Origin of the sequence: Nocardia veterana NBRC 100344, assembly GCF_000308855.1 — a bacterium.
Classification (GTDB): Bacteria; Actinomycetota; Actinomycetes; order Mycobacteriales; family Mycobacteriaceae; genus Nocardia; species Nocardia veterana.
This window is the reverse complement of record NZ_BAGM01000126.1, coordinates 57287-97969: the sequence shown is the minus strand read 5'-3', so window position 1 is coordinate 97969 and position 40683 is coordinate 57287. Positions and strand designations below refer to the sequence as shown.

Genomic DNA, 40683 nt, shown 5'->3' with positions numbered 1-40683 from the left:
GCCCTGTCCCGGCCCACCGGAACCCTGCTGACCGGGGGCCTTCGGTCCCGCCGCACCGGCGGCAGCTCCCGCCGCCGCGGCTCCGGCCGCCGTACCCGGCCCGCCCCGGCCGCCGGACGCATTCGGCCCGCCCGGACCCTGCTGTCCCGGGGCCGCGCGGAGTTTTTCGGTCGCGGCCGGATCGGGTTTCTGGATCGGCAGCACCGTGGTCGCGTCGTCGGACGGGTTGGACACCGACGGCACATGCTGCGGCGCTTCCGATTTCGCGTCGGACTTCGCGCCCGTGCCGCTCTCGGCGCCGGACTGCGGTTTCGATCCGGATCCGGTCGGCGAAACCTTCGGCAGCGCAACCGTTTTCGTCTCGTCTCCGCCGCGCACCGGGGCTGCGGCGCCACTCGGTGCGGGGCTCGACGCGTCCTGGGAGCCGCTCGGTTCCTGCTGCGCCGCAGTACCGGCCGGGGCGCCGGTCGCCGCAGTGGTTGCGGAATCGGCCGAGTCCGAGGTCGTGGCGTCGTTCGCCACCGTGGGGGATCCGGTTGATTTCGCACCCGCCGGGGAGTCGGGTGAGGAGGCCTCCCCGCCGGTGGTTTTCTGCCCGGCGGCCGCCGCACGACCCGGATCCGCCGACCGCTCGGTGCCGCTCGGCTCCGCGCCCTCCGCAGCTTCGGTGGGGTTTCGGCGTGCTTCTGCGGTGTCCGTCGTGCCCCGGACCGCCGTGGCCTCGTCGGCCGGCCGATTCTCCGCGTCGGCTGCGCCTGCCTTGCCGGAGCCGGTGGCATCCGGTGCCTTCGCCGCGCCCGACTTCGCGTCCTCGGCCCGCGAACCCGGTCCGCTGTCCTGGGACTTGGGAATGGCGACCGTTTCCGCATCTGCCGGCCCGGCCGGCGTGGGGCTACCCGAGCTCGGGTCGCCTTCGGTGCGCGCGTCCTGGCCGCCGGAACGGCCGGACTCGGCGGAGTTGCCGGAAGCCGCGGCCGAGCCGGATTGCTGCGCAGCGACTTTCGCGTCGGTGCGGATGATCTGGGTCTGCGCCGATGGTGACGGCATCGGAGTGGTCGGGGCGGCGGCGCCGGGAAGTTGATCGCGGGAGATCCGCTGGGTCTGCCCGGCATCGGAACCACCGGAAGGGGCCGGCCCGCTGCCGGGAGCCGGTCCGCCGGGGCGGCCAGGATTCGCCGGGCGGCCGGGACCCGCACCGGGGGCAGCCTGACGCGGACGGTCGCCGGAGGCGCCCGGATGCGGCTTCTGGTCGTCGTTCGGGTCGGACACGCGCTACCCCTTGCTCAGTATCAGCTGTCGGTCGTCAACTGTTGGTCTCCGGCGGCCAGCCTAATGGGGTATGGCCCGGAGGAGGCAGCGGACGCGTAAGCAAAGGGGTGCACAATGAAGCCCATGACCTCCTTCGGCGATCTACTCGGACCGCAGCCGGTTTTGCTTCCCGAAAACGCGGAGGCCGAACAGGCCTTGCTGGACAATCAGGACCCGGTGCAGGTCGCTGCCGCGCATCCGACGGCGTCGGTGGCCTGGGCGCAGCTGGCCGAGGATGCCCTCGAGCGGGCGGGCATCGACGCGTCGAGCGAGGGTGCGGCCGAGGTGAACCTGGATGTGGTGGCCGCCTACGCGTTCGCCCGCACCGGCTACCACCGCGGCCTGGACCTGTTGCGCCGCAACGGGTGGAAGGGATTCGGCCCGGTGCCGTGGAGCCACGAGCCCAACCAGGGTTTCCTGCGCAGCGTCGGAGCGTTGGCCCGCGCCGCGCAGGCGATCGGTGAGAACGACGAATACGCCCGCTGCCTGGATCTGCTCGAGGATTGCGATCCCCGCGCCGCCGGCGAACTCGGTCTGGACTGAGTCTGGCCGGCACGGAACGGTTCGCCACCGCCATCACCGTCGATGCGGTTCGCGACAGCGGTAAACAGCGCATGCGCAACGGCTGGCTGCGCCTGCGCCGGTCCGCGCTCCCGATCTTCCAGTGTGCGGTGGGTGCGGCTCTGTCCTGGTTCATCGCCCACCGGCTGGTGGGTCATCCCCAGCCGTTCTTCGCGCCGATGGCCGCGGTCATCTCGATCGGGGTGTCGTTCGGAGCTCGGTTGCGCCGGTCGGTGGAATTGGTCGGCGGCGTGGCCGTCGGCATCGGCATCGGTGACTTCTTCATCGGCCGGGTGGGCACCGGGCCGTGGCAGATCGCCCTGGTGGTCGGCGTGGCGATGGCGATCGCGGTCTTCCTCGATCGCGGGGCGGTCATCCCCATGCAGGCCGCCAGTTCGGCGGTTCTGGTCGCGACCCTGATGCCGCCGCACACCGGTGGCGGCCTCAATCGGATGGTCGACGCGTTGGTCGGCGGTCTGGTCGGCGTCGTGGTGGTCGCCGCGATCCCGCTGCATCCGGTTCGGCGCGCGCGTCAGCAGGCCGCCGATATTCTGGGTGTGCTGGCCGCCGCGTTGACCCGGTGCGCGGACGGACTGCTCGAGCAGGACGCGGAAAAGGTCCGGGCCGCACTGCAATCCGTGCGGGGCACGCAACCGCAGATCGACGGATTGCGCAGCGCGGTGGAGGGTGGTCGTGAGGTCAGCCGCATTTCGCCGCTGTACTGGAATTCGCGTCCCCGGCTCGAGGCGATCCGGGCCGCGGTCGATCCGCTCGACAACGCCGTGCGCAACACCCGTGTGCTGCTGCGACGTGCCCTGACACTGGTGCGTGACGACGAAATCCTCGACCCGCGCATGATCGCCGAGGTCGAGGATTTGGGCAAGGCGGTGGAGGTGGTACGCCGCTATATGGTCGCCGAGCCGGGGGAACAACCGGATGCCGCCGAGGCGACGCGGGTACTGCGGCGGGTCGCGAAGGGCGCCACCAAGGATCTGGTCGAGGGCGCGGGCCTGTCGGCGCATGTGGTCTTCGCCCAATTGCGCTCCATCGTGGTCGATCTGATGCAGGTGTGCGGCGTGAAGCGACTGTCGGCGATCGCACTCCTGCCGCCGACGGTGCGGCATCCCTACGTGACTCCGGAGGAGTGAGGGCCGGATCCGCCCGTGGCCGTATGTGTTCCGCCGCCGCCGGCTGCGTACAGGTCGAATCAGGCTGCGTCACAGGCCCGTTGCAGTAGCCCGGGAGCGAAGCGCGGGAGCCCGTGCGCCGGTGCGCGTGCACGGCCCGCGCGATCGGGTAGTGCACTACTCGTGCCGCGCGGCCTTCCGGCTCGTAACTTTTGTGGTGACCGCGTCGACGAGGGGTGGCGCGGTCGGAGATCTTCGCGACGGGTGCGACGTGCGGCCGATTGGTGTGCGGCCGACCGGGTAGGGGGCGGGCGCTCCGTCGCGAAGAGGGCCGCCCGGTTCCTGTTCGCCGGCGAATCGAACGGAACTCGGGCGTGCCCGCCGAATTCTCAGGTCCAGAATCGGGTCAGATAACTGCCCATCGCCGCCCAACTCGACGGCACTCCGGACAATTCGAAGACCCAGTACACCGCATCGAAGAAGACGCGATTCAATTCCGGCACCCACAGAATCGCCAGCAACAGCAGCAATCCGAACGGCTTGACCTGATCCAGCGATCGGCGGGTCTGATAGCTCAGCGAGGGCTCCACGATCGCGTATCCATCGGTGCCCGGAATCGGGAGCAGATTGAGGATCGTCGCGGTGATCTGCAGAAATGCCAGGAAGCTCAGTCCGAACCAGAACGCCGCGTGGGTGTGGGTGGAACCCCAGAACCGGACGATCACCAGCAGCACCACCGCACAGGCGGCATTGACCGCCGGACCGGCCGCGCTGATCGAGCGCTGGGTGCGGGCCGAGAAATTGTGCGTGTTCAGATAGACCGCGCCGCCGGGTAGGGCGAATCCGCCCAGTGCGATGAACAGAATCGGCAAGCCGATCGACAGCAGCGGGTGGCTGTACTTCACCGGATTCAAGGTCAGATATCCGCGCATCTGCACCTCGTGGTCCCCGGCCCGCCACGCGGTATAGGCATGACCGAATTCGTGCAGGCAGACACTCAGGATCCAGCCCGCCACGACGAAGACGAAAACGCCCGCCTTGGCGCGGGTGGAGAGCGGATCGGCGTCCCAGGCCAGCGCGGCGCCGAGGGCCGTGATCACCACGATGAGCAGGAACACCGGGCTCGGCCGCACGGCCCGGCGCCGGTCCCACGCGCCGGTGCGATCGTTGATCATCGCACCAGCAACCAGGGCTCGTGATGCCGATAGAAACTCGAGCGCGGCACGGTGCGGTCGGTCGCGATCCCGTCGCGCGTCACCACCGCACCCGGCGATCCGAGTTGCACGGCGCGTCCGGCCACCCACCGCTTCTTACCCCAGCCGCGCTGCACCGTCGCGCGCACGCCGGGCATTTCCAGCGTCGGCGAAACATGAAGTGCCGCAACCTTTCCGGTGAACAGGCGGACCTCGTCGACGTAGGCCTCGCCCTCGAGCTTGCCGCCCTCACGTCCGGTGATCGTGGCCCGGCCGACCAGAACGGTGCCGGTGTCGTCGCGGATCAGCGGCGTCTCTTCGGCGCGGCCCTCGAGGGCGCGCTTGGCGGCGTGCGATCCGGTGCCGGTCTGATATGCGCGCGAACCGTAGGTGCGATCCACCGGCACATAGCCGATTTCGACCCCGAGCCGCTCGGTGCGCAGCAGATGGGTGAGGACCGCGGCCAGACCCGCATCCTCGCCGAGCACGATCAGCCGCGGCTGGTTGTCGGCGGCCAGCACCGGAAGCAGTTCATCCAGTTCGGCGGTGTCCGGAATCGCCGTGGTCTGGGTGGTCGGCAGCGACGCGAGCGCGATGGGCACGGGGGCGCCGTTGCAGCGGAGAACATGAGTACTCAACTGCCGAACACCCTCCTCGGACCTGTCAACTCCATCGCCCTCGCTGCGTTTCGGGCGCACCCCTGCCGGGACGCCTCCGCAGGCCACTGTAATCGGCTCGGGCGCTCGGCGCGCCCTCCGCCGTCCGGGCATCCCGGTGGCATCCACTAGACTGACCTCCCGGCCACCGCCACTCGAGGCGAGCGACCGGCCCGGAGGAGGTAGCCTGCGTGACCCCCGTAGGCCCCGGGAGCGTCGTCGTAGAGCTCGGAAACGGCAGGTAGCTGCAGCGTCGCCGATGCTGCGTGTCGAAACCGTAGGAGACTCCCATGCCGGCAATCGTGCTGATCGGCGCCCAGTGGGGCGACGAGGGTAAGGGCAAGGCCACCGACCTGCTCGGCGGCCGTGTCCAATGGGTGGTCCGCTACCAGGGTGGTAACAACGCAGGTCACACCGTTGTGCTGCCGAACGGGGACAACTTCGCGCTGCATCTGATCCCGTCCGGCATCCTGACCCCCGGGGTCACCAATGTGATCGGCAACGGCGTGGTCGTCGATCCGGGCGTGCTGCTCGACGAACTCGCCGGCCTGGAAGAGCGCGGTGTCGACACCTCCCGGCTGCTGCTGTCGGCCGACGCGCACCTGGTCATGCCCTATCACGTGGCCATCGATAAGGTCACCGAACGCTTCCTCGGCAACAAGAAGATCGGTACCACCGGCCGCGGTATCGGCCCGTGCTACCAGGACAAGGTCGCCCGGGTGGGCGTGCGGGTCGCCGACGTGCTGGACGAGAAGATCCTCACCCAGAAGGTCGAGGCCGCACTGGAATTCAAGAACCAGGTGCTGGTCAAGATCTACAACCGCCGTGCGCTGGACCCGCAGCAGGTGGTCGACGAGGTGCTGGAACAGGCCGAGGGCTTCAAACACCGGATCAGCGACACCCGGCTGCTGCTCAACCGCGCGCTCGAAGAGGGCGAGACGGTTCTGCTCGAGGGTTCGCAGGGCACCCTCCTCGACGTCGACCACGGCACGTATCCGTATGTGACGTCGTCGAATCCGACTTCCGGGGGCGCGGCGGTCGGCGCCGGCGTGGGACCCAACAAGATCACGACGGTGCTCGGCATCCTCAAGGCCTACACCACGCGGGTCGGCTCCGGACCGTTCCCGACCGAGCTGTTCGACCAGTCGGGCGAATATCTGGCCAAGACCGGCGGCGAGGTGGGCGTCACCACCGGCCGCGCCCGGCGGACCGGCTGGTTCGACGCGGTCATCGCCCGCTACGCCACTCGCGTCAACGGCATCACCGACTACTTCCTGACCAAGCTCGACGTGCTGTCCAGCCTGGACCGGGTGCCGATCTGCGTGGCCTACGAGATCGACGGCGAGCGGGTGGAGCAGATGCCCACCACGCAAACCGAATTCCACCACGCCAAGCCGATCTACGAGGAGATGCCCGGTTGGTGGGAGGACATCTCCGGCGCCCGCACCTTCGACGATCTCCCCGCCAACGCGCGTGCGTACGTGGAACGGCTGGAGGAACTTTCGGGCGCCCGGGTGTCCTGCATCGGCGTCGGCCCCGGCCGGGACGAGACCATCGTCCGGCACGATATCCTGAGTTGAGGCTCTAACCGGGAACTATTCGCGCAAACCTCCGGCGAAAGCGGGAAACCCGGAAATCGTCGCGAGGTTCGCACGAAGAATTCGGGCTCAGTAGCAGGTGAGTGGGCCGAGTGGATCGGTGGCGTGCGGGGTGAGCGACGCGTAGGTGGCCGCGATCGACTTCACCGCTATCCGGAGGTCTGATTCGGTGTGCGTGAACGGAATCCGGAGGAAGCGCTCGTAGGCTCCCTGGACGCCGAAGCGAGGACCCGCGGCGAGCAGAACGCCGTGATTGGGCGCGGTGGCGGCGAGGGCGGTGGAGACCGGGGCCGGCAGCTGCACCCAGATCGACATGCCGCCGCAGCCGGGGCTCGCCTGCCAGTCCGGAAGCTCGTCGCTCAGCGCTTCCAACAGCGCCGCACGCCGGCTGCGCAGCTGGTCCCGGCGTTGTTCGAGTATGGCGTCGGCATGTTCGAGCAGATAGCCGGTGGCCAGCTGGTCCATTACCGGGGTGCCGAGGTCGACCGTGGAGCGGGTGCCGAGGAGTTTGGCGATCAAGGACTGGTTGGCGCGAATCCAGCCGACCCGCAGGCCGCCCCAGAACGACTTGGAAGCCGAACCGATCGTCACGATTTCCGAACCGCGGGCGAAAGCCGCTGCGGGCGGCGGGGTTTCGCCCTCGAGCTGCTGATCGACCATGGATTCGTCGACGATCACGGTCATCCGGGTCTCGCGGGCGATCGCCGCCAGTTCGGCCCGGGCCTCGGCGTTCATCAGCAAGCCGGTCGGATTGTTGAAGTCCGGCACCAGATAGGCCGTGCTGGCCGCGGTCTGCCGGGCGGCACTGCGGATTCCGTCCAGATCCCAGGCGGCCTCGGGCTGCTCCGGCCGCAGCGGCACCGGCACCGGGCGGGCGCCCACATCGCGAATCGCCTCGATGGCGTTGGGGTAGGTCGGGTGGTCGATCAGGACGCGTTCGGCGGGGGCGGTGAGCACGTTCAACAGCAGCCGAAGGCCGTGCTGCGCACCGAGGGTCACCAGAATCTGGTCCGGATCGGTCGGCAGGCCGCGGGCGGTGTAGCGGCGGGCCAGCATCTCGCGCAGCGGGAGCACGCCCACCGGATCCATGCCGTGGGTGCCCAGATAGAGCGGAAGGCCTTGCAGCGCAGCGGAATAAGCATCGCTCATTTGCGGCGGGGCGGACATCGCGGCATAGGTGAGGTCGATGGTGGGCTGCGCGGTCGGCGACATCACGGCCAGGATGCTGCGGGCCGGTTTGGTCCCGTCGTGGGCGACGTCCGAGGGCAGGGCGACGGTACTGCGGGACCCCTGCCGGCTGATCAGGTAGCCGTGTTCGCGCAACAGCGCATACGCCGAGGTGACGGTGGTGCGGCTGACACCGAGTGCGGCCGCCAGATCGCGTTCGCTCGGCAACGCGATGCCCAGCGGCGCCCGTCCGTCGTGGATCAGCAGGCGAATACTCTCGGCGAGCGCCAGATAGGCCGGGCGCGCACCGCGCCGGGTCGTGCCCGGTTCCTCCTGCCGCCACCGGCCCAGATCACGGGTGAGGGTGGCAGCACTGATCACGCGTATCGCCATAAAGGCCAGTATCCGGGCAGTGGCTATTTGATTCAAGTCCAGCTGGCGGCAGGGTGAGGGTATGTTCTCCGGTCTCGCCGCTCTGCTGATCGCCGCGGTCGTTCTCGTGGCCGCCCACCGCTACGCCACCGGACCGGGTCGGCACGTTGTCGCCCGGTTCGAACGGTATCGGCCGCACGCTCCGATGGCGGATTGGGCCGCCCCGGCGGCGAAGTCGCCCGCGCCGCGGCATCGCGCTCTCGGGGTGCTGCGCCGGCGGTCGGTCTGTGTGGTGCGCGACCGGTCCGGGATGCGGCCGACGCTGCCGTGAGTCGGCCCCTGCCGTGAGTCGCCGCGACACAGGCCAGTTTTGGTCAACTGGACTGCTGTGAGCGGACATGTCGGACCCACGGTGCACACTGGGGGTATGTCTGTGGGCGAAATGTCCTCGGTAGCGGTAGCCGAATTCGATACCGCGATCGGTCTGTGCGCCGTGGCCTGGACCGACGCGGGGGTTGTGCAGTTCCGGCTGCCGGCGGTCGGGCGACAGCCCGGCGGCGAGTCCGGTGGTGACGAGTCGGGTCGCGACGGGACCGGCGGGCGGGATCTGCCGGCGCTTCGGCGCGGCTCGGGTTCCGTTCCGGCCGAACGGATTCGCTACGTGGAGCCGTCGGGTGTGATGGCCGACGCGGTGACCGCGATTCGCGCGCACCTGACCGGCACGCTCGACGATCTCCGCTGGATCCCGGTGGACTATCGTGCGCAGCCGGAATTCCATCGGGCGGTGTACGACATCACGCGGGCCATCGATCCCGGGCATACGCTCACCTACGGCGAGGTCGCCGCCCGCGCCGGAGCGCCGGGGGCCGCGCAAGCGGTCGGGCAGGCGTTGGGCCGCAATCCGATACCGCTCATCGTCCCGTGCCATCGGGTGCTGGCCGCCGATCACGGCCTGCACGGCTTCTCCGCACCGGGTGGGATCGCGACGAAGGCACGCCTGCTCGAGATCGAACGCACCTCCGGCTTCGGCGAGCCGACGCTGTTCTGACCGGACGCTGTTCCGATCGCTCCTGCGCCGGTTACTTGTGCTCGGCGTTCGGCGCGAGCGCCCCTTCGAGCCCCTCGGTGGCCCGATTGACCCCGTCGACCACGGCATCCGGGACGACCTCCGGTACCGGAGCGGAGAATTCACCGATCCGCACCTCGCGGGGTGCGGGCGGCTGCTCCTTCGGCTGCTCCGGTTTCGGCGCCGAATGCGGTGCCGACCGCGGCGCCGGTGCCTGTTGTGGTGTCGCCGAACGCAATTCGGCGGGCTCGTCCGACTGCGCCGGCGCGTCCGGGGTCGTCACGCCGGGCTGGACCGGGCCGACCGCACCCGCCGCACCGGCGAAGCCGAGCGCCAACGCCATCGGCACCGCGGCCATCGCGACTCGAATCCCCGTCATCAGATACCGATTTCGACGGATCACGCCGAGCACCACCCTCGTCGACAGACTGCCTGAACCGGCGACCCATGCCGCCGCCAGCATCGTAAACGACATCGAGGCTCCATCGCAGCGCCGAAGTTCCGCTCCCACCGTTACCGGGACCGGCCGTCGAGCATTCAGGACGCCGCGGGCCGGCATCAGGTGAGCTGATTCGCCTCGAGGAACCGCTCGACTGCCGGGGCGGGAGTGCGGGCCCGCCAGGCCACCCAGTAGTCGACGGTCCCGGACCACCAGGGGAGCGGTTCGAAGACCAGTCCCGGAGTCGTCGTCCGAAGCGAGATCTCTTGTGCCAGGGCGCGTCCGGCGCCCGCTTCGACGAGCCCGAGGAGCGCCGAGAGCTGGGCCACCTCGTAACGAATATCCGGATGAAATCCCGCCTCCGCGCAGCGGCGCACGAAGCGGTCCCGCCAGTGTGCGTCGTCGTCTCGCGACAATGCCACCCAGGGACTGCCGTCGAGGTCTGCGGGACCGATCCTGGGTCGGTGCGCCAGCACGTCGTCGGTGGACAGGACGAGCAGCACCGGGCTGGACATCAGCTGCCGCCCGATGACACCGTCCGGCCATTCGGCGGGCGTATAGGTCAACGCGATATCGAGTTGATTATCGGCGAGCGACCGCAGCTGGGCTGCCGTGCTCGCGGCGACCAGGTCGACGACCAGTGCGGGACTGTGCCGGCGCAGATTGCGCAGATGGGTTGCCAGTATGCCGCCGTGCAGTGCGCCGTCCACATAACCCACCCGGATGCGACCGCGCTGTCCGGCGGCGAGTTCGCCTGCGTGATGGACGAATCCGTCGATCCGCTCGAGCGCCGATCGAGCCTCCGGCACCAGCGCCGCACCGGCCTCGGTCAACCTGATGCGCTGGTTGTGTCGGATGAACAACGTCACCCCGAGTTCGGTCTCGAGTTCGCGGATGGCGCGGCTCAGCGGTGGCTGGGTGATGTGCAGGCGCTCGGCGGCGCGCGTCATGTTCTCGCAGGCCGCGACCGCGAGGAAATACCGCAGATGCCGCAACTCCATCCGATACCTCTCGAGTATCAAGTCATCCGAATCAAGTCTTGGACGCTATCACCACTGCTCGGCAGGATTGGCCCCGGAGACCTGTCGACCACTGGACGAACGGACCGACGATGCAGGCATTGATATTCGACGAACGCGGCAACCCCCTGGAGGTGCTGCGGCCGGCACAGACCACGGCGCCGCCGTGCGGACCCGGTGAGGTGCGGATTCGGGTGGCGGCCAGCGTGATCCAGCCCGCCGACGAACTGTTCGTCACCGGGGCCTACACCACGGTGCAGCCGACGTACCCGCAGGTCGCCGGCTTCGAAGGCGTCGGGGTCGTCACCGACGTCGGTCCGGGCGTCGGCGATGTTCGACCGGGCCGGCGGGTGGCATTCCGCAGTCCGGGCGCCTGGGCTCAGGTCGCCGTCGCACCCCGGGCCCGGGTCTATCCCGTGCCCATCGACCTGTCGGACCGTATTCCCGACGAGGTCGCCTGTCAGTTACCGCTGAACCCCCTGACGGCGTGGGGTCTGCTCGACGGGGTCGTGCACCGGCCGGGGATGCGGGTGCTGCTCACCGCCGGCCGCTCCGTCGTCGCGTCGATTCTCGCCGAATTGGCCACCCGGCAAGGTCTTTCGGTCGAACGCCTGATCCGGGAAGCGGACGGCTATCGGCTGATCGATCACACCGGCGCCACCATCGCACTCGGTCCGACGGTGGAGCACGCGTTGACCCGGGTCGAGCCCTATCACCTCGTGTTCGATCCGGTGGGCGGGCCCGACACCACGGTTCTCATCGCGCGCACCGTCCCGGGCGGGTACCTGGTGTCCTACGGCGTGCTGGACGATCGCCCCTTCGAGGTCACGGCGTCGACCATTCTGTACAAGTCGCTGCACTGGCAGGGATTCGCGATCAGCACGTGGCTCGATCGGGTGAGCGCGACGACGCTCGACGCGGCGACCGCGACGTGCTGGTCGGTACTGGCCGAGCGTGGCGATCTCCTGCCGATCGCCGGTCGCTACCCGCTCGCCGAATTCCGGGCGGCGCTTTCGCATGCCCGGGAGAGCGCGGGGCAGGGAAAGGTCGTGTTGGCCATGCCGTAACTCGGGCCGGTCAGCGCTGTTTGCCTCGTGGTGGCTCACCGCGCATGAGGTCGGCGAGCGCCTCGCGGTCGGTGACATCGAGCTTCGTGCACGCGCGGTAGAGGTGGCCCTCCACGGTCCGCACCGACACCGTGAGCCGGTCCGCGATCTGACGGTTGGACAGTCCCGCGACGACCAGATTGGCGATCTCGCGTTCGCGTGCCGTCAGTGGAAGCGGTTGGGCCGACTGGCGCAGCGCCGGAGTGCTGGCCCCGCCGCAGGCCGCCGCCAATCGGTTCGCGGTGGCGGCCGATTCCAGCAATCGCCGCCGATCGCCGTGCCGTTCGTGCACCGACGCCGCCTGCGCGGCGGCGTCGGCGGCCGACAGCAAGGCGCCCATCCGCTCGAATTCCGCTGCGGCGGCGTCCAATCCGGGACCGTCCTGCGATGCCACGGCCACCGCGTGCCGCGCCTGCACCTGGACGAGCGCGCCGTCGATGCGCGCGGCGATATCGGCCAATCGCCCGGCCACACTGCGGTCGCCGAAACGCGCGGCGGTGTGCAGGGCCAGCGCCTCGATCGCATGTTGGTGGGAGCGGGCGGCGGCGTCCGCGGCGCCGATGGCCAGCCGAACCGCCGGAGCCACCGTGCCCTCGGCCGCGGCCTGCCAGGCACGGGCGATCTCGAGCTGGGGTTCGTAGACCGCGCTGTGCCTTCCGCCGCGGCGCCGCGCCTCGGCGATGGTTTCGGCTGCCTCCGCGGCTCGCCCCAGCGCCGAATAGGCCTCGGCCAGACGGATTCTCGCCGGGAACATCCAGGCCGCGGCGCCCTCGGCGGTCAGCGCCGCCAAGGCCTGTTCCAGATTCTCCACACCCTCGGGGAAATGTCCCTGGGCAACATCGACGGTCCCCTGCAGGATCTTCGACAGTCCCCAGGCGAGGTACTGCCCGGGCGCGGAATAGCCGAAATACGCCGACGCGCATCGACGTGCGGCCTCGAGTTCACCGGTGAAGGTGAGCGCCAGTACCTCCGCGTGCGCGGACATGAATCGGGTCGGCCCGTCGACCTGCTCCTCGACCTGGTGGCCGCGCAGCGTGTATTCGCGCGCCGCGGCGCTGCGTCCCATCAAGGCCAAGGCCAGACCGCCGCCGAAGGAGGCCCACCACACCGCCCAGGCGGGCGCATCCGGCGTCGACATCACCTGCTCGGCATCGAGAAATGCTTGTTCCAAGCGGTTTTCGTTCACCTCGCAGGCGGAGGCCAAGCCCTGCAGCGTCAAGGCGATCTTCGGATGGCGGACCCGGGCCCGCACCAGCGCCAGCACCTCGTCGGCGCGGTCGGCATCGCCCATGGCCCACAACAGATTCGACACCCGGGTACTGCCCCAGCGGGCCAGCTGCACCTCGTTCAACTGGTCGGGATCGAAACTGGCCAGGGTTCGCTCGGCCTCGATCCGATGGCCCTGCCACAGCAGTGCCCGCGCGAGGAGATCGGCGGATTCGACGCCCCCGCGCCGCTCCACGGCGGCGCGGGCGAACCGTTCGCCGAGCGGGATATTGGCCAGTCCGATGGCATCGGCGGCGGCCGCTTCGAACAATTCCAGATCCGCGGACTTGTCACTGTCCAAAGCCAATTCGGCCAGCCGGATGCGATCGGAAGCGGAGTTGATCGGCCGCTCCCGCAAGGACGAATACAGTCGCCCACGCAGCCGGCGCGCCGACGCGATACCCAGCCGGCGCCGGATCACCTCGCCGAACAGTGGATGGTTGTAGCGGACGAGCAGTTGGTGGCCGTTCTCCACAATCCGTACCACGCCGCGGGTTTCGGCCTGTTCGACGGCATCCTCACCGGCGAGTTCGGCCAGCACGTCCAGATCGATCGGCTCGCAGAAGGTGAGCAGTTCGAGTACCCGCAGCACCGATTCCGGCAGTTGCTCGACGCGATCTTCCAGCAGGGCGGCCAGCTCCGATGTGACCGCGGCGCGGCCGCGCAACTGCCAGACCCCGTTGACCTGCCGCAGCGTCCCCGCCTCCAGCGCACCCTCGACCAGATGCCGCAGGAACAGGGCGTTGCCGCCGGAGGATTCCCACATCAGATTCGCGGTGAACCCCTCCAGCTGACCGCCGAGCATGGATTCGACCAGTTCGACGCTCTGCTGTTCGGTGAACGGCGTGAGGTCGATCCGCAGCAGATGCCCGTCCTTCCACAGCGAGGTCACCGCATCCGGCACCTGTACCCCGCTGCGGACGGTGCAGACGATCCGGGCCGCCTTGTCGATGGCCAGCTGCAACAGCAGGGTGGCCGAAAGTTGGTCGAGCAGATGGGCATCGTCCACGCCGATGATGGTCTCGCCGTCGGCCAGCAGGGCTTCGCGCGCCGCGGCCATGAACGTCACCGGATCGTGAGCGGTGTAGACGCCGACCATATGCGCGAAGACACCGAGCGGAATACTGCGCGCGGATTCGGTGCCCGCGACCCAGCGCACATTCCCGCCCACCGCGGCGGTCGCCTGCCGCGCCAGCGTCGTCTTACCCACCCCCGCGTCGCCGGTCAGGATCGCGCCGACGAATTCGGTGCCGGTCAGCGCCGCGCGAATCGACTCCGATTCGCCACCGCGCTCGATCATCGGCCAGTTCCGAGCCATGAAATTACTGTAGTGCCTTCGCGAAATTGCGTGGAACGGATGAACCGCGAACGGCCCCAGCTCTATCCAGCGGAAATGTTTGTGAGCTATGAATCGCGGCGGCGTATCGGGCGCGCGGATCGGGCGCATCCGCCGGGTCGGGCTACCGACCCGGCGGGTGGCCGCCGGACGGGTGGCCGACGGCCCGGGACGGCGGGCGGTCCGGACAGCGGTGCGCCCGCGTCGTCAGGTGCCCGCCCGAACCCGGGTGGACAGCCCGCCTACGGGCCCGGCGGGCGCGAGGCGTCGAGGGGAGAGTTGCGGGGATTACGCGAACCACAGCAGCGGCCGAGCTCCCCCAATGAGACTGTGTGGTCGAGACTTTGGCGGCTCGGCGAGCGAACCGCGGTTCTCGCCGGCCTCGGGCGGCGTTCCCGGCGAGTGCGGACACATCGGCCGCACCCGCCGTGCGGAGCTCAGTTCACCCACACCTCGTCGATCGGAGTCGCCGCGGACGGCGGCGGGGTGGGGGTCCCGCCCTGGGTGCGGGAGAACCGCGGCGCCGGGGCGTGCTGGACCACGCCGTCGATCTCGACCAGCGATTCCCGGGCGGCGATGTGCCCGTTCTCGGTGGCCTCGGTGAAGGTGAGGACGGGGGTGCAGCAGGCGTCGGTGCCGTCGAAGATGGCGGCCCATTCGTCGCGGGTCTTGGTCTTGAACTTCTCCGCGAACAGTTTGCGCAGCTGGTCCTGGCCGTTGGGGTCGATCTGCATCGGCAGCCCCTCGGGGTCGATCTCGAGGCCCTTCAGGAACTCGGCGTAGAACTGCGGTTCGATGCAGCCGACCGCCATGTACTTGCCGTCGGAGGTCTCGTAGGTGTCGTAGAAGGCCATCCCGGTGTCGAGCAGATTGGTGCCGCGCTCATCGGACCACAGGCCCATTCCGCGCATACCCCAGATCATGTGCGAGAGCGAGAGCGCGCCGTCGATCATCGCGGCGTCGATGACCTGGCCCTTGCCGGAGCCGGACCGCTCCACCAGAGCGGCGAGCACACCCATCACGAGGAACATCGAGCCGCCGCCGAAGTCGCCGACCATGTTGAGCGGCGGTACCGGGCGCTCACCCTTGCGGCCGATGGCGTTCAGCACGCCGGTCAGCGAGATGTAGTTGATGTCGTGGCCGGCGCGGTCGGCCAGCGGGCCGTACTGTCCCCAGCCGGTCATCCGGCCGTAGATCAGGCGCGGATTGCGCTCCAGGGTGACGTCCGGGCCCAGCCCCATCCGCTCGGTCACGCCGGGGCGGAAACCTTCGAGCAGCACGTCGGCCTTGTCGATCAGGCCGAGCACCTTCTCGATATCGTCCGGGTTCTTCAGATCCGCCTCGACGATGGTCCGCCCGCGCCACTGCGGCCGCTCCATGAAGCCCGGCATCATGCCGGGCCGCTGCACGCGCACCACGTCGGCGCCCAGATCGGCCAGCAGCAGTGCCGCGTGCGGGCCGGGGCCGATTCCGGCCAGCTCAACAACCTTGATGCCCGCCAGCGGGCCCTGTCCGGTGGTGGATGAAGTGCTCACGCCCTACCTCGGTTCGTCGTCGATCCTGCGACCGGCGGCGCGCGCCGGTGTTGACACTACGACAATAAGTGGTGGATGTGACGCACGGCATCCGGGTGCGTGGTTCGGCGCTATTCGATGATCCGCAGGGGCCGGGTGGTGTCGGGCGGTTGCGGCAGGTCGGCCCGGCGAAGCCGCAGCGTCGAGGGGTCGGCCCGCCGAATCGGCCGGGTCGGCGGGGAATCGTCGGCGGAGCGGACCTTGACCGGCAGCCGGTAGCAGAGCCGCGCGTTGTCCTCGAGCACTCGATACATGTCCGCGCCGACGGCCCGGCCGATGATCTCGATATCGGCGTCACGGAACGGGCGATCGGCCCGGTTGCCGGGCAGGTCCGAGCCGAACATCAGCGCACCCGGATTGACCGCGTGCACCCGCCGCATCGCCGATTCGACATCCATCGACACCCGCCCGAATCCGGACGCCTTCACCCGGGCCCCGCGGTCGACCAGATTCAGCAGGTAGGGCAGGCATTCGTCGGACATGCCCATATGGTCGATCGTCAGCGCCGGCAGTTTGGAGATCACCGGTTCCAGCGATCCGAGCATGGAGCCGTCGATGTAGAGCTCGACATGCCAACGAGCGAGCTCGTAGGCGCGCAGCGCCTGCATGGTCAGCGTGACGATATCGACCGCCGCCCGCTTCAGGTTGAACCGGATCGCGCGCACGCCGGCCCGATCCAGTTCGATGATCTGCTCGTCGGTGACATCGGAGGGCAGGTTGATCACGCCGACCCAGTTCGGGCCGAGTTCGGCCAGCGCCGCGACCATGAAGGTGGAATCGGTGCCCTGGAACGAGGCGCTCACCACCGCACCACCGTCGACATCGAAGTGCGCCATGCGCTTTCGATAGTCGCCGATGGTGTACGGCTCCGGCAGGTAGCCCTGATTCTCGACCAGCGGATATCGCGGGTCGATGATGTGAACGTGGGAATCGAACACGTGATCAGCATGCCTCAGGTCGGTGACGGATGCGGATCCGGTGTGGTGTTTCAGACCTTGTGCGGCTCACTCGCGCGCAGCATGTCCTCACGTTCGACGACCTTCACCCGCTCGCGGCCCTCCGGCTCGCCGAGGGCGCGCTCGTGGGCGTCGAGGCGGTACCAGCCGGCCCAGGTGGTGAACGGGATGCCCTTGTCCTCGAGGAACTTCACCACCGCGTCCGGATCCGGTTCGGGGGCGGGGGTGAACGAGGCGGCATCGTCGACCAGGCATGCGATGGTCTCGTTGGCATCGCCCTTGGTGTGGCCGATGAGACCGACCGGGCCGCGCTTGATCCAGCCGGTGACGTAGGTCTGCGGCATGTAGCGATCAGAGGGGTTCTCGGCAGTGTCGTCGAGCAGGACGCGACCGGCCTCGTTGGGCACGGTGCCGGCCTGATCGTCGAAGGGCAGGGCCGGGATGTTCTGCGACAGGTAGCCGACGGCACGGTAGACCGCCTGCACGTCCCAGTCCTTGAAGTTGCCGGTGCCCTTCACGTTGCCGGTGCCGTCGAGCGTGGTGCGCTCGGTGCGCAGGCCGACCACCTTGCCGTTCTCGCCGAGCAGTTCGGCGGGCGATTCGAAGAAGTGCAGGAACAGCTTGTGCGGGCGGTTGCCGACATCGCGGATCGCCCACTGCTCGAGGGTGTTGCAGACCATGTCGACCTGCTTGGAATGCCGGCGCGCGGCCTCCGAGCCCTCGTCGTAGTCGATGTCCTCCGGATCGACGATGACCTCGATATTCGGCGAGTGATCGAGTTCGCGCAGCTCCAGCGGGGTGAACTTGGCCTGGGCCGGGCCGCGGCGGCCGAAGACGTGCACCTCGAGCGCCTTGTTCTGCTTCAGGCCCTCGTAGACGTTCGGCGGAATCTCGGTCGGCAGCAGCTCGTCACCGGTCTTGGCGAGCACGCGGGCCACATCGAGCGCGACGTTGCCGACGCCGAGGACGGCGACCTTCTCCGCGTCCAGCGGCCAGGTGCGCGGCACGTCCGGATGGCCGTCGTACCAGGAGACGAAGTCGGCGGCGCCGTAGCTGCCGTCCAGGTCGATGCCGGGCACCGGGAGCGCGCGGTCGGCGTTGGCGCCGGTCGAGAAGATCACCGCGTCGTAGAAGCGGCGCAGGTCCTCGAGGTCGATGTCGGTGCCGTAGTCGATATTGCCGAGCAGGCGGACCTGCGGCTTGTCGAGCACCTTGTGCAGCGCGGTGATGATGCCCTTGATGCGCGGGTGGTCGGGCGCCACGCCGTAGCGGATGAGACCGAAGGGGGCCGGCATGCGCTCGTAGAGGTCGATGTTCGCGTCGACATCGGATTTCATCAGCGCGTCGGCGGCGTAGATTCCGGCCGGCCCGGCACCGACGATCGCGATGCGCAGCGGGCGGTCGCCCGGGCCGCCATTGGTTCCAGCGTGTTCGGTCATTCTTACGCGCACCCTTTGGTCGAAAAACTCTTCGTCTTGGTCTCAGCCGTCCTTCTTAGCTTAGGCTAAGTTGACGTACGGGCCGGGCCCTGCCCGACTGTGTGGCGCCGCCGCCGCTTCGTTGCCGCGCGGAGCTGCCCGATTCCGGGCACCCGGATGTGGCCGGAGTTCTGGTGATTCTATCGGTGACACCCACCGGGGCTATTCCCGGTATCCGGGCGAAAATGCGGGCGTGATCTTCGACACTTCGGCCCACCGGGGATGATGCCCGCATGAACGAAAGCGATCCGGCTACCTCGATCGATCAGCGCGATACCACGCGTTCGGCGAAACCGTTCCTGATCGCCGCGGCCGTCGCCGTGATCGCGGTGCTCGCCGTCGTGATCCTCGGAGTCACCCGGCCGGCTGAGAACAATCTCACAGAGCCGGACCGGATTGCCATCGCCGCGCGCAATTTCGCCACGGCCAGAAGCGATTCCGACGCGGCTCGGCGAAAGACCACGGAGTGCGGGAATTTCGACGACAAGAGGTCACCGCTCGGGCCGGATTCGGTGGGCAGGAGGGTGGAGATCGCCGGAGTTGACGCCGTGCACGTCGACGGTGACCGGGCCACGGCTTCGGTGACCAGTCGGGCGGACGGTCGCAAGACCGCGGCGAACTGGAATTTCCGCCGTGAGAACGGGACCTGGTTGGTCTGCGACAACCGGTGACCCGGACCGTCGACGTTTGACAATCCGGCCTGTGACCAGGCATTCTCGGTCCAGGTCATGAGTACCAGCGGTAAGCCCCGGCTCGCTGGTCGGCAACCCTCCTCCGCGGTGGGGTGCTCCGGGTGACGACCTGGCCGCTGTCCGACCGGACACGGCAAGTGCGGATTCCGTAGGAGGTTCGACAAGTGAGCTACGCCGGTGACATCACGCCTGGGCAAGCGTGGGAGTTGTTGCGCGACAATCCCGATGCGGTGCTGGTGGATGTGCGCACCGAGGCGGAATGGCGATTCGTGGGGGTGCCGGACACCAGTTCGATCGAGCGGCCGACGGCGCTGATCGAATGGGTCGACGTCACCGGCGCGCCGAATCCGGATTTCGTCGGGCAGCTGAAGCAGGCCCTGGCCGATCGCGGTGACAGCGATGCGCCGGTGATCTTCCTGTGTCGCTCCGGCCAGCGTTCGATCGGTGCGGCCACGGCCGCGACCGCTGCGGGCTTCACCCCGTCCTACAACGTGCTCGAGGGTTTCGAGGGTCCGCTGGATGCCGAGGGGCATCGCGGTGGCGCCGGCTGGCGCGCCCTCGGTCTGCCGTGGCGGCAGTCGTGACCGCCCGTTCGTGTTACCCGGTGGATGGGAGACAGTCATGATCACCGGCGGTGCATTCGATCGGCCGCTGCCCGAGGGCGTGGGCCCGGCGACACTGGGTGTTCGCGGGGGTTTGCGGCGGTCCGGATTCGAGGAGACTTCGGAGGCGCTGTACCTGTCGTCGGGTTTCGTCTACGAGAGTGCCGAGGCGGCCGAGGCGGCCTTCACCGGCGATATCGAGCATTTCGTGTATTCGCGCTACGGCAATCCGACGGTCGCCATGTTCGAGGAGCGGATGCGGCTGCTCGAGGGCGCCGAAGCGTGTTTCGCGACCGCCAGCGGGATGTCGGCGGTGTTCACCGCCTTGGCCGCGTTGCTCGGGCAGGGTGATCGGCTGGTCGCCGCGCGCAGCCTGTTCGGTTCCTGCTTCGTGGTGTGCAACGAGATCCTGCCGCGCTGGGGTGTGGAAACCGTCTTCGTCGACGGTGAGGATCTCGCGCAGTGGGAGCAGGCGCTGTCGCAGCCGACGACGGCGGTCTTCTTCGAAACCCCGTCCAATCCGATGCAGACCCTCGTCGATGTGCGGCGGGTCAGCGAGCTCGCCCACGCGGCGGGCGCGAAAGTGGTGCTGGACAACGTCTTCGCGACCCCGCTGCTGCAGCGCAGCCTCGATCTGGGTGCCGATGTGGTGGTGTATTCGGGGACCAAGCACATCGACGGCCAGGGCCGGGTGCTCGGCGGTGCGATCCTCGGTACGAGCGATTACATCAACGGCCCGGTCAAGCATCTGATGCGGCACACCGGTCCGGCGCTGAGCCCGTTCAACGCGTGGACGCTGCTGAAGGGTCTGGAGACCATGCCGCTGCGGGTGCGGCAGTCGACGCAGTCGGCCCTGGCGATCGCGGAATTCCTGGAGCGGCATCCGGCGGTGGCGTGGACGAAGTATCCGTTCCTCACCTCGCATCCGCAGCACGAGCTGGCGATCTCGCAGATGTCCGGCGGCGGCACCGTGGTGACCTTCGAGCTGACGGCCGGCGCGGACGAGGGGAAGAAGCGGGCGTTCGAGGTGCTGAACCGGCTGCGCATCATCGACATCTCCAACAACCTCGGTGACGCCAAAACCCTGATCACGCATCCGGCGACCACCACCCACCGCGCGATGGGGCCGGAGGGCCGGGCGGCCGTGGGGCTGACCGACGGGGTGCTGCGGATCTCGATCGGACTCGAGGATGTCGAGGATCTGCTCGGCGATCTGGAGCAGGCGCTGAGCTGAGCCACCACGCCTGTTGACAGTATGCTGTCAAGTATGACAGCATACTGTCATGAGTAAAACAGTGCATGTGGCCGTCTACGACACCTACGCCGATTGGGAGCTGGGCTACGTCACAGCCGGTATCAACCGGCCGTTGATGCAGCGCGAGCCGGGCGCCTGGCAGATCCGCACCGTCGGCGCCACCACCGCGCCGATCACCTCGATGGGCGGCCTGCGCGTCGTCCCCGACCTGACGTTGGACCAACTCACGCCGGAGGACAGCGCGATGTTGATCCTGCCCGGCGCCGATATCTGGGAGGGCGAGCAGTTGCTGCCGTTCGCTCGGGCGGCGCAGGACTTTCTCGCCGCCGGTGTCCCGGTCGCGGCGATCTGCGGGGCGACCTACGGGCTCGCGGCGCAGGGTCTGCTCGATTCCCGCCCGCACACCAGCAATGCGGCGGAATACCTTGTGCCGACCGGTTATTCGGGCGCCGCCCAGTACCGCGACGAACCGGCGGTGACCGACGGCGATCTGATCACCGCGAGCGGTATCGCGCCGATCGACTTCGCCCGGCACGTCTTCGCGCGGCTCGACCTGTTCGACCCCGCGGTCCTCGACGCCTGGTACCGGCTCTACGCGGAGCGGGATCCGCAGGGCTTCTACGACCTGCAGGCCCAGGGCGCGGAGTCGGCGTGAGCCGCAGCGAGGCCGACCTGTTCTCGGCGGCGGCGATCACCTCGTTCAAACTCAACGGCCAATTCCTCGCCCTCGCCGAGGAATTGGCGAAGCCGGCCGGAATCACCGCGGCGTGGTGGCAGGTGCTCGGCGCGGTGCTGCACGAACCGCTGCCGGTCTCGGGCATCGCCCGGGAGATGGGCATCACCCGCCAGAGCGTGCAGCGGATCGCGGATCTGTTGGTGGACAAGGGTTTCGCCGAGTACCGGCCCAATCCGGCGCACCGCCGGGCCAAGCTGGTCGCGATCACCGATGCCGGCTACGAGGCCGTACGGCGCATCACCCCGCAGCACGGGGTCATGGCGAAACGTCTTGCCCAGCAGCTGGGTTCGCAGCGGTTCGCCGAGGTGGTGGCGGCGCTGACCGAGCTGTCGGCGGCACTGGACGCGCTCGAAACCGAGGCGCCGCCGGCGGATTCGGATCGACGAGCGGCGCCGTAGGTATCTCGCTCAGACCGCGAACGGATTCTCGGTCCGGCCGACGAGGTCGGCCACCGAGTCGATCACGAGTGTCGGCCGGTACGGGAACTGTTCCATCGAGGTGCGGGTGGAGATGCCCGACGTGACCAGGACCGTGCGCATCCCGGCCTCGAGACCCGCGATCACGTCGGTATCCATCCGGTCGCCGATCATCACGGCCGACTGGGAATGGGCCCCGATCTGCCGCAGCGCCGAGCGCATCATCAGTGGGTTGGGCTTGCCGACGTAGTAGGGGTCGCGGCCGGTGGCCCGGGTGATCAGCGCGGCGACCGAACCCGTCGCGGGCAGCACACCCTCGCGCGACGGCCCGGTCGGGTCCGGATTCGTCGCGATGAACCGGGCCCCGCGCTCCACCAACCGGATCGCGGTGGTGATCGCCTCGAACGAATAGGTGCGCGTCTCGCCGAGGACCACGTAATCCGGATCGCTGTCGGTCAGCACGTAGCCGATCTCGTGCAGGGCCGTGGTGAGCCCCGATTCGCCGACCACATAGGCCGTGCCGCCCGGGCGCTGCTCGTTGAGGAAGGTCGCCGTCGCGGTCGCCGAGGTCCAGATCGAGGCGGCCGGAATATCGAGCCCGATCCGGCGCAGCCGGGCCTGCAGATCGCGCGGGGTGCGGATGGAGTTGTTGGTGAGCACCAGGAACGGAATCTCCCGCTCGGTCAATTCCGCCAGGAACTGGTCGGCGCCGGGGATCAGGTGGTCCTCGTGCACCAGCACCCCGTCCATATCGGTCAGGTAGGACAGAATCGGCTCGTTGTCGGAAGTCACGAGGCAATTGTGAGCTATCCCCGGTGCCGATGTGACGTTCCGGTAGGTGCGCACGCGCGGCGGCGCCGGAATCCGGCCTGACTATGGTCGGAGGAGACCGCAGCATGCCGCGCTGTGGAATTTCGGGACACCCGTCCAGCGCTGCACTCGGTCGACGCGGTTGTCTCCCGCCCGGGAGTCGGCCCAGGCAGGCATGTGACGGCGAACAGGAGTGGCGCAGTGAGTGATCTCAAGCTCGGATACAAGGCGTCGGCAGAACAATTCGGACCACGCGAGCTCGTCGAGCTCGGCGTTCTGGTCGAAGAGCACGGACTCGACAGCGCGACCGTCAGCGATCACTTCCAGCCCTGGCGGCATCAGGGCGGACACGCGCCGTTCTCGCTGGCCTGGATGACGGCGGTCGGGGAGCGCACCTCGCGCATCCAACTCGGCACCTCGGTTCTCACCCCGACCTTCCGCTACAACCCGGCGGTCGTCGCGCAGGCCTTCGCGACGATGGGCTGTCTCTACCCCGACCGGATCATGCTCGGGGTCGGCACCGGTGAGGCGCTCAACGAGATCGCGACCGGTTATCAGGGCGAGTGGCCGGAGTTCAAGGAGCGGTTCGCCCGGCTGCGGGAATCGGTCGATCTGATGCGCGCGCTGTGGACCGGCGACCGGGTCAGCTTCGAGGGCCAGTACTACACCACCGTCGGCGCCTCGATCTACGACGTGCCGCCGGGCGGGATTCCGATCTACATCGCGGCGGGCGGACCCGTCGTCGCCCGGTACGCGGGCCGCGCCGGCGACGGTTTCATCTGCACCTCGGGCAAGGGGATGGACCTCTACACCGAGAAACTGATGCCGGCCGTGGCCGAAGGCGCGGAGAAGGTCGGCCGCAGCGTCGGCGATATCGACCGGATGATCGAGATCAAGATCTCCTACGACACCGACCCCGAACTGGCGCTGGAGAATACGCGGTTCTGGGCGCCGCTGTCGCTGACCGCCGAGCAGAAGCATTCGATCACCGATCCGATCGAGATGGAGGCGGCCGCCGACGCGCTGCCGATCGAACAGATCGCCAAGCGCTGGATCGTGGCCAGCGATCCGGACGAGGCGGTCGAGCAGATCAAGCCGTATGTGGATGCCGGCCTCAACCACCTGGTCTTCCATGCCCCCGGCCACGACCAGCGACGCTTCCTGGACCTGTTCGCCCGCGATCTGGCACCCCGGCTGCGGGCGCTCTGAGTTGCCGCTGCGGAGGTCAGCCCGCCGCGGACTCGGGACTGTCGAGCTGTTCGCGCAGGATGTCGCCGTGACCGGCGTGGCGGGCGAGTTCCTCGATGAGGAACACGTAGATGAAGCGGAGGCTGACCTCTCCGAGGCGTGGGTGGATCCTTGTGTCGTCGAGGTCGACATCGGCGGCGATCTCGCGGGCCCGGGCGGAGGTGCGCTCGAATTCGGCGATCACGTCGGCCACGGTCTCGTCGTCGGCGACCACGAAACTCGGATCACCCGAGACCGTGGGCCCGTCGCATTCGCCGGCCGGTATGCCGGCCACGATGCGCTGAAACCAGATCCGCTGGGCGACCGCGGCGTGTTTGACGAGGCCGATCGGGGTGGTGGCGGAGGGGACGAGGCGTCGACGCGCTTGGGATTCCGAGAGGCCGCGGATCGTGCCGATCAGTTCGGCCCGGTTGCGCTCGAGCATGCCCTCGAGCAATCGACGTTCGGTGCCCGTGGTGATCAGCGGTGGTGACCATGTCATCGTCGAATCAAATCGCCTCGGCCGCAACGAGGTCAACGGGGTACTCCCCTCGCGGGCAGGGGGTACCTGGTCAACCGTGGCGTGGTCCGGGGCCGGACGGTCCGGGGACGCGGATCCGTGCTCAGCTCCGGGTCAGCGCGAAGATACGCAGATCACGCGTCGTCCGGCTGCGGTAGGCGGCGTATGCCTCGGTCGTCTCCACGAAGCGGTCGAAGATCCGCTGTTTGCGCTCCGGATCCTCGATCAGCTGTGCGCGCACCGGAATACGTTGTCCGTCGATCGTTACCACCGCTTCGGGCGTAGCCAGCAGATTGGCGGTCCACGCGGGATGGCGGGCCTGGCCGAAGTTGCTGCCGATCACGTACAGCGTGTCACCGTCGTGGATGTACAGCAGCGGTGAGGTGCGCGGCTGTCCGGACTTGCGGCCGGTCGTGGTGAGCAGGATGATCGGCGCGCCGATCGGCCCGAGGATCGTGTATCGAGCATCGGTGCGCTGCAGGACCTTTCGATCCAGGGGGGTCAGCGCGCGAACCACCGTCGATCCGATCCGGGTGGCCGCGAACGCACTCGCCGTACGCCCGAGCAGCCCGGTCCGTGAGCCCCACTGCCGATCCGGAAACTGTGCCGTCATGCGGGAAATCCTAGGTGCTCGAGCCCCGGCCGCCACGTCCACGAACCGGTCTAGTGCACGGCGGCGACGAATTCGTATCCGCTGCGCCAATCGGCGTCGCGTGGCGCCACGATGAGGTGGTCGACGCCGGCCTCCGCGTAGGCGGCGCGGCGTTCCCGGGCCGCGGCGAGGTCCTCGGGAAGCGAGACGACCAACGAGACGGTGGGCGCGGGGCGCCCGAATTCCGTTGCCAGCTCGGCCAACTCCCGCGCGACGGCAGCCACATCCTCCGGCCCCAGCCCCATGGCGATCCAGCTGTCCGCGAATTCGGCGGCTCGCCGTTTGGCGCGGCGGACGTCGCCGGCCACCAGGATCGGTGGGACCGGCGTGCCGGGGCTCAGCGTGATGCCGGTGCCGTCCGGGAGGGTGGTGGAGTTTCCGGCGATCAGGTCGGGCAGCAGCCGCAGGGCCTCGTCGGTGTCGCGGCCGCGGTCGGCGTAGGACAATCCGGTCGCGCGCCAGGCGATATCGCCGTGCGCGGGATTGCCGGTGCCGATGCCGAGCAGCAGCCGGTTGCCGGAAACGTACTGCAGGGCGCTGATCTGCTTGGCAGCCCAGGGCACGGGGCGCAGGGCCAACAGGAGCACGCCGTACCCGATGTGGATTCGTTCGGTCAGCGCCGCGGCGGTCGCCAGGGTCACGGTGCTCTCCACCATCGGGGCGCTCGCGATGAGGTGGTCGGTCGCCCAGATGGAATCCAGCCCGAGGTTTTCCGCGTGCCGGGCCGCGGCGCCGATATCGCCGAGGATCGGAAGCGTCGGGTCGGGAGTGGACGTGGGCAGGAAGGTGCCGATTCGCATGGTGAATCCCGTCTGCGGCCGCGGGCCGCCGTGTGTCGTGGCGTTGCTACGTGCCACGCTAGGAGGGACGAATGAGCCGGACAATGTTTGTTCGGCCCATCTGGATATCCGATTCGCTCATCCGCATCGGCAGCTCGGTCCGACTGGCACGACGCCGAACGGTTGCTCCACGCGATGTGATTTCGGTCGACCCGCAGTGCGCGCAAACGAACCGGCCGCCCCGCTCACTAAGCTCGGGTCCATGGCCGAGACCGCACCGTCCACCGTGTACATCGCGTCACTGGAAGGTGACACCGGCAAATCGACCGTCGCGTTGGGCATGTTGCAGATGCTGTCGGCGACCACGCCGCGGGTGGGCGTGTTCCGGCCGATCACGCGGTCCAATCACGGCCGCGACTACATTCTCGAATTGCTGCTCGAGCACAGCACCGCCGATATCGACTACGACCAGGCCGTCGGCGTCACCTACGAGCAGGTGCACGCGGATCCGGACGCCGCGATCAGCGAAATAGTGATGCGATTCCACGAGGTGGCCAAGGTCTGCGATGCGGTGGTGATCGTCGGCAGCGACTACACCGATGTGGCCGGCCCGAGCGAACTGCGCTACAACGCCCGGATCGCGGTCAACCTCGGCGCACCGGTGCTGCTGGTGCTGCGCGGCGCCGGCCGCACCCCGGAGCAGGTCGTGCAGGTCGCCCAGGTCTGCGAGGCCGAGCTGGAGCTCGAACACGCCCAGCTCGCCGCGATCATCGTGAACCGGTGCGATCCGGATCAGCTCGAGCAGGTGCGAACGGCGATGAATGTGCTGCCCTGCCCGTCGTGGACGCTGCCGGAGGTGCCGCTGCTGACCGCGCCGACCATGAACGAACTGTGCGAGGCCATCGACGGCACGGTCTACTCGGGCGACCCGGAACTGCTGCAACGCGAGGCGCTGACGGTGATGGTCGGCGGGATGACGGCCGAACACATCCTCGAACGGCTCACCGACGGCGTCGCCGTCATCGTCCCGGGCGACCGATCGGACGTGCTGCTGTCGCTGGTGAACGCCCATGAGGCGGAAGGGTTTCCGTCCCTGTCGGGCATCATCATGAACGGTGGCATGCTGCCCGATCCGGCGATCGCCCGACTGATGGCCGGGCTGAAACCGAAGCTGCCCATCCTGACCACCCGGCTGGGCACCTTCGACACCGCCAGCGCCGCCGCGCACACCCGGGGCCGGGTGTCGCTCACCAGCATTCGCAAGGTGGACACCGCCCTGGCCCTGATGGAGCAGCGGGTCGACAGCCGAAAGTTGCTGGAGCTCATCGAGGTACCGGTGCCGTCGGTGGTGACCCCGCAGATGTTCGAGTATCAGCTGGTGGAGCGCGCCCGGGCCGATCCGCGCCGGATCGTGCTTCCGGAGGGCGACGACGACCGAATTCTGCGCGCGGCCGGACGAGTACTGCAGCGCAAGATCGCGGACCTGACGATCCTCGGCGACGAAACCACCGTGCGCGCCCGCGCCGCCGAACTGGGCCTCGACATCGATGCCGCGCAGGTGCTCGACCCCCGCACCAGCGAGCTGCGCGAGGAGTTCGCCGAGGAATTCGCCCGGCTGCGCGCGCACAAGGGGATGACGGTGGAGCGAGCGCGCGAATTCATGGCCGACATCTCGTATTTCGGCACCATGATGGTGTACCGCGGCATCGCCGACGGCATGGTGTCCGGCGCCGCGCACACCACCGCGCACACCATCCGGCCGTCGTTCGAGATCATCAAGACCGAGCCCGGTGTCTCGACGGTGTCGAGTGTGTTCCTGATGTGCCTGGCGGATCGGGTACTGGCCTACGGCGACTGCGCGGTCGTTCCGGATCCCACCGCCGAGCAGCTCGCCGATATCGCGATCTCCTCCGCGCGCACGGCGGCGCAGTTCGGCATCGAGCCGCGGGTGGCCATGCTGTCGTATTCCACCGGCGAATCCGGCAGCGGCGCCGATGTCGACAAGGTGCGGGCCGCCACCGAACTCGTGCACCGGCGAGCCCCGCAGCTCCCCGTGGAGGGGCCGATCCAGTACGACGCGGCGATCGAGCCGACGGTGGCGAGCACCAAACTGCCGAACTCCGACGTCGCCGGGCGCGCAACGGTTTTCGTCTTCCCCGACCTGAACACCGGGAACAACACCTACAAGGCCGTGCAGCGCAGCGCGGGGGCGGTGGCGATCGGACCGGTGCTGCAGGGACTGCGCAAACCCGTGAACGATCTGTCCCGCGGCGCCCTGGTGGCCGACATCGTGAACACGGTGGCGATCACGGCGATCCAGGCGCAGGCACAGCACACGCAGGAGCAGGAGGCACGGTGAGCATTCGCGGTGCCGGCCGGGTGCGGGCGTCCCGCACGACACACGAGGGGCAGGTCTGATGCAGGTATTGGTGATCAACTCGGGGTCCTCGTCGATCAAATACCAACTGCTGGATCCGGTTTCGGCGCGGGTCGCGGCTTCGGGACTGGTGTCGCGGATCGGTGAACCGGTGGCGGAGGGGGAGGTGACGGTCGAATATCACAGTGACGGAGACCGATTCGAGCACACCGGACCGATCGCCGACCATGCCGCCGGGCTGCGGGTGGTTTTCGACCTGTTGGCACAGACCGGGCACGATTTGACCGCATCGGAACTGTCGGCGGTCGGCCACCGGGTGGTGCACGGCGGCGAAATCTTCTACGAACCGACGCTGATCACGGATGCGGTGGTCGAGTCGATCGACAAGCTGTCCACTCTCGCGCCGCTGCACAACCCCGCCAATGTCACCGGAATCCGTTCCGCGCGTGAGTTGCTGCCTGATGTCCCGCAGGTCGCGGTCTTCGACACCGCGTTCTTCCACGGCCTGCCCGATGCCGCGAAGACCTACGCGATCGACGCGGATATCGCCGCGGCGCACGGGGTCCGGCGCTACGGCTTCCACGGCACCTCGCACGAATACGTATCCGGCCGGGTGTCGGAGCTGCTCGGCGGCGATCCGGCGGCACACAACCAGATCGTGCTGCACCTGGGCAACGGCGCCTCGGCGTCGGCGATCCGCGGCGGCCGGGCGGTGGATACCAGCATGGGACTCACCCCGCTCGAGGGGCTCGTAATGGGTACTCGCTCGGGCGATCTCGATCCGGGCATCCTGCTGCATCTGGCGCGCACCGCGGGACTCGATATCGACGGGATCGACGAACTGCTCAACCGGCGCTCCGGGATCAAGGGGCTGTCGGGGGTCAACGATTTCCGCGCGCTGTTCGGGCTGATCGACACCGGTGACGCGGCGGCGCGCCTCGCCTACGACGTGTACGTGCATCGGCTGCGTCGCTATATCGGCGCATATCTGGTGGAGCTGGGCCGGGTCGACGCGATCACCTTCACCGCGGGTGTGGGCGAGAACAACGCGCAGGTGCGCGCCGATGCCCTGGCCGGCCTGCAGCGTTTCGGCATCGCGGTCGATCCGGTCGCCAACAACGCCAAGGACCGAGCGGCTCGCCGTATTTCGCCCCCGGACTCGGAGGTCACCGTGTTCGTGGTGCCGACCGACGAGGAGTTGGCGATCGCGCGCGCGGCGGCCGCACTGGTGAGCTGAGCGGAGAGACCGCCCGGCGTCGTCGTCGACATCGGCCGGCGTCGAGACCCGCTGTGGTCAGAACCAGCTCTTGGCCCGGATCGCATTCGCCAGATCCACCAGCGCGTACCGGTGGGTGCGGCCGGGCGCGGTGCGGGCGAGACCTCGTAGCCCGGACTCGATACCCCGGCGCAACCCGCGTTCGGTGAACGGCTGACCGAGCAGGGTGGCCCCCGGGTCGCGCGGGCGGTTCCCGGCCTGCAACCAGGCCAGCGCGGTTCCCCAGACCAGCACCCGGAGCTGGGCGACCCGGTGCTCGGCCGCGGGAAGGGCCGCGAGCCGGGCGGCCGCGACCTGCAGTGTCGATTCCTGGAGACCGTGGCCCTCGCCCGGCCCGGGCGAATCGGCCGTGGTCGGCGGGTGCGAGTCGTGGCCGCCGGATCGGCCGGAACCATCGCCGGGTCGTTCCGGCTCGACGGTGAGCAACAGGAGCACGGCGGTCAGGCGGGCCTCGGTGTAGTGCCGGGAAGCCGCCGGGACTTCGTCGAGTGCCGCGACCGCCGCCGTCACACGTCCGCCCGCCGCCAGCTGCCGGGCCAATCCGAAGGCGGCGCTCACCACGCCGCGGTCGGTCCGCCATACGGTGCTGTAGAACTTCTCGGCGCACCGCCGCCATTGCTCCGGATCAGGCGAATCCCAGTGCTGCAGAACGAGTTCCGCCGTCGCGGCGAGGGCGAGCTTCGGCGCGATCTCGCCGGGCAGGGCGCCCAGCACCGCGTCGAAACAGTCGTAGGCGCGTTCGTACTCGTGTTCCCGCAGGGCGATCAGGCCGCCGAACCAGTCGGTGCGCCAGTCCCGTTCACCCATCCGGTCCAGCAGGGCGCGGGCCGCTGCCGGATCGCCGAGGTCGAGGTGGATGCGTACCTCGGCGAAGGCGCATTCGGTGGCGAATCCGTCGGGTACGCCGCCGGGCGCGGTCTCGGCCCGGCGACGTGCGGTGCGGACCGCGTCGAGGGCGTGGTCGGGTTCGGGATGGACGGTGCCGGCGAGCAGCGGCGCCGACGGGTCCGCCGGGTCGAGCAGCGGGACCGGCAGGGCGGCGGCGATCGCACCGGCGTCGAGGTCCCGGCTGCGCACGATGCCGTCGGCGTAGACGTCGGTCTGCCCGATCAGCTCCTCGGTGCCGAAGCTGGTACGCGGCGGACTGAACAGGGTCGACAGCTGCGGATGTTCGGTACCGGTCTCGGCGGCCAGGATTTCGCGCAGGACGCCCGCGAGCTGGGTGGTCATCAGCCGCGCGGACGGGAAGCGGCGGTCCGGATCGGGATCGGTCGCGGTCAGCAGCAGCCGATGCAGGAATTCGTGCCGGGCCAGGATCGGTTCGGCGTCGGGGTCCGGCAGGCCGTCGACGTAGCGCCCGGCCGACATCGGCATGTTCAGCGTGAGCACGGCCAGGGTCCGGCCGACCGTGTAGATGTCGGTGGCCGCGGTCGGACCCGTGGCGGCGATCTCGGGAGCCTGGAAACCCTTGGTGCCGTACAGGTTCCCGTAGGAGTCGAACGGTGCGGTGGCGCCCAGGTCGATCAGGACCACCCGGTCCTCGGTCACCATGATGTTGTCTGGCTTGAGATCGTTGTAGGCCAGATCCAGCGAATGCAGATACTCCAGCGCCGGCAGGATCTCGAGAAGGTAGGCGATGGCCTCGGGCACCGGCATGCGCTCCGGGCGCGGATGAGCATCGAGCAGATCCCGCAGGGACCGGCCGCCGACGTACTCCATCACGATGTAGCCGATCGGAGTGCCGTCCGGGCCGGGATGTTCGACGAAGTTGTGGATCTTGACGATGCTCGGGTGGGCCAATTCGGCCAGATACTGCCGTTCGGCGACCGCCACCGCCTGAGCCTCGGCGTCGCCGCCGTGCAGCAACCCCTTCAACACCACCCAGCGATCGCTCACATTGCGGTCGATCGCCAGATAGATCCACCCCAGCCCACCGTGGGCGATGCAGCCCTGGATCTCGTACTGTCCGGCGACTCGATCGCCGGGGCGCAGGTAGGGGCGGAAATCGTAAGGCGCGCCGCAGTTTTCGCACGTGCCGACCGCGGACGCGGGACGGCTGGGTGTGGTGCGCCCGACCGGCCGGCCGCAGCGCCAGCAGAAGCGCCGCCCCTCGGCCACCTGCGGATCGGGCAGGACCGCCACCATCGGATCGACCGGCGGCACCGCGGGGATCGGTACCAGGCCGGCGCCCAGGCGGCGCACCGTGGGCCGGGTGCGGACCGTGCGACCGCTGCGCCCGGTGGGGCGGCTCGGTTCGGTGTCCATCGGCGCGGCGGCGGTGCCGGGCCCCTCGAATGCGGTGGCGGCCGGGGCGGTGTGCGCTCGCGCGGTGCCCGGCGGCTCCGGAGCGGGCCGGTGCTGCGGCCGGGTCGGCTCCTCGCCGGTATGCGGCCCCGGCGTGAGCGCTGTCGGCGGATAGTCGAATTCGGGGGAGTCCTGGCGTTCGGACATCGGTCAGTCCCGATATGTCGGTTCCGGTGGTCCCGCCGCGGGTCCCAGCGCGGGCGCGAGCCAGTGCTGATACAGCCGATCCCAGGTGCCGTCGGTGCGCAATCGCTGCAGGGTGGCGTTGACGAATCGCACCATGTCGTCGTTACCCTTCGGCACGCCGACACCGTAGGGCTCGTCGCTCAGGTCGGCGCCGACGACCTCGGCATAGGGGTCCTGGGCCGCCAGGCCCGCCAGGAGGGCGTCGTCGGTGCTGACCGCGTCGACCTGGCGTTGCTGCAGCACCACCAGGCAGTCCGCCCAGGTGGGTACGGTCATGATCGAGGCGGCCGGTTGGATGTGGCGGATCCGGTCGAGCGAGGTGGTGCCGCCCACCGCGCAGACGCGCTTACCCGCCAGATCCGCCATGCCCGTGATGCCCGAGCCCTTCACCGCCAGCACCCGCTGATGTGACATCAGGTAGGCGGTGGAGAAGTCCACCTGGCGGCGTCGATCGCAGGTGATGGTCATGGTTTTGACCACGACGTCGACGGTGCGATCCTGCAGTGCCCGTTCGCGATCCGCCGATCCGAGGATGCGGTATTCGATGCGGCGCGGGTCACCGAACAGATCGCGCGCGATCTCGGTGGCGATATCGACGTCGAAGCCGGCGAGGGTGCCGCTGATCGGGTCGCGGAAGGAGAACAGATTGCTGCCCGGATCGAGGCCGACCAGCAGCCGGCCGCGGGCGCGGACGGCATCGACGTTGGGACCGCGGTCGCCGCCGGCCGGCCGCAGACTGGCCGTGGGGTTTCCGCACTGCGGTTCGGCTTCCGGTGCGGGTGCCGATTTCGGCTGGGCGACAACGGCATTCGCGGGCAACGGTGGTTCGGTGTAATCGCCGCCGCCGCCCGGCCGTGGAGTGGCGGGCCGGTCCCCGCAGCCGCCGGCCAGCAGTGCCGATGCCGCCAAGATCAGTACTGCGACGCGCCTAGCTCGCATCGGTGCTCCCCCTCATCGGTACTCCCGCAGGCGTGGCCACAGACCCGCCACCACCGCCACCGCGGCGAGCGCGGCCAGCGTGAGCGCGCCGGGCGCCAGGAAATCCAAGGCGCGCGCGGCATCGGAGATGTTGCCGCGCAAGGTGTTTCGCGTGCTGTCGATGCCGGCGGCGAGGGCGCCGTCCAAGGTGTCGACCGCGGCGCTGGCCTGGGCCGGATCCGGGCCGATCGCCACCGCCGAGGCCGCCGGGAAATCGCCGCGGCCCAGCGCCTCGTTCATCCGCTGATGTGCCGAGCGCCAACGACCCAGTGCCGCATGGGCATTGCGCACCTCATCGGAACCCGGTGCGCTGCCGGGATATTCGCTGAGCAGGCGGTCCAGCCGTGTGGTGGCGGTATCGAAGGTGTGATCGTAGTCGCCGCTGGCGTCGCGGCGCACCAGTTTCAGCGTCTCCGCGGCGCGGGCCTGCTGGGCGAGGATGCGGCTCTCGGTCAGTTCCGCGCCGGGCACCGCCCCGTCGTCGCGGCCCGAGGTGGTCGAGATGGCCGAGACCGAGCCGGCGATCACGGTCCAGGCCAACAGGATCAGCAGCACACCCGAGGCGGCCAGCAGTCCGGGATTGAGCACCCGATGCCAGCGCCGAGCCAGATAGAACTGGGCCGCCACCAGTGCGGCCAGCGCCAGGACCGGCAGCGCGATCGCCGCCCAGGGCGGACGCACATGCTCGCGCTGCGTCGCGGCGATCGCGGCGGAGCGATGTTCCTGCAGCTCCTGCGCCTTCGGCAGCATGGTGGTCTGCATCAGATTCGACGCCTCGCTGAGGTAGGCGGCGCCGACCGGATGTCCCTCCCGATTGTTCGCACGGGCGGTTTCGATCAATCCGCTGTAGACCGGGAGTTGGGTGGCGACGCCGGTGCGGAGCCGGGTGTCGGCGTCGGGCGCCGACGCCGCGGACGTCGCGGTGCTGTCGGATTGGGCGACCAGTTCCGCCGCGGCCTCGCCGATCGCCTGGTCGTAGCGGTCGCGCACCGGCTTGGGTTCCAGCCCGCCGGAGATGAAGGCGGTACCGGCGGCGGCGTCGGCCACCGACAGCGAGGTGTACAGGTGCTGCGCGGAATTGGCGTCCGGCTCCGCCTCGTCGAGCAGATAGTCCAGGGCGTGCTGGCGATGACCGACCTCGCCGGAGGTCACCGCTCCGGCGAGCAGGCACAGACCGAGCAGGAGCAGGCCGAGCGCGATCAGCCGGGCCGGGGAGGAGCGCGCGAAGGCGCGGACCTCGGTTGCGTCGAGCCGGCTGCGAACGGCGGCGGCCGCGGCGCGCGGGGACAGCTCGTCGAGCTGGGCGCGCCCGATTCGAGCCATGTCCACCTCCGTTCGATCGCCGGGTTGCAGTGTGCGGACTGAGCTTATTGTGGTCGTACCGGTACCGCCGGATATGTGTCGATCGCGATCGGGTCGATCACGACGCGGGTACCGAGCAGTCGGTGGGTAACGGGACATCGACGTGGAGTGGACGAGGCGGAGCATGCGCGGTGACGGAGACGGGTTCTTGGAAAGCCCCGATGGGACGCGGCAGTGGGGATTGTTCGGGGCCGCGGGCCTGCTGCTGCGCGCGCCGCGACAGGGCGGCGGCGCGTTGGTGCTGTTGCAGCATCGGGCGCCGTGGAGCCACCAGGGCGGAACCTGGGCGCTGCCCGGCGGCGCGCGTGACAGTCATGAGACCAGCGTGCACGCCGCCGTGCGAGAGGCGCAGGAAGAAGCCGGAATTGCCCCGGACGCGGTCCGCGTGCGCGGCAGCCGGGTGACCAGTACCGCGGCCAGCGGCTGGACCTACACGACGGTCGTCGCCGATGTGTCCGAAACCTTGCCGACCACCGCGAATCGGGAAAGCGCCGCGCTGGCGTGGGTTCCCGAGGAGGAGGTCGACGACCGCCCGCTGCACCCCGGTTTCGCGGCCGCCTGGCCCGCCCTGCGGGCGGTGCCGGCGCGCGTCGATCTGGACGGGATCGCCGAGGCCGCCGCGGTCGCCGCGGTACTGCCGCGCACGGTCGACCTGGCCGATCGCGGTTTCGTCTGGCTGGACGCGCTGTCGGCGGCCGCGCCGACCGCGCGAATCAGCCGGTACGACAAGGATGTCGAGGCCGACGACAGCCTGCTGGTGCTGACCTTGGATCAAGTGCTGAGCTGACCGTCGATCGGTCCTGCTCGTCATATCGTCTCTCCGGCCGGATGGATCGCCGCGCTCAGTTCGCGGCGTTCTCCAGCAGTCGCTGTTTCAGTTCCCGGGCAGCGGCCTGGGGATCGCGCGCCGCGGTGATCGCGCGGACCACCACGACCCGGGTCGCTCCCGCAGCGAGCACCTCGGGCAGGCGTTCGCTGTCGATCCCGCCGATCGCGAACCAGGGCCGGGTCGGATGAGAATCCGCGGTCGAGCGGACCAGGTCGATACCCGCGGCCGTGCGGCCCGGTTTGGTCGGTGTACTCCACACCGGTCCGGTGCAGAAGTAGTCGATGTTCTCGTCGACGATCGCCAGCCCCGCCTGATTGCGATTGTGGGTGGAGCGGCCGATCACCACATCGGGCCCGACGATCCGCCGCGCGTACCAGGGCGGCAGATCGCCCTGGCCCAGATGCAGCACGTCGGCGCCGGCGGCCAGCGCGATATCGGCCCGATCGTTGACCGCGACCAGGGCGCCGTGCCGGCGCGCGGCGGCCTTCAGTTCCGCCAGCGCGCCGAGTTCGGCACCCGCTTCCAGCGGCCCGAACTTCGCCTCCCCGGCCGAACCCTTGTCACGAAGCTGAATGATGTCGACACCGCCGGACAGCGCCGCCTCGGCGAATGCGGCCAGATCGCCGGTATCCCGCCGGGCGTCGGTGCACAGGTAGAGCCGGGCCGACGCCAGGCGTTCGCGCGGTGCGATCGGACGTTGCGGATGGGACGGTTGCACGCCCTCGACCGTAGCCGCGCTACCGTGGAGAGGCGAAACATGAGGGCATTCCCGCAGCGATGGCGGCCGCGCGGGAACGCCGCCCCGGGCGTGGCGGTATCGAAGGCGGTACCTGCGGATCCGGGACCGAGCGAGGTGGAGTGATGCGAAGTCTGGCCGTCGTGGGTGGGGGAGTCGTCGGCCTGGCGGTGGCCTGGCGTGCCGCCGAGCAGGGCTGGTCGGTGACGATCATCGATCCGGCGGTGGGCTCGGGTGCGTCCTGGGTGGCCGGCGGGATGCTGGCACCGCTGTCGGAGGGCTGGCCGGGTGAGGACGACCTGCTCGAATTCGGTGCGGCCTCGTTGCGGCGCTGGCCCGAGTTCGGCGCCGGACTGCGGGCGGCGACCGGGGTGGACGTCTTCGTCGCCGACCGGACCCTGACCCTGGCGCTGGACGGTGCCGATGCCGCCGATCTGCGCACCATCGCCGATTTCTGCGGCGTCCACGGCTATCCGATGCGGGTACTGAATCGCGCGGAGGTTCGCGCCGCCGAGTCCGGGGTGTCGCGCACGGTCCGGGCCGGTTTGCTGGCCGCCGAGGAACCGGCGGTGGACAACCGGCTGCTGGTCCAGGCCTTGCGCACGGCCTGTGAAAAGGCCGGTGTGCACATCCGTGCGGAATCGGTGAGCACTGTGGATGAACTGGATCAGGACCGGATCGTGCTCGCCGCCGGTTCGGCCAGCGCCCGGTTGTGGGATGTGCCGGTGCGGCCGGTGAAGGGCGAAATCCTGCGGTTGCGTCGGCGTCCGGGGACGCCCCCGCCGCCGCGCCATGTGATCCGCGCCCGCGTATACGGCCGCCCGATCTATCTCGTGCCGCGTGCCGATGGTCTGGTGGTCGGCGCCACCCAGTACGAGGCGGGGTTCGACACCACGGTCACCGTCGCGGGCGTCCGCGATCTGATCGCCGATGCCGAGGCGATCTGGCCGGCGCTCGGCGAATACGAGCTGGCCGAGGCCGCCGCCGGTGCCCGTCCCAGCACGCCGGACAACCTGCCGCTGATCGGCCGGCTGACCGAGCGCGTCGTGGCCGCGACCGGGCACGGCCGCAACGGCATCCTCGGGGTGCCGCTCACCGTGGACGCGGTGGCGGCGCTGTTGGCCGGGGACGAGTTGCCGGAGGCGAAGGCCGCCGATCCACGACGTTTCACCGCGACCGCGACCCCCGGCGCGGGCGGCGGTAACGCACCCATATCAGGAGGTAATCAGTGACAGCTCAACCGAGTTCCGCATCGGCCTCGATTCCGATCGGTGTCACGGTGAACGGCACCGAGCACGAATTCCGTGCGCCGCTGACCGTGCGCCAGCTGCTCGAACGGCTGGAGCTGCCGTGCCGCGGTGTGGCGCTGGCGGTCGACGGCGCGCTGTTCCCGAAGTCGCGGTGGGACGAACCGGTGGGCCGCGGCTGGGAGATCGAGGTGCTGACGGCGGTGCAGGGTGGCTGACCCGGTGGCGGTGGAACCGCTGCGTATCGCCGGCCGGGAGTTCGGTTCCCGGCTGATCATGGGTACCGGTGGCGCGGAGAACCTCGCGGTGCTGGAGGAGGCGTTGGTCGCGTCGGGCACCGAATTGACCACGGTGGCCATGCGCCGCGTCGATGCGGCCGGTGGAACCGGGGTGCTGGACCTGCTCAAACGGCTCGACATCGCGCCGTTGCCCAATACCGCCGGCTGCCGGACCGCGGCGGAGGCGGTCCTCACCGCGCAGTTGGCGCGGGATGCGCTGGAAACCGATTGGGTCAAACTCGAGGTCATCGCCGACGAACGCACCCTGTTGCCGGATGCCATCGAATTGGTTTCCGCCGCAGAGCAATTGGTGGACGACGGCTTCGTGGTGCTGCCGTACACGACGGACGACCCGGTGCTGGCCCGGCGCCTGGAGGATGCCGGCTGTGCGGCGGTGATGCCGCTGGGCGCCCCGATCGGCACCGGCCTGGGGATCGGCAATCCACACAATATCGAGATGATCGTCGAGGCGGCCGGCGTTCCCGTCGTCCTCGACGCGGGGATCGGCACCGCCAGCGATGCCGCCCTCGCGATGGAGTTGGGTTGTTCGGCCGTGCTGCTGGCCACCGCGGTCACCCGCGCACGACAGCCGGCGCGGATGGCGGCCGCCATGGCCGCCGCGGTGCAGGCGGGCTATCTGGCCCGGCACGCCGGACGGATCCCCAAGCGGTTCTGGGCCCAGGCCTCCTCGCCGGCGCTGTGACCGCGCCGTCCCCGCAACCCTGATCCGCGGTGGTCGGCCGGTCGGGGACGGCACCGGAATCCCTCGGGGTGCCGGTCATCCTCGAGGATGATCGGACTCGCGACCTGTGAGCGATGGTCGCCCGGCGCGTTCTCGGGAAGACTGGGGCCCATGATCGAATGCAGAGGCCTTACCAAGCGCTTCGGTAGCACCGTCGCGGTCGAGGACCTGTCGTTCACCGTCACTCCCGGCAAGGTGACCGGGTTCCTCGGGCCGAACGGCGCCGGAAAGTCGACGACCATGCGGATGATCCTGGGCCTGGACCGGCCGACCGCGGGTACGGCCCATATCCAGGGCAAGCGCTATCAGGACCTGAATCAGCCGCTGCGGACCGTGGGCGCTCTGCTGGACGCCAAATGGGTGCATCCGAATCGTTCGGCACGCTCACATCTGCGCTGGATGGCGGCGGCCAACGATATTCCGGCCGGTCGCGTCGAAGAGGTACTGCACCTCGTCGGGCTGACCGAGGTCGCCAACAAGAAGGCGGGCGGCTTCTCGCTCGGTATGTCACAGCGGCTCGGCCTCGCCGGGGCGCTGCTCGGTGACCCGCCGGTCCTGCTGTTCGACGAACCGGTCAACGGGCTCGATCCCGAGGGCATTCTGTGGATCCGGCGCTTCATGCAGCGTTTGGCCGCCGAGGGGCGGACGGTGCTGGTGTCGAGCCACCTGCTCTCGGAGATGGCGCAGACCGCCGATCATCTGGTCGTCATCGGCCGGGGCCGGCTGATCGCCGATACCGACACCAAGGATTTCATCGCCAAATCGTCGGAATCGACCGTGCGCGTGCGCAGTCCGCAGCTGGACGAACTGCGCAGCCTGCTCACCTCGAACGGGCTGACCGTCCGGGAGGACGAGGGTCCCGCCCTCGTGGTCGTGGGCGAGACGAGCGATGCCGTCGGCAAATTGGCCGGCGCAAACGGCATCACGTTGTATGAGCTTGCGCCGCAACAGGCTTCGCTCGAGGAGGCGTTCATGCGGATGACCGGCGGTGCGGTGCAGTACCACGGTGAGGGAATCGAGCAGGTCATGGGAGGTGCGCTGTAATGGGTGTCGTCGCCGCGGAGCGGATCAAACTCACCTCCACCCGGTCGCCCTGGTGGTGTTCGGCGATCGTGGTCGCCCTGGGCCTGGGACTGGCGGCGCTGATCGCCGCGGTGTCGCGGGCGAGCGTGGGCAAGGAGAACGAAACCCTGCTGACCACGGCCGGGGCCATGGTCGGGGTGTCCGGATTCGGCGTGATGGTCCTGATGATCATGGCCACCCTCACCGTGACCAGCGAATACCGCTTCGGCATCATCCGGACCACGTTCCAGGCCACGCCCAACCGGTCCCGGGTGCTCGTGACGAAGGCCCTGCTGACCGGCGCGTACGCCGCGGTGCTGACCTTCGTCCTGGGCCTGCTGGCCTATCTGATCGCCAAAGCGCTGGCGGGCGATGCCGGTAGGCAGATGAGCCTCAGCTCCGACGCCGATTGGCGGGCGCTCTACGGTCTGGCGATCTACGCCTTCCTGGCCGTGGTGTTGTCGGTCGGGGTCGGTGCGCTGGTGCGGCAGTCCGCTGCGGCGATCTCGTTGATCGTGTTGTGGCCCTTGCTGATCGAGACGCTGCTGGGTAGCTTCGGTAGCTTCGGCCGCAATGTGCAGCCGTTCCTGCCCTTCGCCAACATCAACCGGTTCCTCGGTGAGGACACCGCCTCGGCGGCGCACTGGCACTGGGGACCGTGGGGTGGACTGATCTACTTCATCGTCTTCACCGCGATCGTGTTCGGCGCCGCAGTGGTGGTCACCAACAGCCGCGACGCCTGAGCGAAGAACGGTGATACCTACCCGCTCCCGGGCACTTACCCTCGCACAGCCCGGGACGGGAGGGCGGTCCTGTCGGGGGACTGCTATCCCGGTCGCATCCATCACTGCCCGGTGGATGTGACGACCGCCGGCCCGATGCACAGCGTCCCAACCTGTGCATCGGGCCGGTGTGCTGTGTGCAAAGCCTTGGTTAACTGGGCCGCTGGACCTTCCGGGCGGAAAGGTCGATCGGTAATATCGGCCGCGCAACCAACACGTTATCCATCGGCGGACCCAGCGCTGTGCCCGCTCCGTCCGATAGAGAGGTGGCAGGTGGCGATCATTGGCTACGCTCGGGATGTGAGCGAAAGACCTTCCGGCGACGGCGAAAACGCGTCGGGCACAGGCGGTCCCGACCGGGCGGCGAAGCGGACCGGCGGTTCCCGTTCGCGGCGCAACGGCGCCGCCGGCCGCCGTGGTCGATCCGAATCCGAAACCGATGCCGACAAGCTGGGAAATGCCGAGGTCACCGGCGGTGGTGTGGATGCCGGCGGGACGGATCCCGATGTGGATATCGTGATTCCGCTCACTCCCGCCGATCTGTCCGGCGCCAAATTTCGTGCGATCGGCCGGCGCCGGACCGGTCAGCTGTCCGCTCTGATGGCCGCGGCGA

Annotated in this window: 39 protein-coding genes and 1 riboswitch (1 of these 40 running past the window's edge); of the genes, 21 read left to right on the top strand and 18 right to left on the bottom strand. The window is 69.2% G+C overall.

The genetic code is table 11. The annotated features are described in order from the left end of the window. The coding region (locus ON37_RS24670; RefSeq protein ID WP_040722673.1) for a hypothetical protein at positions 1 to 1269 on the bottom strand (1269 nt) is incomplete at its 3' end. Between the two features lie 123 nt (positions 1270 to 1392). On the opposite strand from ON37_RS24670, the gene ON37_RS24665 reads away from it, so the two are divergent. Then, positions 1393 to 1851 (top strand): DUF3151 domain-containing protein, encoded by a 459-nt coding sequence (locus tag ON37_RS24665; protein WP_040722696.1) that lies wholly within the window; start codon positions 1393 to 1395, stop codon positions 1849 to 1851. Between the two features lie 71 nt (positions 1852 to 1922). Then, positions 1923 to 3017 (top strand): FUSC family protein, encoded by a 1095-nt coding sequence (locus ON37_RS24660; RefSeq protein ID WP_051031999.1) that lies wholly within the window; start codon positions 1923 to 1925, stop codon positions 3015 to 3017. 368 nt (positions 3018 to 3385) lie between these two features. Here the strand turns inward: ON37_RS24660 and ON37_RS24655 are convergent, their stop codons facing one another. Together ON37_RS24655 and ON37_RS24650 are read right to left on the bottom strand one after the other, a co-directional pair. Next, entirely contained in the window at positions 3386 to 4171 is a 786-nt protein-coding gene (locus tag ON37_RS24655) for a site-2 protease family protein (RefSeq protein WP_040722672.1), read from the bottom strand. Next, positions 4168 to 4827: a hypothetical protein gene (locus ON37_RS24650; RefSeq protein ID WP_040722671.1), complete on the bottom strand. Its 660-nt coding sequence runs from the start codon at positions 4825 to 4827 to the stop codon at positions 4168 to 4170. The genes ON37_RS24655 and ON37_RS24650 overlap by 4 nt, the downstream gene beginning before the upstream one ends. 308 nt (positions 4828 to 5135) lie before the next feature. On the opposite strand from ON37_RS24650, the gene ON37_RS24645 reads away from it, so the two are divergent. Continuing rightward, the gene (locus ON37_RS24645) at positions 5136 to 6425 is read left to right on the top strand and encodes an adenylosuccinate synthase (protein ID WP_040722670.1); all 1290 of its coding nucleotides are present in this window, start codon (positions 5136 to 5138) and stop codon (positions 6423 to 6425) included. 87 nt (positions 6426 to 6512) lie between these two features. Here the strand turns inward: ON37_RS24645 and yczR are convergent, their stop codons facing one another. Further along, entirely contained in the window at positions 6513 to 8003 is a 1491-nt protein-coding gene (yczR, locus tag ON37_RS24640; RefSeq protein WP_040722669.1) for a MocR-like transcription factor YczR, read from the bottom strand. Between the two features lie 61 nt (positions 8004 to 8064). Between yczR and ON37_RS24635 the strand changes: the two genes are divergently transcribed. Together ON37_RS24635 and ON37_RS24630 are read left to right on the top strand one after the other, a co-directional pair. Then, on the top strand, positions 8065 to 8313 hold the full coding sequence (locus tag ON37_RS24635) for a hypothetical protein (RefSeq protein WP_040722667.1): 249 nt from the start codon (positions 8065 to 8067) through the stop codon (positions 8311 to 8313). Between the two features lie 111 nt (positions 8314 to 8424). Next, positions 8425 to 9030: a methylated-DNA--[protein]-cysteine S-methyltransferase gene (locus ON37_RS24630; RefSeq protein ID WP_040722694.1), complete on the top strand. Its 606-nt coding sequence runs from the start codon at positions 8425 to 8427 to the stop codon at positions 9028 to 9030. Between the two features lie 31 nt (positions 9031 to 9061). On the opposite strand, the gene ON37_RS24625 is transcribed toward ON37_RS24630, so the two are convergent. Both ON37_RS24625 and ON37_RS24620 read right to left on the bottom strand, forming a co-directional pair. Beyond that, on the bottom strand, positions 9062 to 9523 hold the full coding sequence (locus tag ON37_RS24625) for a hypothetical protein (RefSeq protein WP_157171573.1): 462 nt from the start codon (positions 9521 to 9523) through the stop codon (positions 9062 to 9064). An 83-nt stretch (positions 9524 to 9606) separates the two neighbouring features. Further along, on the bottom strand, positions 9607 to 10488 hold the full coding sequence (locus ON37_RS24620; RefSeq protein WP_051031998.1) for a LysR family transcriptional regulator: 882 nt from the start codon (positions 10486 to 10488) through the stop codon (positions 9607 to 9609). A gap of 110 nt (positions 10489 to 10598) precedes the next feature. On the opposite strand from ON37_RS24620, the gene ON37_RS31165 reads away from it, so the two are divergent. After that, a complete protein-coding gene (locus ON37_RS31165) occupies positions 10599 to 11573 on the top strand; it encodes an alcohol dehydrogenase catalytic domain-containing protein (RefSeq protein WP_051031997.1) in 975 nt (324 codons plus the stop codon). A gap of 10 nt (positions 11574 to 11583) precedes the next feature. Here ON37_RS31165 and ON37_RS24610 read toward each other — a convergent pair whose 3' ends face one another. The 4 genes from ON37_RS24610 to ON37_RS24595 all read right to left on the bottom strand — a co-directional run bounded on the left by ON37_RS24610 (position 11584) and on the right by ON37_RS24595 (position 18183). Continuing rightward, positions 11584 to 14196 carry a LuxR family transcriptional regulator gene (locus ON37_RS24610; RefSeq protein ID WP_040722665.1) on the bottom strand — a complete coding sequence of 871 codons (2613 nt, stop codon included), beginning with the start codon at positions 14194 to 14196 and terminating at the stop codon, positions 11584 to 11586. Between the two features lie 455 nt (positions 14197 to 14651). Beyond that, a complete protein-coding gene (locus ON37_RS24605; protein ID WP_040722664.1) occupies positions 14652 to 15749 on the bottom strand; it encodes a CaiB/BaiF CoA transferase family protein in 1098 nt (365 codons plus the stop codon). Positions 15750 to 15859: 110 nt separating this feature from the next. After that, positions 15860 to 16726 carry an amidohydrolase family protein gene (locus tag ON37_RS24600; protein ID WP_040722663.1) on the bottom strand — a complete coding sequence of 289 codons (867 nt, stop codon included), beginning with the start codon at positions 16724 to 16726 and terminating at the stop codon, positions 15860 to 15862. Between the two features lie 50 nt (positions 16727 to 16776). Beyond that, positions 16777 to 18183 carry an FAD-dependent oxidoreductase gene (locus tag ON37_RS24595; RefSeq protein WP_051031996.1) on the bottom strand — a complete coding sequence of 469 codons (1407 nt, stop codon included), beginning with the start codon at positions 18181 to 18183 and terminating at the stop codon, positions 16777 to 16779. A gap of 272 nt (positions 18184 to 18455) precedes the next feature. Between ON37_RS24595 and ON37_RS31160 the strand changes: the two genes are divergently transcribed. The 5 genes from ON37_RS31160 (at position 18456) to ON37_RS24570 (ending at position 21905) form a co-directional block, all read left to right on the top strand. Then, the gene (locus ON37_RS31160; RefSeq protein WP_051031995.1) at positions 18456 to 18893 is read left to right on the top strand and encodes an Rv0361 family membrane protein; all 438 of its coding nucleotides are present in this window, start codon (positions 18456 to 18458) and stop codon (positions 18891 to 18893) included. 53 nt (positions 18894 to 18946) lie between these two features. Continuing rightward, a riboswitch (SAM riboswitch) is annotated at positions 18947 to 19060 on the top strand. A gap of 18 nt (positions 19061 to 19078) precedes the next feature. After that, on the top strand, positions 19079 to 19498 hold the full coding sequence (locus ON37_RS24585) for a rhodanese-like domain-containing protein (RefSeq protein WP_040722662.1): 420 nt from the start codon (positions 19079 to 19081) through the stop codon (positions 19496 to 19498). Between the two features lie 37 nt (positions 19499 to 19535). Beyond that, positions 19536 to 20750 carry an O-succinylhomoserine sulfhydrylase gene (locus tag ON37_RS24580; protein WP_040722661.1) on the top strand — a complete coding sequence of 405 codons (1215 nt, stop codon included), beginning with the start codon at positions 19536 to 19538 and terminating at the stop codon, positions 20748 to 20750. 49 nt (positions 20751 to 20799) lie between these two features. Next, a complete protein-coding gene (locus ON37_RS24575) occupies positions 20800 to 21426 on the top strand; it encodes a type 1 glutamine amidotransferase family protein (RefSeq protein WP_040722660.1) in 627 nt (208 codons plus the stop codon). Next, positions 21423 to 21905: a MarR family winged helix-turn-helix transcriptional regulator gene (locus ON37_RS24570; protein ID WP_040722659.1), complete on the top strand. Its 483-nt coding sequence runs from the start codon at positions 21423 to 21425 to the stop codon at positions 21903 to 21905. The genes ON37_RS24575 and ON37_RS24570 overlap by 4 nt, the downstream gene beginning before the upstream one ends. Positions 21906 to 21914: 9 nt before the next feature. Here the strand turns inward: ON37_RS24570 and ON37_RS24565 are convergent, their stop codons facing one another. Beyond that, on the bottom strand, positions 21915 to 22673 hold the full coding sequence (locus ON37_RS24565) for an HAD-IIA family hydrolase (protein ID WP_083893255.1): 759 nt from the start codon (positions 22671 to 22673) through the stop codon (positions 21915 to 21917). Between the two features lie 261 nt (positions 22674 to 22934). On the opposite strand from ON37_RS24565, the gene fgd reads away from it, so the two are divergent. Then, positions 22935 to 23942, top strand: coding sequence for a glucose-6-phosphate dehydrogenase (coenzyme-F420) (fgd, locus tag ON37_RS24560; protein ID WP_040722657.1), 1008 nt, complete (start codon positions 22935 to 22937; stop codon positions 23940 to 23942). Between the two features lie 16 nt (positions 23943 to 23958). Here the strand turns inward: fgd and ON37_RS24555 are convergent, their stop codons facing one another. The 3 genes from ON37_RS24555 to ON37_RS24545 form a co-directional block, all read right to left on the bottom strand. Next, entirely contained in the window at positions 23959 to 24462 is a 504-nt protein-coding gene (locus ON37_RS24555) for a DinB family protein (RefSeq protein WP_040722656.1), read from the bottom strand. Positions 24463 to 24583: 121 nt separating this feature from the next. Beyond that, positions 24584 to 25093: a nitroreductase/quinone reductase family protein gene (locus ON37_RS24550; RefSeq protein ID WP_040722655.1), complete on the bottom strand. Its 510-nt coding sequence runs from the start codon at positions 25091 to 25093 to the stop codon at positions 24584 to 24586. 50 nt (positions 25094 to 25143) lie between these two features. Continuing rightward, a complete protein-coding gene (locus tag ON37_RS24545) occupies positions 25144 to 25989 on the bottom strand; it encodes an LLM class flavin-dependent oxidoreductase (RefSeq protein ID WP_245553429.1) in 846 nt (281 codons plus the stop codon). Between the two features lie 184 nt (positions 25990 to 26173). On the opposite strand from ON37_RS24545, the gene pta reads away from it, so the two are divergent. Both pta and ON37_RS24535 read left to right on the top strand, forming a co-directional pair. Beyond that, positions 26174 to 28270 (top strand): phosphate acetyltransferase, encoded by a 2097-nt coding sequence (gene pta / locus ON37_RS24540; protein ID WP_040722654.1) that lies wholly within the window; start codon positions 26174 to 26176, stop codon positions 28268 to 28270. Positions 28271 to 28328: 58 nt separating this feature from the next. Next, the gene (locus ON37_RS24535; protein WP_040722653.1) at positions 28329 to 29525 is read left to right on the top strand and encodes an acetate kinase; all 1197 of its coding nucleotides are present in this window, start codon (positions 28329 to 28331) and stop codon (positions 29523 to 29525) included. Between the two features lie 57 nt (positions 29526 to 29582). On the opposite strand, the gene ON37_RS24530 is transcribed toward ON37_RS24535, so the two are convergent. The 3 genes from ON37_RS24530 to ON37_RS24520 are packed head-to-tail and all read right to left on the bottom strand — an operon-like array spanning position 29583 to position 34355. Beyond that, the gene (locus ON37_RS24530) at positions 29583 to 32015 is read right to left on the bottom strand and encodes a serine/threonine-protein kinase (RefSeq protein WP_083893252.1); all 2433 of its coding nucleotides are present in this window, start codon (positions 32013 to 32015) and stop codon (positions 29583 to 29585) included. 3 nt (positions 32016 to 32018) lie between these two features. After that, the gene (locus tag ON37_RS24525) at positions 32019 to 32993 is read right to left on the bottom strand and encodes a glutamate ABC transporter substrate-binding protein (protein ID WP_040722652.1); all 975 of its coding nucleotides are present in this window, start codon (positions 32991 to 32993) and stop codon (positions 32019 to 32021) included. 12 nt (positions 32994 to 33005) lie between these two features. Beyond that, entirely contained in the window at positions 33006 to 34355 is a 1350-nt protein-coding gene (locus ON37_RS24520; RefSeq protein ID WP_040722651.1) for a GlnX family signal transduction membrane protein, read from the bottom strand. A gap of 163 nt (positions 34356 to 34518) precedes the next feature. Here ON37_RS24520 and ON37_RS24515 point away from each other — a divergent pair, with 163 nt between their 5' ends. Continuing rightward, on the top strand, positions 34519 to 35181 hold the full coding sequence (locus ON37_RS24515; protein WP_040722650.1) for an NUDIX hydrolase: 663 nt from the start codon (positions 34519 to 34521) through the stop codon (positions 35179 to 35181). Between the two features lie 55 nt (positions 35182 to 35236). Here the strand turns inward: ON37_RS24515 and thiE are convergent, their stop codons facing one another. Beyond that, positions 35237 to 35941: a thiamine phosphate synthase gene (gene thiE / locus ON37_RS24510; protein ID WP_051031994.1), complete on the bottom strand. Its 705-nt coding sequence runs from the start codon at positions 35939 to 35941 to the stop codon at positions 35237 to 35239. A gap of 143 nt (positions 35942 to 36084) precedes the next feature. Here thiE and thiO point away from each other — a divergent pair, with 143 nt between their 5' ends. The 6 genes from thiO to ON37_RS32590 form a co-directional block, all read left to right on the top strand. Then, a complete protein-coding gene (thiO, locus tag ON37_RS24505; protein WP_040722649.1) occupies positions 36085 to 37191 on the top strand; it encodes a glycine oxidase ThiO in 1107 nt (368 codons plus the stop codon). After that, positions 37188 to 37424 (top strand): sulfur carrier protein ThiS, encoded by a 237-nt coding sequence (gene thiS / locus ON37_RS24500; protein ID WP_051031993.1) that lies wholly within the window; start codon positions 37188 to 37190, stop codon positions 37422 to 37424. Before thiO ends, thiS begins: the two co-directional genes overlap by 4 nt. 4 nt (positions 37425 to 37428) lie before the next feature. Beyond that, on the top strand, positions 37429 to 38187 hold the full coding sequence (locus tag ON37_RS24495; RefSeq protein ID WP_281004698.1) for a thiazole synthase: 759 nt from the start codon (positions 37429 to 37431) through the stop codon (positions 38185 to 38187). Positions 38188 to 38337: 150 nt separating this feature from the next. Further along, positions 38338 to 39270 (top strand): ABC transporter ATP-binding protein, encoded by a 933-nt coding sequence (locus ON37_RS24490; protein ID WP_040722685.1) that lies wholly within the window; start codon positions 38338 to 38340, stop codon positions 39268 to 39270. Then, positions 39270 to 40031, top strand: a complete 762-nt coding sequence (locus tag ON37_RS24485; protein WP_040722646.1) for an ABC transporter permease — start codon at positions 39270 to 39272, stop codon at positions 40029 to 40031. The genes ON37_RS24490 and ON37_RS24485 overlap by 1 nt, the downstream gene beginning before the upstream one ends. 639 nt (positions 40032 to 40670) lie before the next feature. Further along, a protein-coding gene (locus tag ON37_RS32590) for an adenylate/guanylate cyclase domain-containing protein (RefSeq protein ID WP_085997384.1) crosses the window boundary here: on the top strand, positions 40671 to 40683 show its beginning. 752 nt of this gene lie beyond the right edge of the window; 13 of the gene's 765 nt are visible here — the first part of the coding sequence; it begins with the start codon at positions 40671 to 40673; its stop codon lies off the right edge, out of view.

Bases quoted from the DNA above. Each gene is read 5' to 3' on its own strand.
- ON37_RS24575 (WP_040722660.1), top strand. From the start codon at position 20,800: ATGAGTAAAACAGTGCATGTGGCCGTCTACGACACCTACGCCGATTGG.
- ON37_RS24485 (WP_040722646.1), top strand. From the start codon at position 39,270: ATGGGTGTCGTCGCCGCGGAGCGGATCAAACTCACCTCCACCCGGTCG.
- ON37_RS24645 (WP_040722670.1), top strand. From the start codon at position 5,136: ATGCCGGCAATCGTGCTGATCGGCGCCCAGTGGGGCGACGAGGGTAAG.
- ON37_RS24530 (WP_083893252.1), bottom strand. From the start codon at position 32,015: ATGTCCGAACGCCAGGACTCCCCCGAATTCGACTATCCGCCGACAGCG.
- ON37_RS24565 (WP_083893255.1), bottom strand. From the start codon at position 22,673: ATGGACGGGGTGCTGGTGCACGAGGACCACCTGATCCCCGGCGCCGAC.
- ON37_RS24665 (WP_040722696.1), top strand. From the start codon at position 1,393: ATGACCTCCTTCGGCGATCTACTCGGACCGCAGCCGGTTTTGCTTCCC.
- ON37_RS24520 (WP_040722651.1), bottom strand. From the start codon at position 34,355: ATGGCTCGAATCGGGCGCGCCCAGCTCGACGAGCTGTCCCCGCGCGCC.
- pta (WP_040722654.1), top strand. From the start codon at position 26,174: ATGGCCGAGACCGCACCGTCCACCGTGTACATCGCGTCACTGGAAGGT.
- ON37_RS24635 (WP_040722667.1), top strand. From the start codon at position 8,065: ATGTTCTCCGGTCTCGCCGCTCTGCTGATCGCCGCGGTCGTTCTCGTG.
- ON37_RS24580 (WP_040722661.1), top strand. From the start codon at position 19,536: ATGATCACCGGCGGTGCATTCGATCGGCCGCTGCCCGAGGGCGTGGGC.
- ON37_RS31165 (WP_051031997.1), top strand. From the start codon at position 10,599: ATGCAGGCATTGATATTCGACGAACGCGGCAACCCCCTGGAGGTGCTG.
- ON37_RS31160 (WP_051031995.1), top strand. From the start codon at position 18,456: ATGAACGAAAGCGATCCGGCTACCTCGATCGATCAGCGCGATACCACG.
- yczR (WP_040722669.1), bottom strand. From the start codon at position 8,003: ATGGCGATACGCGTGATCAGTGCTGCCACCCTCACCCGTGATCTGGGC.
- ON37_RS24630 (WP_040722694.1), top strand. From the start codon at position 8,425: ATGTCCTCGGTAGCGGTAGCCGAATTCGATACCGCGATCGGTCTGTGC.
- ON37_RS24490 (WP_040722685.1), top strand. From the start codon at position 38,338: ATGATCGAATGCAGAGGCCTTACCAAGCGCTTCGGTAGCACCGTCGCG.
- ON37_RS24620 (WP_051031998.1), bottom strand. From the start codon at position 10,488: ATGGAGTTGCGGCATCTGCGGTATTTCCTCGCGGTCGCGGCCTGCGAG.
- ON37_RS24610 (WP_040722665.1), bottom strand. From the start codon at position 14,196: ATGGCTCGGAACTGGCCGATGATCGAGCGCGGTGGCGAATCGGAGTCG.
- ON37_RS24535 (WP_040722653.1), top strand. From the start codon at position 28,329: ATGCAGGTATTGGTGATCAACTCGGGGTCCTCGTCGATCAAATACCAA.
- ON37_RS24625 (WP_157171573.1), bottom strand. From the start codon at position 9,523: ATGTCGTTTACGATGCTGGCGGCGGCATGGGTCGCCGGTTCAGGCAGT.
- ON37_RS24595 (WP_051031996.1), bottom strand. From the start codon at position 18,183: ATGACCGAACACGCTGGAACCAATGGCGGCCCGGGCGACCGCCCGCTG.
- ON37_RS24515 (WP_040722650.1), top strand. From the start codon at position 34,519: ATGCGCGGTGACGGAGACGGGTTCTTGGAAAGCCCCGATGGGACGCGG.
- ON37_RS24550 (WP_040722655.1), bottom strand. From the start codon at position 25,093: ATGACGGCACAGTTTCCGGATCGGCAGTGGGGCTCACGGACCGGGCTG.
- thiO (WP_040722649.1), top strand. From the start codon at position 36,085: ATGCGAAGTCTGGCCGTCGTGGGTGGGGGAGTCGTCGGCCTGGCGGTG.
- ON37_RS24525 (WP_040722652.1), bottom strand. From the start codon at position 32,993: ATGCGAGCTAGGCGCGTCGCAGTACTGATCTTGGCGGCATCGGCACTG.
- ON37_RS24660 (WP_051031999.1), top strand. From the start codon at position 1,923: ATGCGCAACGGCTGGCTGCGCCTGCGCCGGTCCGCGCTCCCGATCTTC.
- ON37_RS24655 (WP_040722672.1), bottom strand. From the start codon at position 4,171: ATGATCAACGATCGCACCGGCGCGTGGGACCGGCGCCGGGCCGTGCGG.
- ON37_RS24555 (WP_040722656.1), bottom strand. From the start codon at position 24,462: ATGACATGGTCACCACCGCTGATCACCACGGGCACCGAACGTCGATTG.